The sequence below is a fragment of the uncultured Cyclobacterium sp. genome, from assembly GCF_963977555.1.
GTDB lineage: Bacteria > Bacteroidota > Bacteroidia > Cytophagales > Cyclobacteriaceae > Cyclobacterium.
In genome coordinates, this window is record NZ_CAXBPD010000023.1 from 57,672 (window position 1) to 110,812 (window position 53,141).

At 39.4% G+C, this 53,141-nt stretch carries 42 protein-coding genes (1 of these 42 only partly in view); 19 read left to right on the forward strand and 23 right to left on the reverse strand.

The genetic code is table 11. From position 1 onward, the window contains the following. Both AAC073_RS21835 and AAC073_RS21840 read right to left on the reverse strand, forming a co-directional pair. Positions 1-301, reverse strand: partial view of a SusD/RagB family nutrient-binding outer membrane lipoprotein gene (locus AAC073_RS21835; protein WP_339925945.1) — the 5' portion only. It extends 1,169 nt beyond the left edge of the window; the window shows 301 of its 1,470 coding nt (coding positions 1-301); it begins with the start codon at positions 299-301; the stop codon falls past the left edge of the window. A gap of 11 nt (positions 302-312) precedes the next feature. After that, positions 313-3,657 (reverse strand): SusC/RagA family TonB-linked outer membrane protein, encoded by a 3,345-nt coding sequence (locus tag AAC073_RS21840; RefSeq protein ID WP_339925946.1) that lies wholly within the window; start codon positions 3,655-3,657, stop codon positions 313-315. 1,858 nt (positions 3,658-5,515) lie between these two features. On the opposite strand from AAC073_RS21840, the gene AAC073_RS21845 reads away from it, so the two are divergent. Together AAC073_RS21845 and AAC073_RS21850 are read left to right on the forward strand one after the other, a co-directional pair. Then, positions 5,516-6,883: an alkaline phosphatase family protein gene (locus AAC073_RS21845; RefSeq protein ID WP_339925947.1), complete on the forward strand. Its 1,368-nt coding sequence runs from the start codon at positions 5,516-5,518 to the stop codon at positions 6,881-6,883. A 271-nt stretch (positions 6,884-7,154) separates the two neighbouring features. Next, a complete protein-coding gene (locus AAC073_RS21850; protein ID WP_339925948.1) occupies positions 7,155-7,769 on the forward strand; it encodes a Crp/Fnr family transcriptional regulator in 615 nt (204 codons plus the stop codon). A 582-nt stretch (positions 7,770-8,351) separates the two neighbouring features. Here AAC073_RS21850 and AAC073_RS21855 read toward each other — a convergent pair. The 7 genes from AAC073_RS21855 to AAC073_RS21885 all read right to left on the reverse strand — a co-directional run bounded on the left by AAC073_RS21855 (position 8,352) and on the right by AAC073_RS21885 (position 15,562). Next, positions 8,352-10,586: an NADP-dependent isocitrate dehydrogenase gene (locus tag AAC073_RS21855; RefSeq protein WP_339925949.1), complete on the reverse strand. Its 2,235-nt coding sequence runs from the start codon at positions 10,584-10,586 to the stop codon at positions 8,352-8,354. Between the two features lie 227 nt (positions 10,587-10,813). Further along, the gene (gene panB / locus AAC073_RS21860; protein WP_339925950.1) at positions 10,814-11,635 is read right to left on the reverse strand and encodes a 3-methyl-2-oxobutanoate hydroxymethyltransferase; all 822 of its coding nucleotides are present in this window, start codon (positions 11,633-11,635) and stop codon (positions 10,814-10,816) included. A 1-nt stretch (position 11,636) separates the two neighbouring features. After that, complete coding sequence (locus AAC073_RS21865; RefSeq protein WP_339925951.1) at positions 11,637-12,143, reverse strand: phosphoribosyltransferase family protein; 507 nt, start codon at positions 12,141-12,143, stop codon at positions 11,637-11,639. A gap of 110 nt (positions 12,144-12,253) precedes the next feature. After that, positions 12,254-13,177, reverse strand: coding sequence for a ribosome small subunit-dependent GTPase A (gene rsgA / locus AAC073_RS21870; RefSeq protein ID WP_339925952.1), 924 nt, complete (start codon positions 13,175-13,177; stop codon positions 12,254-12,256). After that, positions 13,162-14,394, reverse strand: a complete 1,233-nt coding sequence (locus tag AAC073_RS21875; RefSeq protein WP_339925953.1) for a glycosyltransferase N-terminal domain-containing protein — start codon at positions 14,392-14,394, stop codon at positions 13,162-13,164. The genes rsgA and AAC073_RS21875 overlap by 16 nt, the downstream gene beginning before the upstream one ends. 32 nt (positions 14,395-14,426) lie before the next feature. Next, on the reverse strand, positions 14,427-15,074 hold the full coding sequence (locus AAC073_RS21880; RefSeq protein WP_339925954.1) for an alpha/beta hydrolase: 648 nt from the start codon (positions 15,072-15,074) through the stop codon (positions 14,427-14,429). Beyond that, positions 15,074-15,562 carry a cytidine deaminase gene (locus tag AAC073_RS21885; RefSeq protein WP_339925955.1) on the reverse strand — a complete coding sequence of 163 codons (489 nt, stop codon included), beginning with the start codon at positions 15,560-15,562 and terminating at the stop codon, positions 15,074-15,076. Before AAC073_RS21885 ends, AAC073_RS21880 begins: the two co-directional genes overlap by 1 nt. A gap of 739 nt (positions 15,563-16,301) precedes the next feature. Between AAC073_RS21885 and AAC073_RS21890 the strand changes: the two genes are divergently transcribed. The 10 genes from AAC073_RS21890 (at position 16,302) to AAC073_RS21935 (ending at position 32,786) form a co-directional block, all read left to right on the forward strand. Further along, positions 16,302-19,397, forward strand: a complete 3,096-nt coding sequence (locus AAC073_RS21890) for a SusC/RagA family TonB-linked outer membrane protein (protein ID WP_339925956.1) — start codon at positions 16,302-16,304, stop codon at positions 19,395-19,397. 12 nt (positions 19,398-19,409) lie between these two features. Then, positions 19,410-20,813 carry a SusD/RagB family nutrient-binding outer membrane lipoprotein gene (locus tag AAC073_RS21895; RefSeq protein ID WP_339925957.1) on the forward strand — a complete coding sequence of 468 codons (1,404 nt, stop codon included), beginning with the start codon at positions 19,410-19,412 and terminating at the stop codon, positions 20,811-20,813. Positions 20,814-21,391: 578 nt separating this feature from the next. Then, positions 21,392-22,699, forward strand: a complete 1,308-nt coding sequence (locus AAC073_RS21900) for a D-alanyl-D-alanine carboxypeptidase (protein WP_339925958.1) — start codon at positions 21,392-21,394, stop codon at positions 22,697-22,699. Between the two features lie 96 nt (positions 22,700-22,795). After that, positions 22,796-23,512, forward strand: coding sequence for a DNA alkylation repair protein (locus AAC073_RS21905; protein WP_339925959.1), 717 nt, complete (start codon positions 22,796-22,798; stop codon positions 23,510-23,512). A gap of 18 nt (positions 23,513-23,530) precedes the next feature. Next, positions 23,531-24,121, forward strand: coding sequence for a transposase (locus tag AAC073_RS21910; protein ID WP_339925960.1), 591 nt, complete (start codon positions 23,531-23,533; stop codon positions 24,119-24,121). Positions 24,122-24,254: 133 nt separating this feature from the next. Then, on the forward strand, positions 24,255-25,673 hold the full coding sequence (locus tag AAC073_RS21915; protein ID WP_339925961.1) for an L-serine ammonia-lyase: 1,419 nt from the start codon (positions 24,255-24,257) through the stop codon (positions 25,671-25,673). Between the two features lie 118 nt (positions 25,674-25,791). Then, positions 25,792-27,201: a PQQ-dependent sugar dehydrogenase gene (locus tag AAC073_RS21920; RefSeq protein WP_339925962.1), complete on the forward strand. Its 1,410-nt coding sequence runs from the start codon at positions 25,792-25,794 to the stop codon at positions 27,199-27,201. Positions 27,202-27,347: 146 nt separating this feature from the next. Continuing rightward, positions 27,348-28,250, forward strand: a complete 903-nt coding sequence (locus tag AAC073_RS21925; protein ID WP_339925963.1) for an NAD(P)-dependent oxidoreductase — start codon at positions 27,348-27,350, stop codon at positions 28,248-28,250. Between the two features lie 83 nt (positions 28,251-28,333). Further along, positions 28,334-30,235, forward strand: a complete 1,902-nt coding sequence (locus tag AAC073_RS21930; RefSeq protein ID WP_339925964.1) for a glycoside hydrolase family 97 N-terminal domain-containing protein — start codon at positions 28,334-28,336, stop codon at positions 30,233-30,235. Positions 30,236-30,572: 337 nt separating this feature from the next. Then, on the forward strand, positions 30,573-32,786 hold the full coding sequence (locus tag AAC073_RS21935; protein ID WP_339925965.1) for a S41 family peptidase: 2,214 nt from the start codon (positions 30,573-30,575) through the stop codon (positions 32,784-32,786). A 19-nt stretch (positions 32,787-32,805) separates the two neighbouring features. Here AAC073_RS21935 and AAC073_RS21940 read toward each other — a convergent pair whose 3' ends face one another. Beyond that, positions 32,806-33,531, reverse strand: coding sequence for a methyltransferase (locus AAC073_RS21940; RefSeq protein WP_339925966.1), 726 nt, complete (start codon positions 33,529-33,531; stop codon positions 32,806-32,808). Next, entirely contained in the window at positions 33,531-33,989 is a 459-nt protein-coding gene (gene rnhA, locus AAC073_RS21945) for a ribonuclease HI (protein ID WP_339925967.1), read from the reverse strand. Before rnhA ends, AAC073_RS21940 begins: the two co-directional genes overlap by 1 nt. Positions 33,990-34,306: 317 nt before the next feature. On the opposite strand from rnhA, the gene AAC073_RS21950 reads away from it, so the two are divergent. Continuing rightward, entirely contained in the window at positions 34,307-35,083 is a 777-nt protein-coding gene (locus AAC073_RS21950; RefSeq protein ID WP_339925968.1) for an HNH endonuclease, read from the forward strand. A 118-nt stretch (positions 35,084-35,201) separates the two neighbouring features. Here AAC073_RS21950 and AAC073_RS21955 read toward each other — a convergent pair whose 3' ends face one another. Beyond that, the gene (locus AAC073_RS21955; protein WP_339925969.1) at positions 35,202-35,558 is read right to left on the reverse strand and encodes a hypothetical protein; all 357 of its coding nucleotides are present in this window, start codon (positions 35,556-35,558) and stop codon (positions 35,202-35,204) included. Between the two features lie 330 nt (positions 35,559-35,888). Between AAC073_RS21955 and AAC073_RS21960 the strand changes: the two genes are divergently transcribed. The 4 genes from AAC073_RS21960 to AAC073_RS21975 all read left to right on the forward strand — a co-directional run bounded on the left by AAC073_RS21960 (position 35,889) and on the right by AAC073_RS21975 (position 41,570). Beyond that, the gene (locus AAC073_RS21960) at positions 35,889-37,025 is read left to right on the forward strand and encodes an amidohydrolase family protein (protein ID WP_339925970.1); all 1,137 of its coding nucleotides are present in this window, start codon (positions 35,889-35,891) and stop codon (positions 37,023-37,025) included. 138 nt (positions 37,026-37,163) lie between these two features. Continuing rightward, a complete protein-coding gene (locus AAC073_RS21965) occupies positions 37,164-38,147 on the forward strand; it encodes a glycoside hydrolase family 43 protein (RefSeq protein ID WP_339925971.1) in 984 nt (327 codons plus the stop codon). After that, positions 38,144-39,742 carry a glycoside hydrolase family 43 protein gene (locus tag AAC073_RS21970; RefSeq protein ID WP_339925972.1) on the forward strand — a complete coding sequence of 533 codons (1,599 nt, stop codon included), beginning with the start codon at positions 38,144-38,146 and terminating at the stop codon, positions 39,740-39,742. Before AAC073_RS21965 ends, AAC073_RS21970 begins: the two co-directional genes overlap by 4 nt. A 253-nt stretch (positions 39,743-39,995) precedes the next feature. Next, on the forward strand, positions 39,996-41,570 hold the full coding sequence (locus AAC073_RS21975; RefSeq protein WP_339925973.1) for a hypothetical protein: 1,575 nt from the start codon (positions 39,996-39,998) through the stop codon (positions 41,568-41,570). A 181-nt stretch (positions 41,571-41,751) separates the two neighbouring features. Here the strand turns inward: AAC073_RS21975 and AAC073_RS21980 are convergent, their stop codons facing one another. From AAC073_RS21980 to AAC073_RS22030, 11 genes are all read right to left on the reverse strand, one after another. Continuing rightward, positions 41,752-42,135, reverse strand: a complete 384-nt coding sequence (locus tag AAC073_RS21980; protein WP_339925974.1) for a hypothetical protein — start codon at positions 42,133-42,135, stop codon at positions 41,752-41,754. A gap of 85 nt (positions 42,136-42,220) precedes the next feature. Next, positions 42,221-42,775: an OmpH family outer membrane protein gene (locus AAC073_RS21985; protein WP_339925975.1), complete on the reverse strand. Its 555-nt coding sequence runs from the start codon at positions 42,773-42,775 to the stop codon at positions 42,221-42,223. A gap of 22 nt (positions 42,776-42,797) precedes the next feature. Next, the gene (locus AAC073_RS21990; RefSeq protein WP_339925976.1) at positions 42,798-43,322 is read right to left on the reverse strand and encodes an OmpH family outer membrane protein; all 525 of its coding nucleotides are present in this window, start codon (positions 43,320-43,322) and stop codon (positions 42,798-42,800) included. Between the two features lie 2 nt (positions 43,323-43,324). Next, on the reverse strand, positions 43,325-46,036 hold the full coding sequence (locus AAC073_RS21995) for a POTRA domain-containing protein (protein ID WP_339925977.1): 2,712 nt from the start codon (positions 46,034-46,036) through the stop codon (positions 43,325-43,327). A gap of 85 nt (positions 46,037-46,121) precedes the next feature. Next, complete coding sequence (locus AAC073_RS22000) at positions 46,122-46,889, reverse strand: isoprenyl transferase (protein ID WP_339925986.1); 768 nt, start codon at positions 46,887-46,889, stop codon at positions 46,122-46,124. A 58-nt stretch (positions 46,890-46,947) separates the two neighbouring features. Then, a complete protein-coding gene (locus AAC073_RS22005) occupies positions 46,948-47,706 on the reverse strand; it encodes a DUF6089 family protein (RefSeq protein WP_339925978.1) in 759 nt (252 codons plus the stop codon). A 74-nt stretch (positions 47,707-47,780) separates the two neighbouring features. Continuing rightward, positions 47,781-48,656 carry an NAD kinase gene (locus tag AAC073_RS22010; RefSeq protein ID WP_339925979.1) on the reverse strand — a complete coding sequence of 292 codons (876 nt, stop codon included), beginning with the start codon at positions 48,654-48,656 and terminating at the stop codon, positions 47,781-47,783. A 6-nt stretch (positions 48,657-48,662) separates the two neighbouring features. Beyond that, the gene (locus AAC073_RS22015) at positions 48,663-49,328 is read right to left on the reverse strand and encodes a cbs domain containing protein (protein WP_339925980.1); all 666 of its coding nucleotides are present in this window, start codon (positions 49,326-49,328) and stop codon (positions 48,663-48,665) included. Between the two features lie 135 nt (positions 49,329-49,463). Next, a complete protein-coding gene (locus AAC073_RS22020) occupies positions 49,464-50,054 on the reverse strand; it encodes an aminodeoxychorismate/anthranilate synthase component II (protein WP_339925981.1) in 591 nt (196 codons plus the stop codon). Next, positions 50,038-50,583, reverse strand: coding sequence for a CvpA family protein (locus tag AAC073_RS22025; protein WP_339925982.1), 546 nt, complete (start codon positions 50,581-50,583; stop codon positions 50,038-50,040). The genes AAC073_RS22020 and AAC073_RS22025 overlap by 17 nt, the downstream gene beginning before the upstream one ends. 7 nt (positions 50,584-50,590) lie before the next feature. Further along, on the reverse strand, positions 50,591-51,043 hold the full coding sequence (locus AAC073_RS22030; protein WP_339925983.1) for a GatB/YqeY domain-containing protein: 453 nt from the start codon (positions 51,041-51,043) through the stop codon (positions 50,591-50,593). Between the two features lie 144 nt (positions 51,044-51,187). On the opposite strand from AAC073_RS22030, the gene AAC073_RS22035 reads away from it, so the two are divergent. Together AAC073_RS22035 and AAC073_RS22040 are read left to right on the forward strand one after the other, a co-directional pair. Beyond that, positions 51,188-51,904: a pyridoxine 5'-phosphate synthase gene (locus tag AAC073_RS22035; RefSeq protein ID WP_339925984.1), complete on the forward strand. Its 717-nt coding sequence runs from the start codon at positions 51,188-51,190 to the stop codon at positions 51,902-51,904. Positions 51,905-51,916: 12 nt separating this feature from the next. Next, on the forward strand, positions 51,917-52,678 hold the full coding sequence (locus tag AAC073_RS22040; protein ID WP_339925985.1) for an alpha/beta fold hydrolase: 762 nt from the start codon (positions 51,917-51,919) through the stop codon (positions 52,676-52,678). The last annotated feature ends 463 nt before the right edge of the window (positions 52,679-53,141 follow it).

Below are 53,141 nucleotides of genomic sequence, written 5' to 3' on the forward strand. Positions count from 1 at the left end.
GCGTAAGGTAAATATTGTTGTAAACTGCTTCAGAATCTGACCCTTTGAAGTCATACCTATGTCGCTGATCAATTAATGAGGTGTTGGTCCAATACTGCCCTATATAGTTTCCTATGTCGCCATAAGATCTCGATCGAGTGCCTGCATCAAAGATAACCTGGGTAAGTAGCGAAGCCGCATTGATATCGGTAAGTCGTGTAGGATCTGTATTTATTTTTTCAAAATCATGACAGCTTGTTGAGAGCATTACCAGACTTAGCAGCACTACAAGTGATTTATAATTCTTTAGGTATTTTTTCATGTTTTCTTAGATTAAAAGGTCAATTTAAGATCTAGTCCGATCGTCCTTGTAGAGGGAGACCCCATGGCTTCAAGTCCAGGTGTAAGTGCTCCGTTATTGACTACAGATTGTTCTGGATCATAGGATGGAAATTGTGTCCAGATAAACAGATCATTTCCAAACACACCCACCTGGGCACCTTTCAGTCCCCATATAGCAGGTACAGAATAACCCAATCTGAAATTTCTCAATTTTAAGAAGGTTGTCTCATAAATGTTTCCTTCAATCTGATCACGTTCGTACATAGAATTGTAGAAGTAAGGGGCTGGTGCAGAGGCTGTATTTGTTACATATTCTCCTGTTTCTTCGTCAAGCATAACGCCATCACCGATCACCCCAAAACGTCCATCTGAATTCTGTATCCAACTCTGGGAGACCATATCGTATTCCGAACCACTGGGATAAGGGGCTCCACTTTCACGTCCGTAAATGGTTTTTTCAGACTTACCTGTATAGTTCAAAAGAAAGTGAGTGATGGAATAGGCATTGCCACCATGCTGGTAGTCAAACTGGAAGGAAAGGTTGAAATTTTTATAGCGTAAATTATTCACAATTCCAGCTCTCCATTCTGGGAAGACATTACCCAATAGATCTTCCTCGTTATCCCGCTGAGCCAGACCATCTTTGAAAATTATTTCTCCATTATGTTTGTCATAGCCTTGTCCATATATTTGCCCCATTTGGTCTCCTGGATCGGCTTTGACAAGTACTCTGGATCCCACATAGCTTCCTATAACATAAACATCAATTACACCAGGAACCAGCTCTTCTACTTTACCTTTGTTTGTGGACCAGTTGGTATTGATATCCCAACCAAAGTTTCTGCTTACAAAGGGTTTTGCATTAAGTTGAAATTCAAATCCCCGATTCGAAACAGAACCTGCATTCATCAAGGCTCCTGTATACCCGGAGGCCGCATCCACAGGCAAATTCAGGATTTGGTCTTTAGTAACAGATTTATAGTAAGTGGCATCCAAACTCACCCTGTGGTCAAAAAAATTGGCTACGACTCCATATTCCACCGTATTTGTCCGCTCCGGTTTTAGTTCCGGGTTAGGAAGAATAGAAGGATTTGAGTAGCCTCCATTGACACTCGAGGAAGATACATAATACCTATCTAGTCTATAAGGATCTGTATCTGAACCTACCTGAGCTGCAGCAGCACGAACTTTTAAAAATGAAAGTGGTCCATAGTTAATTTGGAACATTTCTGTTAAATCCACTGAGAGCGCTGCAGAGGGATAGAAGTAAGAATTATTATCTCTAGAAAGGGTAGAGGTCCAGTCATTTCTTCCTGTAATGTCAAGGTAAATCATGTCCCTGTATACAGTATTAATTACCCCATATCCTGAAAAGTGCTCCTTTTGTTTCCTGCTGTTACCAACCTGAGGACGTTCTTCTGAGTTTTGCAAGTTAAATACCCCCGGTATAATCAGAGATCCTGCTTCTGCACTCATGCCATTTCCGTCAAGATATCTATGGTTTGCGCCCAAGGACACATTAAAGTCAAAATCACCTTGTTCCATTTGTTGACTCAAAATAATGTCAGTGTTTAGTGACATATTTTTGATAGTCGTCTCCAAATAGTTGCCATACCTATTTCTAGGTTCCGACCATGCTCTCTCTCTGGCTCTTAACTCCGTATAGAAATCCAAGCCTGTTCTTGCAATAAGTTTCAGCTTTTTCGTGAAGTCATGTTCCAACTGCAGGTTTCCAAATATTCTATCTTTGTCCAAGGTATTGATAGAATTGTTTAACAGCCAGTATGGGTTTGCACTTAAAGCACCGATACTGTTCTGTTGAACATTTTCTTGCCCGTCCAACCAATGCTTCTGCCTATACCAATCCAGGTTTTCATTTGGACTCAACCAAAAAACCTGATAATGAGCATTCGTACGGTCATAACCTTCAGAAGGCAGATTGTCTGATGCTTGCTTAATATAATTTATCTTTGTTGTGAACTTGGTTTTGTTCGTTCTTATGCCTGATGAAACAGCAAGGTTAAATCGATTATAGCCGGTGTTCGGCATGATATATTTGTTATCCAAATAGTCAACTGAGCCTCTAAAGAAGGCATTGTCATTTCCAGCTTCTATAGAGAGCCCAGTGACAGATGTTATCCCTGTTTCGTAGAAATTTTGCTCTATATTATTGCTTACCCAAGGCGTCTGTCCCCCAGGCTCAAAGGCCCAAATTTCCTCTCTTCTATCTGCATCATAAACAGCAGTGTGTGGAGAGTCATATTGGTAGAAACTTTGACCCATAAATTTAGGTCCCCAAGAGTGGCTATTTCTATTTTGAACACCATCAGGAGAATCTTTGAATGCGTAGTAGGCGTTTTCTGATCTGTTGCCAGAACCAAACTGGGTCTGCCTCGGAAGCCACCTATTTACCTGTTGAAAGGAAGTTGATTGCCTTACATTTACCGTTAAATCCTGCCCAAATTTTCCGCTTTTAGTGGTGATCATCAACACCCCATTGACAGCTTGAGAGCCGTATAAAGCCGCAGCAGATGGACCTCTTAAAACTGTAATGCTTTCAATATCTTCAGGATTGACAGCCGAAAGCCCATCACCATAATCAACAGCAGCTCCCAAATAAGAGTATTCACCATCTCCATTTTGATCATTAGTAACCGGGATGCCGTCTATTACAATGAGAGCACGGTTTTTATCCATATCCAAGGAAGCTTCGCCTCTCAATACTATTCGTGAAGAACCCATGGGGCCTGATGAACGAGTGAGTTGCATACCAGGTACCTTGCCAGCCAACGAAGAAGCTAAGTTTGGATTACCACCTGTAACTATTTCTTCTCCATCAACTTTCGTAACAGCATATCCCAATGCTCTTGTTTCTCTTTCGATTCCAATGGCAGTCACAACTACTTCATCAAGTCCACTTTCTTCTTCAGATAACTGTATATTCAAAATAGAACGACCGTTTACAGGTATTTCCATTGTTTTGAAACCAATAAATGAAAAAATTAAAATTGAATCGTCAGAAGGTAGATTAATGGAAAACTCGCCACCAATGTCACTAATTGTGCCTGAAGTAGTTCCTTTAATAGTAATATTTACTCCAGGTAAACTCTCTCCAGTCATTTTATCAGTGACTTTTCCACTTATACGGGCGTCCTGAATTTGTAATTTACTACTTGATTTTACTGTATTCTTTGCAGATATTTCAGATATAGGAAAATAGGAAGAAATAAACACCATAAGAAATACCACTACCTTTAACCTTAAAGTTGGCCTCTTAACTAATAAATTTTTATCCTCAAGGTCTACACTTTGAAGATTTTTGTAAAATGATTTCATACTTTTTTGTAGGAAGTTTTAATTGATTTTATAGCTCTTTAATAATTGCTATTTTGCCCTATTCGGAATAGAGCAATATTGTAAGTTAGACCCTCTCAAGGGTTTTGGTTTTTAATTCTACATAGGCTTATCATTTATAATCAAATCTTTATTTTATACACCTAATGATTTAATTACTGAGTTTAATTAAATCTTATTGCACTCAGACTTCAGCTTAATACCTATTGAAAATCCTTCTTTTTCCTGTCCTAAGGGAATATTTGAGAATATTAAACAGTGATTATAGAGCGCATGAAACTAATTTTGTTTTCAAAAGTACTCAGCCATTTAGGTAAAAGATGTTAAAAATTAACATGGTGCTACATCTTAATGCAAGCATAATCCTGGATAACCTTGGGGTAATAAAATCGAATAAGAAACCCTTATACTATAAATTGTACGGCTCACCAAATAGAATTACAAACACCTGTAGGAGATGAATAACATGCTATTAGCTAATACAATTTGATTGAAAGGTTAATAGCAGAAAACTCCGAGTAATACCGAAAGCTATGACTTAGCCCTTAATGAGTTTCCTTTTTATACAATTTGGTTTGTTACCATGTTGTTAGAAATATCCTACGAAACAATAGGCATATGGACCTTAATTGAGAAGGATTCGTTTAGATCTTCTTCACCCATTAATTCATAAAAAACTTATTTATTCAACCGTTACTCAAATCATTAATAATGTGGGATGATTTAAGCCAAAAAATCATTTATTATTAGCTCAATATTTCCTGTTTTATTTTATTGTTAATCTTGCAGCAGATGTTAGTTTTTAACATTTATAGCAGACCCTAGCCCGTAGGTTTGTCCCTATTAAACAATTATCTAAATACTATGAGATCAATAACTTTTACTTATTTACGATTAGGAACTATGTTATTTTTCCTACTCATGGGACCACGGACCCAAACTTATTCTCAGACCACGAACGTACCAAATTCCGAGCAGCTTACAGACAAAAGCTACGAGCCACTCATTGGAGCAGTTTTGCACATAAAAAATGAGTTAATTGGTATCCCACCCCAAATGTTAAACAAAGCAATTTTAGAAGCGAAAAATATGCGCAAACTAAGACCAATATAGCTAGAGGGGAGAACTTGACGGGGGGGCTAAGGGGCGACTATACACAGTTCACATGACATAATAACAAAAAACAGCAGGATATCCTGATATTTAAATGGTCAGTATAATCCAAGTTGATTTTATATGAAATTTTGCCATCATGGAATGGACTCCTTGTGGGTGTGCGCTATTCAAGTTTCGGCGGAAGCTACTATTCTTTACGGGTTAATGGTATTTTAAATAGTTACTTTGTTAATTCCAATGACCTAGCTTATGTTTTCGATCCATCCACTCAAAGACTTTCTGATACTATCATTGATGAGATGAATACCGTTCTGACAAATTCCGGTAACCTTGCAAAAGACTATATCCTCAAAGTTTAGGAAGGGTTGCTGTAAGATACTGGGCTAAAATTGGGCATTTTGGAAACTGGTAAATAAGTGCAACCAAGAAAATTTTCTTCTCTGGAAAAAAGAAATCAGGGATAGAATTAGGTCTGGATATTTTCAATGTAGTCAAGTTTCTAAAGAAAGAATGGCGTACCTCAATGAAATTGGGTTATCAAAACCTGTTAACCATCTGGAACTTTAATCTTGCAAAAAAACTTAGGACTCCGAAATCCAAAGATAGGGTTCGCTACACTCGGTGAAACGTCATATCAAATACTTGTTTCCAGTAAAATCTATTTTTAATCAGTCTTATAGCCGCTGTCAACCAACAGCGGACTTTACAATTACTATTCGAAGTCATGATACAAACCTCTATATTACAAAAGATAAGTTTCTTTCTAATTCTACTGCTCCAACTAATAAGCCAACACATAGTTTTAGCCCAAAACCCTAAACCTACTGAACATGTCATTCTTATTTCAATTGATGGCTTTAGAACAAATTTCTATTTAGAAGAAAAATGGCCAGCACCAAACTTGCAGTCTATGGCAAAAGAAGGGGCCAGATCATTGGGAGTGACTGGAGTTTTCCCTTCTGTCACTTATCCTTCTCACACCACAATAATTACTGGATATCCACCTGCTAAACATGGAATTTACTATAATGCTCCTTTTGAACCTGAAGGTCAAACAGGAAAATGGTATTGGGAAAATGAGTTGATCCAGGTGCCTACACTGTGGCATGCGGTACGAAATGACGGAATGACCAGTGCAAGTTTTCTTTGGCCAGTTTCAGTCAACGCACCAATAGATTATAACCTTCCTGAATTCTGGAGTCTGGAAGGCCATGGAAGAATTGAACCTATGCGGGAAGAAGAAACTCCAAAAGGACTATTGGCTGAAATGGAGACGAATGTACTTGGAAAGCTAAATGAAAAGACTTTCAATGGTGATTATCTAAACCGGGAAGATCGTATCGGTGACATGGCTGGTTATGTTCTTGAGACTTATAAACCAAACCTGATCACACTTCATTTGATCGCCACAGATCATTTTCAACACAGCGAAGGTAGAGATGGACTTATGGTTCACAAATCAGTAGCAGCAACAGATAGGGCTATTGGAAAAATCATGGAAGCAGCAGAAAGGGCAGGTATTATGGACAAAACCACATTCATTGTAACTGGGGATCATGGGTTTGTAAATATTCACAGTGCACTCAGTCCTAACATTTGGTTGGTCGATGCTGGTCTGATGGAAAATAAGGATAACCGGGGAAATTGGAAGGCTGCATTTCATACAAGCGGGGCTTCAGCCTTCCTTCATATAAGAGATAAAAATGACACTCAGACTGTAGCCCGGGTTAAAAAAATCCTAGATGAATTGCCAAATAGTATTAAAAAACTTTTTAGAGTTGTGGACAGGGACGAATTGGATAAAGTTGGAGCTGACCCTAACGCTATTTTGGCCCTTGCTCCAATTCGAGGGATCTCATTTTCCAGTTCAACCAAGGGTGAAGTGCTGAAACCTGCGAAAGGAGGGACTCACGGGTATTTCCCTGATTTTGATGAGATTGAGACTGGGTTTATAGCTTGGGGAGCAGGCATCCGTGAGAATGTTGAAGTACAGGAAATGGGCCTGGTGGATGTGGCTTCAGTAGTCAAATACTTACTAAACTTATCAATAGAGCTTCCAGAAAGCACCTTGTATCCCGGCATAAAAAAATAATGCCTTATTGGTCTGAGAAAGGTTACACACCTTTCTCAGATTATTTTATTCATTAAAATATAAGCTAACCTTAGCACTGAAATTTTATCAATTTGTAAACTAACAATTCAATTCATAAAACTATAATAAAATCGGTTCAAAGGATCACTGACTTTATTCGCCTTAACATAACAATTTGAATCTTTAAGAATTGGGACATCACATAAATTTCATTTATAGGTAACCTTACCCTAATAATATTCAGGTAATTTTGGGAAGAAAATATTCCAACATGCCGATACCAGTACGTCCAAACAATGAGTCTTATAGAGGCTTTAATTTCTTCGAACACATTTCTTCGTTGAGCTCCTGCCAATATTTTGGCAAGGTTAGAGAGATCGTGATAAAAAAGAACGAATACATTTACACTCCTTCCTCGGACCATCAATATATTTACGAAATAGTGCAGGGGGCAGTAAAGCTCGGAAGCTACACAGAAGATGGGGAAGAATTTATCTTTGATGTACTCTTTAAGGATGATTTTTTTGGGGATTTGAAGTACCTAAACAACCAGTTTTTTGAATACTCAAAAGCATTGATAGATACTAAAATACGAATTTATAGCCGTGATTTTTTTAAACAAATGGTGGTACTAAGTCCAGAATTATCTGAATGGTTTATTTCCTACTTGGTAAAACGCTGGTGTAGTACTGAAAAAAAGCTCAAAAAATCTCATGAGAAAAAAGCTAGAGAAAAAGTTACGTTTCTAAATTTATATTTTGATATTAATGTAAAGGATGCGGAAGGTTTTGATTTTGCTTTAATTGATCTGCTCACTCAAAAAGATCTTGGTAACCTCATAGGTATCACAAGGCAAACCGTGGCTAATTCGTTTAATAACAAATAAATAAAAACCATGCACTAGTAAAGTCCAACAAATGGAAAACTACAGCTCCTATAGTAATACCTATTCAACTTGTTGCAAATGTTACAGGGGTAAAGATATTGGAAACTTTTATTGAAGCCTGATAACCAAATTTCTAATATGATTATTGAATGAACGATGCCTTGAATGATCAATTCGACTCTTCTTTCTCAGTCTTTCATTCACTTTCCATTAAGGATCATTTTAATACAGCAATCTATATTATAGTTTCACCGAGGTATTTTTCATATTATTTCTGATTAAGATAACCAGTTTAAGCCCCTCCATAAACCATAATTTCGATATTACTTTAGAGTCGAACTTTTATAAAGTTGCATTCAATCAATTTAGGCTGATGGGATTTGTGTTTTTCAGTGCGAAGTTTTTTGAGTTTCCATCTGGTTACAGTTCCTAATAGACACCCATGCTATTGACTAATAGAAGGGGATTTTCCGCCTCCACCGTAGTCACGCATTATCTGGTTGGGTGCCTTGCTCGAAAGAAAATATAAAAGCCGGAAGAAAATTTCTTCCGGCTTTTTCTATGGTATGAAACCAATGACTACTAAGCCACGATGGTTTTCAAGATTTCGTTTAAAGTCGTACTTGGTCGCATTGCTGTAGCTGTTTTAGCTGCATCCGGTTGGTAATAGCCGTCAATATCAACAGGACTTCCCTGCGCACCATTCAATTCATCAACAATCTTTTGTTCATTCTCCACCATGCTCTCCGCCACTGGGGTGAAAATGGTTTTCAATGCTGCGTCTTCCTCCTGATTGGCCAAAGCTTCTGCCCAATACATGGCAAGATAAAAATGGCTTCCTCGGTTATCAAGTTCATTTACTTTTCTTGATGGAGACTTGCCTTGTTCTAAAAACTTGCCTGTTGCCTGGTCAAGGGTTTTACCCAACACTTTTGCCCTATCATTGTTAAAGGTTTCTCCCAAGTGATCCAAAGAAACAGCAAGGGCTAAAAACTCACCCAATGAATCCCAACGAAGGTGACCTTCCTCTACAAATTGCTGTACGTGCTTAGGCGCAGATCCTCCAGCCCCAGTTTCAAACAAACCTCCCCCGTTCATTAATGGAACGACAGAAAGCATTTTTGCACTTGTGCCTAATTCCAATATTGGGAACAAATCTGTCAGGTAATCTCTTAATACGTTACCAGTTACTGAGATAGTGTCTTTGCCATCTTTTATACGGTCCAAAGAGAATCTTGTCGCTTCCCGTGGTGACATGATAGAAATTTCTAGGCCATTGGTATCATGGTCTTTTAGATATTTTTCTACTTTGGTAATCAATTCAGCATCATGAGACCTGTTCTTATCTAACCAAAATACGGTAGGAACACCAGTTGCTTTCGCCCTGTTAACTGCAAGTTTTACCCAATCTTGAATAGGTGCATCTTTTACCTGGCACATTCTCCAAATATCACCTTTTTCAACAGCATTTTCCAAGATAACTGTACCAGTAGCATCCGTTACTTTTATTGTGCCAGCGGAAGGTATTTCAAATGTTTTGTCATGAGAACCATACTCTTCTGCTTTTTGAGCCATCAGCCCCACATTCGGAACAGAACCCATAGTGGTAGGGTCAAAAGCACCATGTTTTTTACAGAAATCGATGGTTTCCTGGTATACGCCTGCATAGGATCTATCAGGGATGATAGCATTGGTATCTTGTAATTTGTTGTTTTTGTTCCACATTTGTCCGCTACTTCTGATCATAGCAGGCATGGAAGCATCAATAATGACATCACTAGGTACATGTAGGTTGGTAATCCCTTTATCAGAATTAACCATTGCCAAATCAGGGCTGTCTGCATACACTGCGTCGATGTCAGCTTCTATCGCCTTGCGCGTGTCTGCTGGCATTTTGTCCAAAGCAGCGATTAGATCACCAAATCCATTGTTCACATCTACTCCTGCTTCTTTAAGGGCTGCCGCATGTTTTTCAAACACAGGGGCAAAGAAAACGGTCACTGCATGTCCGAATATGATTGGGTCAGAAACCTTCATCATCGTGGCTTTCAAATGCAAGGAGAACAATACACCTTCTTTTTTAGATGCAACAATTTGTTCCTGAAGAAATTTCCTCAATGCTGTAACACTTAATACAGCAGCATCAATGATCTCTCCTTCCTGTAAAGGAAGGCCTTCTTTAAGTGATGTTTGCTTTCCATCTTCTCCATGCAAAACGATATTGATGCTGGTTGCTGCAGGGATAGTAACTGATTTTTCGCTACCATAAAAATCACCTTCAGTCATACTTGACACATGAGATTTGGAGTCTTTGCTCCATTTCCCCATGCTGTGAGGATTGTTTTTGGCAAATTGCTTAACGGCCTGCGGGGCTCTTCTATCTGAATTACCTTCCCTTAAAACGGGGTTAACTGCAGAACCTTTAATTTTATCGTATTTTACTTGAATATTCTTCTCTTGTTCGTTCTTAGGATCATCCGGATAATCTGGTAAACCATAACCCTTTGCTTGCAATTCCTTGATAGCAGCTTTTAGCTGTGGTATAGAGGCACTGACATTAGGTAACTTTACGATGTTTGCTTCTGGCGTTTTGGCGATCTCTCCCAATTCTGAAAGAGCATCATTAACCCTCTGGCTTTCTTTCAAAAACTCAGGAAATGTTGCAAGGATCCTACCTGAAAGGGAAATATCTCTTGTTTCCACAGACACCCCAGCCGAGTCGGTAAATGCTTTAATTATTGGCAATAAAGAATAGGTAGCCAATGCCGGTGCTTCATCGGTAAGGGTATAAAGAATTTTGGGGGTTTTGTCACTCATATGTATTTCTGTTTTCTGATTGTATTAAAAATGAATTCTAATTTAAAATTATGAGCTAAATTACGAAAAATATCTTTATCGGAAGACCAGAGGGCGAGATAAGGATAAATAATAACCCTAAGGAGGATAGCATACATAAGGTGGTAAAATCAGGTACCAATGGTAACATTACCGTCATCAAAAATAAAAGCTGCCTTCCTTCAGTTTCTATCCGGATATACCAATACCTAATAACTTTCTTCCTGGTTGGGAAAATCGACTGACTTAACATCCTTTATATAATCCCCAACTGCCTTAAGCATGGTATTTCTGATGTCTGCATACTGCCTCAAAAACCTGGGTTGAAACTCCTGAGTGATCCCAAGCATGTCATGAAGTACCAATACTTGTCCATCCACATCTGGTCCAGCACCTATACCTATAACAGGTATACTTACTGCAGCTGCCACTTCTTTGGCTAAGGAGGCAGGGATTTTCTCCAAAACTAGGGCAAAACATCCACATTCTTCCAGAATTTTTGCGTCTTCTAAAAGCTTCTTGGCTTCTTCTTTTTCTTTGGCCCTTACAGTATAGGTTCCAAACTTGTATATCGACTGAGGCGTTAATCCCAAGTGCCCCATCACAGGTACCCCAGCACTTAGTATCCGAATCACTGATTCTTTGATCTCTGCTCCACCCTCCACTTTTACCGCATGTGCACCAGATTCTTTCATGATCCGAATGGCTGACCTTAATGCTTCCGAACTGTTTCCCTGGTAAGAACCGAAGGGAATATCCACTACTACCAATGCTCTCTCCACTGCCCTTACTACAGAGGTTGCATGGTAGATCATCTGATCCAAGGTGATGGGTAAAGTTGTTTCATGGCCCGCCATCACATTGGAAGCCGAGTCCCCTACCAGGATCATGTCTATTCCTGCTGCATCTACTATGCCAGCCATAGAGAAATCATAGGCCGTAAGCATGGAAATCTTCTCTTTCCGCTTTTTCATTTCCTGAAGAATGTGCGTTGTAATTCGTTTCAGGTGGGTAGATTGGTGTACAGACATATTAGTGAAGGTGAACGGTGGACGCGTTAGGGTCTAAATTTACAGTAATGTGCTCGTTAAGGGTAGTGGCCAATTCATAGCCGGTATAATCTGCTGCTACAGGGAAAAGTTTATGGCTCCTGTTGACAAAAACCAAAACCTCCATCTTCTTTACATTAAGTTCTAAAAATGGGACCATTGCAAAGGCCAGGGTTTTACCTGTATTCAAAACATCGTCTACCAAAATTATGGATTTGCCCTCTAGTGGCCCATGTTCTGAAAGAATAATTTCTTCAATTTTAGGATTTGATTTATCCAGTTCCACTTTGATCAATTGTACTTCAAAAGGAGCGATTTCTTTTAATTTGGCTACCATCAATTCCGCGAATACATATCCCATTCCAGTTAGTCCAACTATTGTCAGTTGCTTTTCCCCGGCATTTCTTTCATAAATCTCAAATGCTATTCGCGTAATTTTTTGTTGGATTTGATGGTGGTTCAAAACCAATATTTTTGCTTTTTGCGTCATTTCTGTGCCTTTGTCAAAATTTTAATGAAATTAACCGAATTGCCTTTGCTTTCAAAGTATTGGTCAAAATTTTACTTCGCTGCATTCCGGAATCTTATACCCTCCCCATTTTAGCGGTGGTTCTCTTCCTCAGTCATAATTTTTAAGTAATTCTCATAACGGTAAGGGTGGATATAACCTTGCTCAAGAACCTCCAAAACTTTACATCCTGGTTCATTTATGTGTTTACAATTGTTATATTTACATTGTCCCAGGTAGTTTCTCAATTCAACAAAATAGTGGGAAAGCTCTTGGTCATCAATATCCAAAATCCCAAATTCCTTGATTCCAGGTGTGTCTATAAAATAGCCTGAGTCTCCAAATGGAAACATTTCTGCAAAGGTGGTGGTATGTACCCCTTTTGAAGAAAACTTTGAAACCTCTTGGGTAAACTGAGAAGCTTGCGGTACTAATCTATTAAGTAAGGTGGATTTCCCTACTCCCGAATGCCCCGCCATCAGGGTTGTTTTTCCTGCTAGTCCTGGTTCAAATTTTTCCATTAAGTCCTCATCGTGCAAGGCAGATAGTTCTATAATTGGATAGCCCAAAGGAGCATAGATATCGTGTAGTTCTGCCAAAAAATCCAGGTCCTTTTGTTTGGTTAAGGTTTCTACTTTATTGACAAGAAGGGTGCAGGGAATCCGAAAACTTTCCGTACTTACCAAAAACCGATCGATAAAACCCAAAGAAGTTCTGGGATCACGAACAGTTACCATAAGGTAAGCCTGGTCCACATTGGCTGCCAGAATATGAGAAAAGTGTTTTTTACGGGTAGATTTTCTGATGATATAATTTTCCCTGGGAACAATCGTATTAATAACTGCTGTTTCTTGGTTTTTTTCCCTATCCAAGATGACATAATCTCCTACTGCGATAGGGTTGGTTAATTTAAGGTTGTCCTGTTTGAACTTCCCCCTAAGCCTTGCCTTGATCATTTTGTCACCTACTTTCACCTCATACCAGGAGCCTGTAGTCTTGATCACTCTTCCTTCCATGTGTCTTTCATAATGATTTCAACCGTCCTTTCAGCACTTCCCAAATTGTCATTTACCAAGTTTTTTGCTGCCAGGCAGGCTTCCTCGTAGTCTGCCGACTGACTAAGCTTGTCCATAACTGTTATAACTTCTCTTTCATCCTTAACAGCAAACCCGCAACCACTTTGAATGCTGATATCCGCCTCTGGAAACTTCGAAACCCTTTTTAATGGCCCAAATAACACAGGAATGCCAAAAGCCAGAGGTTCCAATATATTGTGAAGTCCTTTATCCATCGCCCCTCCAATATACGCCCATCGGGCGAACTGATAGAGGGAAGAAAGCATGCCGATATTGTCAATTATCAAAATATTCCAAGCTGTGGCTTGCTCCACTTTACCAAATTCAGAATACTTTATGGAAGGCAAGGTAATGGCCTTCTGCCAATTTTCAATGACTCCCGCATTAATATCATGAGGAGCAATAATAAATTGTAAGTCTTTGGATTGGTTAATAAAAGGAATAAGGTTGTCCATGTCCTCTTGCCAGACACTACCCAATACCATGACTTTTTGGGTGATGCCTTGAGCTATTTCTGGAAACGATTTAGGTTGAAGGCTGGTCTTGTATACATTGTCAAATCGAGGATCTCCTGTCATGCTTATGCTTTTAAGCCCTGCCTTCTGAAGCAATTCCATGGATGCCTCATTCTGCACAAAAATATGATCAAAGCAAGTGAGCAACTTTTTAAAGAAGCCTCCATACCAGGCAAAATACACCTGCTCAGCTCTGAAAGAAGCCGCAATTAAATAAAGGGGAATTTTTCTCTTTTTGGCAGCCATAATGTGATTGGCCCATAAATCATATTTAATGAAGAAAACCATGTCTGGCGATAGTAAATCAATAAATTGATGGGCATTTTTTGAAGTATCTATAGGCAGGTAACAAATGAAATCTACCTCATCCTGCTTCTTTTTGATAACCTGTTCGTAACCTGATGGGCTGAAAAAAGAAACAGCAACTACCCATTCAGGCTGCTCTTTTTTAAACGCCGCAATTACAGGTTTTGCTTGTAAATATTCTCCAAGGGAAGCAACATGAAACCAGACCAATTTACCAGACTGCACTTCCTTAAAAGATTTTATCGATTCAAAGGTCTTTTCCCGTCCCTTTACGGCAAGTTTGAGCTTGTCTGATCGCTTACTGCCAATCTTCATCAGCCAATCAAGCAAATTCATTCCCAGGTTATACAAAATCCTCATGTCCAAAATTACATCAAAAATATTTCTTTGAGCAATTCTGCGTCCAAATCATGGCCTCCACTATAGCTAAGCGCTTTGAAATTGACAAATTCTGCCTCGTAAATGAGATGTTGCTGACGGATATACATTTCTGATTGCAAAAAAGGATCCTCATCACCTAGTGCTAAAATGACTTGACTATTTTTCAACCTTTCAACCATTAAAGTTGGGTCCAGATCCTGAGCGGGAGCTCCACCCCAAAAAACCGCTTTTCCTATATTTAGATTGGATTGGCAAACCCATCGACTCATCGTTGCTACTCCTTGAGAGAATCCCAAAACATTTACCTGAGGGGCCTGATCAAACTGCAAGTGCAACTCTTCCATTATCCTGTTAAGATAACTATAGTTGTTGACGATGTCTATTTCACGTTCATGCTTGGTCATCCAGTTAGCGCCTACCCTCCCCGAAAACCCTTTGAGGTAATAATGGTTAAGACCCTCAGGAGCTACTATAAGGCATTCTTCGTGAAATAGATGAGTGAATTTTTTGAGGAAATACTGTGCCAATTGCCCATAACCATGAAATACAACCCAAATACTTGTTTCATTACCGGTGGGTTCATGACTAAGAGAATAAGTATGCCTGGACTTAAAATTTATCTCTTTCTGAATCATTATACATTTAGATCTTCTAATTTATAAGGAAGTAACTGGTCAATCCCCTGCGCTTTAAGTACACTCCCATCTGCCCGCAACATAAGTATCTCTATTGGGCTGTCAAATTTCATTTCATATTCACTAATGGTCTGTCGACATAATCCGCAAGGAGTAACAGTAGCCATTCCTGTATCGTTGGCTTTCTTTGCTACTATGGCTATTGAAAGTGGTTTAAGCTTTGGGTAATTAGAATGAGTATAACACAATAGCACTCTCTCTGCGCAAATGCCTGAAGGATAAGCAATGTTTTCCTGATTATTTGCCCAGAAGGTTTGTCCATCTGCTAAAATTACGGCAGCACCTACCCGAAAGTTTGAATAAGGTGCATAAGCATTGTCGGTTGCCTTGATAGCCAAGTCAATTAAATTGGCCTGCGTTTCATTCAGGTTTTCAGCAGGAATCAATTCCATGGTACTGATATTGCTGACTTTTTTGTTCTCTTTCATATTCAAATATATCAATTTTCTGAAGAGTGAGATTGGCTATAGCATTTATGAAGGACAATCAAATAACAAAACCTTGAATCGGCCATAAGTTCCTAATACGGCTGAAATCCTATTGTAAATAGCACATCAGCTCACTGATTTCAGCCGTATTTTCAACTTTTACCTGCAACAATACAGCCAAAATGTACAGCATAAATATGCTGCAAATCGTAGAATAGTGGGTGGGAAGAAACCAAAAATTTCATTTAACATTTACATTCTATCACGATGACCGATTAGAAGAAATTCTTAACCTTTGAAAAAGCAATAAGATTTCAACTCATTTAATAGAACCCTACCCGTCATTACCTACAATTCTAATCACCTTAGTTAAATTATTGGCAAGAGATACAGATCAATTGAATATTAGTTATTGCTCGACTACCATAAAATCGCCAAATACTTTTTTCTTTGTTTAGATTAATTCCATTCATAATTGATTGCCCACTACCTGTTTTAGGTTTAATTTTTCGGTAATTATTTTGGCTTTAACGAAGGTTTTGAAATTTTTATAACTAACTTAAATGGTAATTCATTATTTAAGATTAACCCTAAACAAGATTTAAAATGTAAAAACAATGCCTTTGCGTAGAAAGATTAGGTGAAACACCATTAATCCTTATCTTTTATATGCATTTTGGGTCAAAAGTTAAAGCGTATTTAAATTGTTCATTTATCGTCAATTAATCGGTTATAGTTTATGAAGAAAAATTTTACTTATTGTTTATTGATGTTGCTACTTCTGCAATTTAATGGGGCAGTTATCGCCCAGCAAAGTACAGTCAACGGAAAAGTGACGTCTGCAGAAGACCAAGTAGGTCTTCCAGGTGTCAGTATTGTCGCAGAGGGTACCGGAACAGGTACGGTCACCGATCTTGATGGCAACTTTAGCCTCAATGTTTCGGGAACTAACACGGTTTTGGTTTTTTCCTATATAGGATTTGCCACTCAGTCTATAACATTGGGCAACCAGCAAACGCTTAATGTGGTCATGCAACCAGAAGCAAAAGGACTAGATGAGTTTATTGTGACGGCCTTTGGTATTTCTCAGGAGAAAAAATCCTTGGGCTACGCTGCACAAAATATCGATGCTGAAGCCATCACCAAGACAAAACAACCCAACTTGGTGAATTCGCTTCAAGGACAAGCTGCAGGTGTTCAAGTGACCAATTCAGGTGGAGCTCCTGGGCAGTCAGCAAGAATCATCATCAGGGGGATCAATTCTTTAGACCCAGGAGCCAATAACCAACCATTATTTGTAGTGGATGGGGTACCTGTGGATAACTCCACCATTGAGTCTACTGGAACGCCAAGGGGCCTCTCGAACAGAATGGCCGATCTAAATCCCAATGATGTGGCCTCCATTTCTGTACTGAAAGGTGCAGCGGCAACCGCTCTTTACGGGGTAAGGGCCGCCAATGGTGCAGTAATTGTCACCACCAAAAAGGGAAAAGCTGGAGAAGTTAGGGTCAATTACAACGGTTCTGTAGGTTTTGAAACAGTTAACCAACTGCCAAAACTACAAGACAAATACGGTCAAGGGTTTAGTGGAGAGTATCAGCCCAGTAGTTTTTGGCCTTCATGGGGCGCTCCTATAGCAGAAGTCCAACAAACGGTGTCTGATCATAAATACCAGGACAATTGGAATAGGGTTTTTAATACCGGGGTACAGCTTGACAACAACATAAGCATTTCTGGGGGCAATGAAAAAGCAACATTCTACGGTTCTTTTGGTAACCTTCAACAGGAAGGTATCATTCCTTTTTCTTCCTGGAACAGAACTACCGCAAAGTTATCTGGAAGTGTGAAGGTTTCAGAAAAGTTTGATTTCTCTGGATCTGTGAATTACAGTAACTCAGGTGGCAACAGGGTTCCTCATGACCGATTTATGGAGCGAATGATGTACTGGTCTGAAACTACTGACGTTCGGGACTATATCAACGAAGATGGGACAATGAGAACCTATTCCAATACCAATCCAATCTATGATGCCCGTTTTGCTACCTACGAAGACAATGTCAACAGAGTGATAGGGAATATCAATTTTAACTACACCCCTACGGAATGGCTTGCCTTTTCCTACCGCCTTGGAAATGACTTCTACAGCGATCAACGAACTGAAATCACTCCAGGCCCTAAAGGAATAGACGGAGAAGTACCGCTCAGTTCAACGGGTTATCTGGAAGAAACCAGAATCAATAGCCGAGACCTTACTTCTAATTTCTTCATTACCCTAAAAAAACAATTTAGTCCCGACCTAAATACCAGTTTAAGATTGGGCAATGATATATTTGAACGAAAATATGACCGAGTAACCGGACGAGGTGAAAACTTTGTCATACCGGATTTTTATAACCTGAGTGTCGCTTCACAAATTTTTGCCAGTCAAGGCAAAAGTATAAGGAGATTGGTCGGTTATTATGGGGATCTAATGATGGATTATAAGAATTACCTCTTCCTGAACATCACTGGAAGGAACGATATTTCTTCTACCTTACCCAAAGATAATAACTCTTTTTTCTACTCTTCATTTAATTTGGGTTATGTTTTTAGTGAAAACATGGAGCTTCCTTCTTGGCTGACTTTTGGTAAATTAAGGGCATCGTGGGCGCAGGTTGGCAAGGACACAGATGCACATATTCTTGGATCTACCTATGTTTCACCCTCTATTTTTCCTTTAAACGGTCAGGTAGGCTTTACAAGAAATTCGGTCTATGGAGATCTCGCTTTAAAGCCTGAGCAAACTACTTCGATAGAGTTTGGTTTACAAACAGCCTTTTTAGATAACCGGGCAAACTTTGATGTAACTTATTATAAATCAAATGCAAAGGACCAGATCATTCCAGTACCGGTGTCTGATGCAACAGGCTATTCTTCCTATATCACGAATGCAGGAGAAATTCAAAATACCGGTTTCGAGTTTATATTGGGTGGTAGTCCTATAGAAAACAGTGATTTTTCATGGAACATAAGCGCCAATTTATCCATCAACAACAATGAAATTAAAGCCATTAAAGAAGGTATCGATGAAATTGTTGTAGGAAGCCAATATGGTTATGCTGGCGCTACTGTCACCATGAAGTTGCTAGAAGGGGAGGCTTATGGTAATATTTTCGGTAGTTCTTACCAAAGACTAGGAACCGATCCTGACAATTTGTTTCTGGACCGAAGTCTTCCTGTAATCATTGGTGCCAATGGCTTTCCAGTAAGGACAGGCACCCAATTGATTTTAGGAAATGCTGTGCCTAAATGGATTGGTGGTGTACGAAATGATTTTACCTACAAAGATTTTGAATTCTCTTTCTTAATAGATTTTAGAACAGGTTTGGAGCAGTACAACCAATATGCGAACTTCCTGTCAGCATTTGGCAAGAATGAATTTACGGAAGCAAGAGAAGATTTTAGAGTCTTTGAAGGTGTCTTGGCAGATGGATCTACCAATACCAAAGAGGTTTGGTTGGGCCAGGGAGAAGGACCTGATGGCGTAGATTATGGTGCTGGATATTGGCGAAACCATTACAGGACAACAAGTGAAAACTTTGTGTCTGATGCCAGCTTTATCAAATTAAGAAACATTACCCTTGGGTATAACCTTAACCCTGATTTGCTGGAGCGAACGCCCTTTAGAACTGCTAGGGTATCAGTAGCTGCCAATAATATTATTTTATATACACCTTGGGATGGATTTGATCCAGAATCTTTCTCTGCAGGTGCTGGCGGAAATGCCATTGGTTTAACAGGTCTGGGTTATCCCGGCGTACAGAGCTTTTTCTTTAACCTGAACCTTGGACTTTAAAAAACTGCAACTATGAAAGCGATATATACTATACTCGGCCTGATGCTTTTTTTAGCATTAAGCTCATGTGAGGATTTTCTTGATGTCAACGAAAACCCCAATAACCCTCAGGATGCTCCTATCAATGGGCTCATGACCAATGCCACCTATGAAACTTCTCTCAATGTGCAAGCCATTGGCAGTATTACGTCCAATTATGTACAATACCTTGCCTCTCCTAATCCAGCAGGGGCTTCAGATATCATGGACGCAAGTAACTACAGTGGACTTTGGTTTGATTTGTTCAATGTGATGACAGACCTTACTGATTTGATGGAAAAAGCGGAAGCAGAAGAGGCTGGCCACTATCTTGGAGCTGGGCAAATTCTGATGGCATTAAATCTAGGGATGACCGTAGATGTATTTGGAAATGTTCCTTATACCGAAGGGTTTGATTTCAGTTCAGTTACCCCTACTTATGATGACGATCAAGCCTTATATTCTGAGGTATTCAGCTTACTAGATCAAGGTATCCAAAATCTCTCCGGAAATACAGCACTTTCTCTGGGAGGCGATGATTTTATATTTAATGGAGACGTTTCCTCTTGGATTAAATTTGGAAATATGCTTAAAGCCAGGTTTATGTTGCATACTAAAGGGACAACTACCTATGATGCCCAAGCTGTTTTGACCACTTTGGCAAGTGGCATGACGAGTAATGAGGATGATGCCACTGTGGTGTTCTTTGAACAGCGATTCAATCCTTGGGCCCAGGTGGCCATAAACAATGAGAACCTGTTATTAGGTGGTTGGATTTCTACCCAATTTATAGAAGCATTAGATGGAACCTCCTATTCCACCGTGGATCCCAGGCTGTCATTAATGATCGGGGCCACGGATGACGGAGAATACATTGGTGTAACCAATGGAGCAGGCAGAGGAAATGCACCTGAACAAGGCGCAAGGTCAACCCTTATTCCTGATCAGTACTATACTTACGAAGATTCCCCACTATTAATAGCTACCTATGCAGAACAAAAATTCATAGAGGCCGAAGTTGCCTTGGAAACTGACCCTTCTAGAGCCTATACAGCCTATTTGGCAGGAATTGAGGCTCATATGGACATGCTGGAAGTTGGTGATGATGAAAAAATGGACTATCTCAATAATCCAGAGGTGAGTATGGGCGCAAGCGAACTTACCTTGGCCGACATTATGAAGGAAAAATGGGTAGCGCTCTTTCTCCATCCAGAAACATGGAATGATGCTAGGAGGTTTGATTATGCCTACAAAGACATGACTTTGCCTGAGAACCTAAATGGAAATCTCAATGGACAGTACATCAGAAGACTGGCCTACCCTGACAATGAAGTGAGCAGGAATGGAAGTAATGTACCTGACGTAACCCTACTGGACCGAATTTGGTGGAACGATTAGTGTTTTCAAAGCGCCTCTTTTTAAAAAAGAGGCGCTATCTATTTCATATTTTCAGACTGGACAAAACGTCTACTTAGCTAAAGGGCTATCACCTTGTGCTCTCTCAGTAATTGATTCCACCTGGAATTAAAATGGAAATTGTTTATTTCGGAGCATAAGGCCTTAGATGTGAAATACTAGACATGCAAGTACTTGGTAAGCTATTATAAGTCCCTCATGGCTCTTGCTGTATTGTTGTTTAAGCAATTACATTTGGAGTATCCTGACCTTTATGGTCTCATAATCCGTTTTGACACCATTGGATCATTCCAAGAATGGGCGGCATCTCACAGCCACGGGTGAAGCCCGTGGTAAATTGAATATCCCAACACCGGATTTTGGCGGTATTGTTGCCGTTTTTTTGCAACAGTAATGACAAAATCCACTTATGTAAACATTGTTTTTAAACCATTTGTTCAACATCCAATTTGGGATATTAGCCGGTAAATGCTAAAATCACTTCCCCGTGTGGTCAGAAAAGGTTACTTTTCCTATGGCTTAGAAGCCATGTTAAAATGGATTCCTTAGAAAACTTTACTATGAAACATTGTATATGGTTGTGCTTGTTGTTAGTCTTTTCCTGCACCGTCCAAAAAATCAACAAAACAGTTCGTTCTTCCGATGTCTTTGAAAAAGGGCATATGGGATTTATGCTCTATGACCCAGTAAAGGGCAAAACCTTGGTGAAATTAAATGAAACCAAGTACTTTATCCCAGCCTCCAACACCAAAATATTTACTTTCTATACCAGCTATAAAGCCTTGGGAGATGGGTATATCAATGGCCTGAATTATACACACAAAGGCGATTCCCTAATTTTCTGGGGCACGGGAGATCCTTCCCTTTTGCATCCCGACTTTAAAGACAGTACGGTGGTGGACTTCCTCCAAGACAGTCCCAAAGAATTATTCATGGTGGACAATTTTGAGCAGCTGTCTAGCTATGGACCCGGCTGGTCTTGGAACTGGTATCCCTACTACTTTGCTGCCGAACGTTCTCCTTTACCGATCTATGGAAATGTCTTACGCTATTCAAAAACTGCTGAAGCAGTAAACGCTGAACCCTATCCAAATTCTGTACTTTTGCCATTGAGGCCATCAGCAAAAATTCAATCCGGTAGTTATTTTATCCAGAGAGACTTCAAGACAAACACCTATGAATATGCCTTTGATAGGGAAAAAGACAGCCTGACTTTTGCCACAGACAAACCTTTTATCACTTCTGTGAATTTGGCTAGAAACCTTTTACAGGAAGCGGTTGGAAAGAAAATCACTCTTCTCGAAAACGAAGGCTATACTCAAAGTGTCCATGAAAAATTACCTACGATAAAGGCAGATTCCTTGTATGCCCAGATGATGAAAATTAGTGACAATTTCTTGGCCGAACAACTGATGGCTCTGGTTTCAGATGCGGTTCTTGATTCCATTAACATCCGGGCTGGGATTTCCTATGCAAAGGAGAATTATTTGGCGGATCTTCCTGATGAGCCTCAATGGGTAGATGGTTCAGGTCTTTCTCCCCAAAACATGTTTACCCCTCGCTCGGTAATCAAGCTGTTGCATAAAATCCATACTGAAATTCCGATGGAAAAGATCAAAGCCTACTTCCCTGCAGGCGGAGAATCCGGTACCATCCGCAACTGGTACCCGGCAGACCCCGGGCAGCCCGCATACATCTACGCCAAAACGGGCACCCTGGCCATGAGCACCGCCCTGAGTGGTTTCCTTTTAACCAAAAGTGGCAAAGTTCTCCTCTTCAGCACCTTCTTCAACAACTATACCGGCAGTTCCAGTGTGCAAAAAACGGAAATGCAGAAACTGCTTTATTTTATTCATGATAGATATTAATTGTTAATGGTTAATTATTAATTGTTAATGCTTTGGGATTTTACTGTCTGATTTAGGATTCTGGCAGCTAATTTAAATTTTAAAATATAGAAACCAGTGACTTATAAGGAAACTATCGAACGTCTTTACGCGCTTCAAAATCCTGAAAAGGTCACTTTTAAGGAAAAGAAATTTGGGATTGTTTCTAATAATTCTTTGGGGATATATCATTCAGAATTAAAGAAGATCGCTAAGGATATTGGAAAGGACAATGCACTTGCACTGCAACTTTTTGACAGTGGCATTTACGAAGCCCGCATTTTATGCAGCAAAATATTCAAGCCCAAGGATGTTACTGAAGCATTGATGGAGAAGTGGGTCAAAACATTTGAGAATTGGGAGGTTTGTGATAGCTTTTCTATGGGGCTCTTTGCCAAAAGTGATTTTGCGCTCCCAAAAATCCTAGAATGGACTAAAAGGAAACCTGAATTTGAAAAAAGAGCAGGTTTTACCATTATTGCTTCTTACTGTATGGCAGATAAGCTATCGGAAAATGACTTATTTGAATCCCTTTTCCCAATCATTAAGCAAGAAGCGAATGATGAAAGAATCTATGTCAAAAAAGCGGTGAATTGGGCACTTCGAAACATTGGAAAACGAAACCGGGATCTCAACAAAAAAGCCATCCTAGTGGCTCAAGAATTACTGGAAACTGAAAGCCCTTCAGCCAAATGGATTGCAAAAAATGCACTGAGTGAGTTAGAGAGAGACAATATCAGAATGTCAGATTATCCAAGGGTGAAATATAGGGGAATGGTGGAAGGCTTTGAATAATAATTTGCCAAAAATAAAATGGACAAATACCAAAATAAATACCGCATAGGGTCTATTCGATTATCCGGATATGATTATCGGAAAAACGGTGCCTATTTTATAACCATCTGTACCAAAAATAGGGATCATTTTTTTGGGGAAATTGTGGATGCCTCTATCATAGGGACCTTGCAATGCAAGAGCCCTATGATGCAATTGAATGAATTAGGCCAAATCGCCCAAAAATATTGGATGGAAATACCCAACCATTTCCCGTTTGTTGAATTGGGAAATTTCGTGGTGATGCCCAATCATACCCATGGTATATTGGTGATTAAACGTCACCAATATACCCCGGTAGATACGTTGCAATGCAACGCATCTACCGTGCCAACCAGGCCCATAAATGAACAAATGTCAAAAATATCACCTAAACCAGGCAGCATTTCAACGATTATTTGTTCCTACAAATCTGCTGTTACCAAACAGGCACGATTAATAAACGCCAGTTTTACCTGGCAGGCCAGATTTCACGACCATATCATCCAAAATTCAGCCTCCTTCGAAAGAATACAACATTACATTTCCACCAATCCATTGAATTGGCAAAAAGATAGATTTTCAGTTTAGCCAAAAATTCATAATTTGATTTGACCCAATGAGCGTTAAACCAATTAAAGCCCCATTAGATTATTACCTATTGAATCCTTAGACGTAAATTACATGACATTATTAATTGTAATTGGTAAGGCCAAAAATCGATATGGAATCAATAAGCATTTTTGAAATTATAAAAGTTGGCATTGGACCTTCCAGTTCACATACCATGGGACCCTGGAGGGCTGCCCTGTCTTTTTTAAATCACCTGAATAAAATCAAAAAACTCAATGAAGTCACCGAGATCACCACTTCATTGTTTGGGTCCCTAGCCAAAACAGGATTGGGACACGGCACAGACAAAGCAATAATGCTTGGACTTTCTAATGAGGATTTTATTACCATCGATACGGATAAAATAGAGGAGAAAATTGACAAAATAAATCAAAACGCTTGCATCAATATTTCAGAAAACCACTCCATTCCTTTTAATTACAAACAACACATCCTTTTTGAATTCAAAAAAAACCTGGATTATCATCCAAATGGGATGCGATTTGATGCTTCGCTAAGCGATGGAACTAAAATTTCTAGGGAATATTTTTCTGTTGGCGGAGGCTTTGTTGTCACTCAGGATTCAGACAAGGTGGCACAGCACCCGATCAAAACCGAATTTCCCTGCCATTCTCAAAAAGATCTTTTAAATAACTGTAACAAACTTAACCTGACCATTTCTGAGCTGGTAATGCTTAATGAAACAGCCTGGAGAAGTGAAGCTGAAACCCGAAAACAGGCCCTTTACATTTGGAACGAAATAAAAAAATGTGTTTTTAGAGGTGTCAACATATCAGGGCTATTGCCCGGAGGACTTAAGGTAAGGAGAAGGGCTTATGATTTGAACAAAAAGTTTTTGCAGGGCCAAAAATTTAATAATATCGTCGATTGGATCAAGGCCATTAAAAAAGGCCCGAAAGATTTTAACACAGTAAACAAATGGGTAAGTGTTTTTGCTTTGGCAGTGAATGAAGAAAACGCCTCTTTTGGTAGGATCATTACTGCGCCCACCAATGGCGCTTCTGGCGTAATCCCAGCAGTACTAATGTATGCTTACTGTTTTACCCCAAATTTTGATGAGGATGAAATCGTAAAGTTTATACTCACTGCTGGAGAGATTGGTACACTCTATAAAAAAGGAGCTACTATTTCTGCGGCCATGGGTGGGTGTCAAGCTGAAATTGGGGTTTCAAGTTCCATGGCAGCAGGAGCGCTTACTGAAGCACTTGGTGGAAGCAAAGAACAGGTTTGTCAGGCAGCGGAAATCGCCATGGAACACCACTTGGGCATGACTTGTGACCCGATTGGTGGATTGGTACAAATTCCTTGTATTGAACGAAATAGCATGGGCGCCATAAAAGCCATTACGGCTTCAAATATGGCATTGGAAAGCGACTCTTCGGCAGCCCGCCTAAGCTTAGACAACGTTATCCAGGTAATGTGGGAAACTGCCTTGGATATGAAATCAAAATACAAAGAAACATCTGAAGGAGGCCTGGCTAAAATCCCAGTAAATATTGCAGAATGCTAAATCACGTCGTTATTAATCTCAAAATGGAAACTATAAACAGTACAGGCGCACTAAAATTGGATGCAATTTCCAAAAATAGTATATTTCATTATTCTTAATGCTGCTTATAGGTTACAATATGACGAAGAAAATTTTCAAAATACTTGGGCTATTGTTGCTCCAATTCTCAGCCTTAACCATAGTGGCCTCTGCACAAGAGGGAGGCAAATTATACAGTACCTATTGTGCAGGATGCCATGGAGCTAACCTGGAGGGCAATTCAGCCAGTTCCCTTATCAAAACAGAGTGGAAATACGGTAGAAGCGCAAGCTTGATGACCAGGAATATCACTTTTGGGATACCTGAAACAGAAATGATTGCCTGGAATCAGGTTTTGAATAAAGATCAGGTCAAATCACTGGTGGATTTTATTTCTGAGGCCCAGAAAATTCAACCCAATATAGACCGTTCCATTCCTAAGCAAATTAAAACTGAAAAATATGATTTAAAAATTGAGGAATGGGTAGTGGATGCAATCAAAACTCCTTGGGCCCTTGAGTTTGTCTCTAAGGACAGTGCTCTGGTATCTGAAAGGCGTGGAATGCTTCGCTGGATAGTGGAAGGAACTCCATTTGCAGACCCGGTTAAAGGAGTCCCCCAATCCCAAGAGTTTCGAACTGGTGGATACATGGACATTGCCATTGATCCTGAATATCAAAAAAATAGATGGATCTACCTGGCTTTTAGTTATGCCCCAGAGCGTATTACAGATGACGCTGCTCCTGCCATGACCAAAATTGTTAGAGGAAAAATTAATCAAAACCAATGGATAGCCGAACAAACCCTGTTTGAAGTACCGAATGACCTTCTGGTGACCAAAGGAAATCGATGGGGATGCAGGTTTTTATTTGACAAAGCTGGGTACCTGTATTTTTCGATTGGTGATATGGGATATGCCGAAGACGCTCAGGATCTGAGTAAGCCAGTAGCAAAGATTTACCGTATCAATCCTGATGGAAGTATTCCCACTGACAACCCATTTATTAATAAACCCGGTGCGTTGCCTCAATTGTTTACGATAGGCAACAGAAATGTACAAGGAATCGCTCAACATCCCGATACTGGTGAAATTTGGTTTACAGAACATGGCCCTATGGGAGGTGATGAATTAAATATTTTAAAGAAAGCTGGCAATTATGGCTGGCCTGATATTACCTATGGAATAGACTATGATGGGAGTGTTGTATCCACCCAAACAAATCAGGAAGGGATGTTACAACCCATTATTTATTGGAATCCATCCATTGCCGTTTCACCAGCTGAATTCTCAGACAGTCCGCTCTTTCCCCAATGGAAAAACAATTTGTTCATAGGAGCACTTGCCTTTGAGGAAGTAAGAAGATTAACGACCAACGACCACAAGGTGGTGCAACAGGAAATGATTCTTAAAGGTTATGGCCGGGTTAGAGACCTTAAATTCGGGCCTGATGGAGCATTTTATGTGGTACTCAACCAACCAGACAAAATTTTAAGGATCACTCCAAAATAAACCTGTGGTTCAGCAGATGATAAGGTAATTTTATTATTCGTTGAGTAGATGACCCCCATTACTGCGTGGATAGAATTGAGACAGGAAACTTATCCCGTAACTATATTTGGCCATAAAAAAATTATATCATTATTAACAATTCCGAAATGACTAAAAAGCGAATCTTTTTTACTGGTGGATCTGGAAAAGCAGGAAAACACGTGGTCCCTTATCTGCTCTCCCAAGGACATAGGGTGATGAACGTAGACCTAAAACCTTTGGATTACCCTGGGGTAGATAACCTGATCGCTGATATCACCGATTCCGGTCAAATGTTCAATGCCATGAGTTCGTATGCAGCCCTAGACGAGCTGGAGCCTGGAAATGGAGTGCCGAAATTCGATGCAGTAGTGCATTTTGCTGCCGTCCCTAGAATCTTGATCAACCCTGACAATGAAACATTTCGTGTCAATACCATGGGTACTTACAATGTGATAGAAGCGGCTGTTAAGCTTGGCATAAAGAAGATAATCATTGCCTCTTCAGAAACCACTTACGGCATCTGTTTTTCAGATGGGTCTACTGATCCCAATTCCTTGCCTTTGGAGGAAGATTATGATGTGAATCCCATGGATAGTTATGGTTTATCAAAGGTGGTGAATGAAAAAACGGCCCGCAGTTTTCAACGACGTACTGGCTTTGATATTTATGCCTTGCGCATTGGCAATGTGATTGAGCCGCACGAATATGCGGAATTGTTCCCCCATTATTTCAAAAATCCTGAAGTGCGCCGAAGAAATGCCTTCTGCTATATCGATGCTCGTGACCTCGGCCAGATTGTGGACCTGTGCTTGCAAAAAGATGGACTTGGTTACCAGGTATTTAATGCTGGAAACGACCATAATGGTGCGATTATTCCTAGCAAAGCTTTGGCAGAAAAATTTTTCCCTGGGGTGCCTGTTACCCGTGAATTAGGCGAACATGAAGCTTTGTTTTCAAACCGAAAAATACGTGAAGTGCTAGGGTTCAAAGAAGAACACAATTGGCAGAAATATGTAAAAGGAGAATGATTGATGGACAATTAAAAAGTTAACATCGAAATTTTTCTCCTATTACCTAGTAGCTATTCCTATCCAAAAACCTTCCTCATTAAATGAAAAACATTTTTAGATTTCTTGAAATTTTTGCTTTCGTTCTTCTTTTAAATTCATGTTCTAGTCCTAAAGAAGTTCAGGTAACAAGCCCTAATGAAAAATTCAGATTTGAATTGCTGGTTGAAGATTCACAGCTTTTTTACCGCGCTTTTTTTGATGACAATGAGATTGTTGAAAAATCTTTATTGGGATTTAAGCTGTCTGACTCCACAATAATCGGTCAAAACCTTGAAATTAAGCAGGCGGAGGAAAGTGAGGTAGCATCAGATTGGAAACCTATATATGGCGAAAGAAATCTTTATCCAGACCAATACCATCAGGCTGTTGTTTCCTTTAGTTCAAAGGATCAAAAAACGCCTCTCTTCCAACTAAACATAAGGGCATACAACGAGGGACTTGCGTTTCAGTATGCTTTTGAAAATGTAGGAAAGGTTACTCTTGATGCAGAACTTACCGAATTCACCCTACCTGCCAAGGCTGAAGTATGGGTGTCAGAACAAGCTCAGGGGGCAATTAATAAGATAAAATTAGCTGAAATAAGCAACAAGATTGTTGAACGCCCACTATTGGCAGAGCTGAGCGATTCCTTATTTGTAGCACTTGGAGAAGCTGCTTTAGTTGATTTTTCGAGAATGAAATTTTCACTGGCTGAAGGTAAAACTTCTACCCTTGTTGCGGACCTAGAAAGTGAGGTCATTTTCAACGATGCCTTTTCCAGCCCCTGGAGAACAATCATGGCTGGGAATTCCGCAGGCGAAATACTTGAAAACAATTACCTAATCTTGAGCCTCAATGCTCCAAATGCCATAAAAAACTCGGATTGGATAAAACCCGGAAAGGTAATTCGTGAAGTAACACTCACCACAGATGGAGGAATGGCCTGTGTGGATTTTGCTGTCAAACACAACTTGCAATACATTGAGTTTGATGCCGGATGGTATGGAAATGAATACGATGATTCTTCAGATGCCACCACCATTACGGTGGATCCAAAACGCTCAAAAGGTCCGCTTGATCTTCTTCGGGTAATCAAATACGCAGAAAGCAAAGGTATAGGGGTGATTCTGTATGTCAACAGAAGAGCTTTAGAAAAACAACTTGATGAGGTATTGCCGTTATTAAAATCCTGGGGGGTAAAAGGTCTTAAATATGGATTTGTCAATGTAGGTTCACAGGAATGGACAAGTTGGTTGCATGAGGCTGTAAGGAAGGCTGCTGATCATGAGCTAATGGTAGACATTCATGATGAGTACCGCCCAACGGGTTATTCTCGAACCTATCCAAACCTTATGACGCAGGAGGGTATTCGTGGTGATGAGGAATCTCCTGACAATACCATGGTTTTAAAAACCTTGTTTACCCGCATGCTAGCAGGTGCCGGAGACCATACCAATTGCTATTTTGCAGAGCGAGTGGACAATAAAATGGGCTCTCATGCTTCCCAGTTGGCCAAGGCCGTTTGTATCTATAGCCCATGGCAGTTTCTTTATTGGTACGACCGTCCGGAAAACGCTCCAGGAGCACATAAAGGGGCGGGAAACAGTACCAATTTCATCTTGGAAGTGCCTGAATTGACATTTTTCGACCAAATGCCTACCGTTTGGGATGACACCAAGGTGCTATCAGGCTACCCAGGAGAACATGCGGTTGTGGCTAGAAAAAGTAGAGACACCTGGTTTGTAGGGGCACTTAATGGGATGCAGGAAAGAGAAAGTGAAATTTCATTTGACTTCTTAGACCCAAACAAGAAATACACGGCTACAATTTTCACGGACGATGAGGAGGTAAAAACCCACAGCAGGGTAGCTTTAGAGACAAGGGACCTAACAGCTAAGGATGTGATGAATTTCAAATTGGGGAAACACAAGGGAATGGCGATGGTTATAAAAATGGCCCAATAGAAAACAGAGTAGATAAAAACTTATTAACACAAGTTTGACACTATCATGTTGTACTTATCAATTATCAAAGGTCCACACATAAGGCCTCAAAATCTCCATAGTCAACATCAACGTAGAACATTTTTTAAAATTTTAAAGGTTTAAATGGGAAATAGACCTCCCCATTTTCAGCTATAACTTTTGTTAAAAAACAATAAAGTTTAAATCGGCATAATTTGAATTATATAAATAGTTGTATTTTAGATGTTTAGTATTTAAACACTTACAATACATCTAGGCCTCTGGTATTGTGCTTTTGGTACCAATACATAATTGGATAGGTTCAAAAAAATGAGCTATGAAAAACTTTATTGTATTTCTTTTTTTATTGGCGGCATTCTATTGTCAAGCCCAAAATGATCACAAATTTAATTTTGACTTTGAAAAGCAGAAAGATAAATCCAGCCTTTCAGACGGCTGGTTTAAATGGGGGGATTATGCCTCTACCATAGACAGCCTTGCTAATTCAGGGATAAATGCAGGAAAAATTACCGCTACTGACAATGGAAAATTTGGATGTATCGCCTACCCTATTCCTGCAAAATATTCCGGCAAAACATTGAGGCTTGAAGGGTACATGAAAATCAAAAATGTCACCAATGGATTTGCTGGGCTCTTACTACGAATCGATGGCAAAGAAGGCGTTTTAGCATTTGCCAATATGGATGACCAGAAAATAAAGGGTACAAAAGATTGGCAGAAATACAGCATAAGCCTTGATTACCCTCAAAAATCAGAAACCATATATGTAGCAGGTATTCTTTCAGGAAAAGGTGAAGCTTGGTTCGATGATTTTGCTTTAACCATCGATGGAGAAAATATTGAAACTTTAAAGGAAGTGAAAAAAGAAGTGGCAAAGGGACAACTGGATACCGCCTTTGACAAAGGCTCCTTACTGGATTTATCTATATTGACGGCCGAAAAAACCGATGACCTTGAACTGCTAGGTAGGGTTTGGGGCTTTCTTAAATACCACCATCCTGAAATTGCCAGAGGAAATTACAATTGGGATTATGAACTGTTTAGATTCTTACCACTTTATACCGAAGCTAAAAGTAAGGCAGACAGAAACAAACTCATTATCGAATGGATTGATTCGCTTAATCCACTAGAAAATTGTGCTGAATGTGAACCAACTGATGAAAATGCGTTACTTAAACCAGACCTAAACTGGATTCATAAGGAAGATCCGGTGCTAAAAGACAAGCTACTCTCTGTTTACCATAACCGCTCACAGGGAAAACATTATTATATAGCATTGTCAGCTAACATACATAACCCGGATTTTATTAATGAAAACCCGTATGCAAACATGTCCTATCCTGACGCTGGGTTTAGACTTTTGTCTATTTTCAGGTATTGGAACATGATCAATTATTTTTTTCCCTATAAACACTTGATGGATACGGATTGGAATATAAAGCTCAAAGAATATATCCCCCGATTCTTACAAGCCAAAAATGAATTGGAATACGAAATGGCTGTACTTCAACTCATAGGAGATATTCAAGATACCCATGCAAACTTATGGGGAGGAGGAGATAAAATAGAAGCGTGGAAAGGATCCAACTTTCCTCCTGTAAACCTTAGATTTATAGAAAACAAATTAGTAGTCGCAGCTTTTTATAATGAAGAATATAAAGAAACTATTGGTTTAAAAATTGGTGATGTTATTACCAAAATAAATGGAAAACCTGTGGAAGAAATCGTAAATGAAAAATGGAAATATTATCCTGCTTCCAACTCCGCTGCAAAATTAAGAAATATTTCAATCGATATTTTACGATCAAATGAGGATGAAGTAAATATTGATTTTATTTCGGAAAGTGCTATAGCACAAATGAAAACCCTTAAACTATACCCAAAAGATAGTCTTGATTATTTCACCTGGTTTAGAAAAAACAAGGATATCTCTTACCGTTTATTAGATGACAATATTGGCTATGTTACCCTGGCTAGTATAAAACAAGAAGACATAGAAAATATTAAGAAAGAGTTTAAGAACACCAAAGGGATAATCATTGACATTCGTAATTACCCATCCACTTTCGTGCCTTTTGTTCTAGGCTCCTATTTTGTTACTTCTTCAACCCCTTTTGTAAAATTCAGCGTTGGCAATGTTGATAACCCCGGTGAGTTTTCATTTACAAAGGATTTGGAAATCCCTAGTAGGGGTACATCATACAAAGGCAAATTGGTTGTGCTGATTAATGAGTTTTCGCAGAGCCAGGCGGAATATACCGCCATGGCTTTCAGGGCTGGAGACAACACGACGCTTATTGGAAGTACCACAGCAGGAGCGGATGGAAATGTTTCTACCCTATTTTTGCCCGGTGGGCTAAGGACAATGATTTCTGGTATTGGAGTTTATTATCCAAATGGAGAAGAAACACAACGTATTGGAATTGTTCCTGACATTGAAGTAAAACCAACCATTGAAGGCATCAAAGCAGGTAGGGACGAACTGATGGAAAAAGCCATAGAAGTGATTACCCAGCTCAAAAAAAGGTGATTTTGATGGCAATACTTCCCTAAAAATGCAGCATATATTCTTTGAGCAGATCAATGTATTCTGGGGTATAGACATTGGTGGCGTCTTTTATCACCAATGTTCTTACTTCAGTTTGCACTGGCCTCCTGGTTAAAGAAGCTATCACTCGGTGTACTTTGCTGGTTTCCCTGTCCTGTAGCAAGGTTTTACTGTCTACATAAAAACCTTTTTCAATACCCAATCCAATAAAAGCCTCCATCTCATAGGCTGGTAGAATTAGCCATAATACGCCCTTATCCCTCAATAAACGATCTATACCTGCCCACAAATCGGTGAAGTTAAGTCCCTGCTCATGCCTGGCCAGGTTGATATTTTGTTTGCTGCTTTGCAGCTGACCACTGTAATAAGGAGGATTAGTAATGATCAGGTCGTATTGCTGGGTTTCAGCTATTGCAAAATGCTGAAATTTTTGGTGCTTCACATTTACATTAAGCCCCAGCTTATTGGAAGCTATATTTTTAGTCGCCTGCTCAAAAGCATCTTGGTCTATTTCCACAGCATCAATTGTAGCCTGCGGGTACTTTTGAGCCATCATCAAAGCAAGAACACCCGTACCTGTTCCAATATCGAGAATGGCTTCAGGAATAGACTTTAAAGCGGCTAGCGAACCAAGAACGACCGCATCGGTACTCACTTTCATTGCACATCGCTCCTGTTCTATTCTAAACTGCTTGAATTGAAAAAAGGTGTTTGCCGTCCGTTTCATTATGCCTTTTGCTCTGCTTCATAGCCCTGATCAGGAGGTAAATTATGTCCCAAAGCCGCTGTTACTGCCAATTCATCGCATCTTTCATTTAAGGGGTTCCCAGCATGACCTTTTACCCATTGAAATTGAGGCTTAAATTTAGTATGTAGGGGAATGTACCTTTTCCAAAGGTCAACATTTTTTTTGTCCTTAAAGCCCTTTTTTTGCCAAGCCCATATCCAGCCTTTTTGAACGGAATCCACCACATATTTACTATCCGAATAGATGGTAATTGGCAAGCCTTCTACTTTCAAAGCTTCCAAACCCCGAATCACCGCCAACAATTCCATCCGGTTATTGGTGGTGAGGCGAAACCCTTCGGAAAGCTCTTTTCTTAGGTTCTTATAGAGCAAAATCACACCATAGCCTCCATTTCCTGGATTGCCCTTGCTGGCACCATCGGTATATATTTTTATCATGTCCTATTGAAATTTGCATCAAAAATAGGGTAAATATTACAAACCGTCCAATAAGCCAACACAGACTTTAGCGAATTCCCAAACCACTTGAATCTGTCTTCTTAAAAGATTGACTTACGGGTAATGTAACAAGCAGGTAAGTGCTTTAGCACCTTTGCCTTGGCAATACAAGATTTGTAAGCCCAAAGAAAATTATTACCAAGAAATAATTTGGAATAATGGCCGTTTATTTCGTTTTTAAGAAATAATTAGGGCTTAAAAATACAACAAATAGGTCAAACAGTAGGTCGAAACAAATTATTAGCAATGATTGAAACATGAAGAAATACATTTTAAACAAAGCTGAAGAAATAATTTCCCAAACTGAAGAACCGGAATACGAATCCATTTCAGTTCACGATTTTCTTACCGAATTTGATTATGCAACGAAGTACTTACCAAGATTTCTGAAAGTACGTTCCTTTGCCCTCTACATGCTTTTCTTTAAAAGGGCCTATTATTCAATTGGTGATAGAAAAATTAAGCTTAAAATATCCGCTTTGGGCCAAAATATGCTCTCCAACTTTGGGAACCCTATGTCAAAGGATGTGGTGAAAAGGGGAATCAATGACTTGGTCAAATTCGGCATCGTAGAAAAATTACACCGCCCAGGAAAAATCAATGAGTACATTGTCAAATTGCCCTCAGAAATAAAAGCCATAAAAAAGCTTATAAAAATAGAAGACCGCATTGAAGAAAGTATTTATGGAGATTCGGATGACGATATCCTTAGTGATAGCAACAAAAGAAATGAGATTTTAAAAAGGGACAACAATAAGTGCTTTTATTGTCTTTGCGAACTTAAAGCACCTGATTTTTACCTCAATCATATCCATTCCAAAGCCAATGGGGGCTATGACTGGAAATCCAATCTGGTTTCATCCTGCAGAACCTGCAACACCGTAAAAAATGCTGACAGTGTAAATGCCATATTATTGAGTAACCTCAAAAAAGGACTTATTCTAAATACAGAATATTTAGAGCAAAAATCTAAATTGGATAAACTGAAAGCCGAATATCAACAAATCAGAGAAAATATTGGAAATATTCCCTAGTAAATTTCTTGAATTAACCCTATGTCGATCTTTATTAATACCAGTATAATTACAAACATTTAAAAGCAGGAACACCAAGGTGAACCTGCTTATTTTTTATACCCATCAATGACAAAACTCAGTCAAATACACATTCAGAATCTTCGGACTTCCAAATGACTTTCTTGCCTTCAAGGTCTTCAAGGGCATAATCCCCTTCAATCGTATCCCCTGAACAGTCATAACTAACAAGTTGCCAGTTACAATTGGGGCAGCAGCTAGCCAAATAGAATACAGTTTCTCCTTCGTAAGAAGCTTGACCGATATAATTATATTCAGACATTTCTTCAGAAGCCAAGCCTTGCTGTAAAGTTTTCAACCAAGGTAAATCATTCAAAGGGTCAGTTACTCCGCAAATTGTATCCGGGTTATCGGTTTCATTACATGAGAATAAAATTAATAAACTAAAAATAAAGGGGTAAAATAACTTTTTCATAAATTTAAATGGAAAATTGGTTCAAACTTTTGACCCTTACGAGTAAATAATACTAAATGCTACAAAAAAGTTTTAATAATCTGTGGTCAAGTTTAAATTACCCTCAACCAATCTTAATCCTAACATAAATGCACCTAAGCAACGCTTTTTCCAGTACATTCATAATGTGCTTCTCAACAGCTAATGATAGAATACCTTCCTAACTATTCAAAATCAAAAAGTTAAAGCGCCATGGGGGCAACAATTACTTCACAAAAGTACTGACTAGCAGCTTGAAGATTGTGAATTAAGTTTTAAATTAACTGTTCTAATTGATACTATCCAAAGCCTATGAAATATTATTACAAACACATTTTTCCACTTTTCCTTATCCTACTTTTGGTAAGCGCTGTCAACAACGCCTTGCTTTCACAGGAAATGGATTTTGAATCTTACAACCCACAATCTACTTTAGTGGTACCTGAAAACCTTGTCACAAGAGCCAAATACCCATTTGTTGATATCCACAGTCACCAATCCAATGTCAACGATGTGCTGATTTCAAGGTTGATTAAGGAAATGGATGAAATGAATATGGCGACCATGGTAAACCTAAGTGGAAAGGGTTCTTCAAGAAATAGAGCTGACAGTGAGGCACAGGAGTACCTTAGCGCTATGATCCGTAAGTTTAATGAACAGGCGCCAGGTAGGTTTATTGTTTTCACCAACTTATCATTCAACGGGTTTGGAAATAAAGAATGGAGAGAAAAGGCCGTGGCTGAATTAGAAACAGATGTAAGAAATGGGGCAAATGGTTTGAAGATTTTCAAAAGCCTGGGTTTAAATGTCCAAGACGTCAATGGCGAAAGAGTACCTATCAATCATCCCGACCTGGATGCCATATGGGCAAAATGTGGAGAACTAGGTATTCCAGTGTTGATTCATGCTGCAGATCCAGCCTCCTTCTGGGATCCAATGGATGGCAACAACGAACGCTGGCTAGAACTAAAATTACGCCCCAACAGAAAAAGAGCTGCTGACAATCCAGCGCCTTTCGATCAGATCATTGCAGAACAGCACGCCATATTTAAAAAACATAGAAACACCACTTTTATTAATGCCCACATGGGTTGGATGGCCAATGACTTGGCTAAGGCTGCCAAGCATTTGGATGAGTATCCAAATGTCAACTTTGGGATAGCAGCTGTTATTGCTGAGTTTGGTCGGCAACCAAGAGCAGCCAGAAAGTTTTTTATCGATTACCAAGACAGAATACTCTTTGGGAAGGATGCGTACAACCAAGAAGAGTTTTACACCTATTTCAGGGTTTTGGAAACCGAGGACGAATACTTTCCATATTATAAGAAATACCATGCCTATTGGCGCATGTATGGTTTAGGGCTACCCGATGAAGTGCTCAAGAAAGTTTATTATAAAAATGCACTCCGAATTGTTCCCAATATGGACAAAAGCCTTTTCCCTTATTGATTGTTTCTAAGCAAAAACAATAACTAATTGTATATGAATTTTTCGGAAATACATCTCCGAGTAAAGTTAAATTCTGAATTTATTTCAAGATCATGGAAGCATACTTTATCGATATGCTTGTGTATGGTCTTTAGTTGTATGGGATTATCTCAGGAGGCCACCTTCAAAAACCCCATTCGCAATGGAGCTGATCCTTGGGTTTTTCAAAAAGGGGACCATTATTATTACTGTTCCTCTTCTGGAGGGAGCATAGCGATCTCAAAGTCTTCAAAACTTACTGATCACGGTGTATTTCAAAAAGTCTGGGACGCACCGGATCAAGGATGGAATTCAGCCAATATTTGGGCACCGGAATTACATTTTATTAATAGTCACTGGTACATTTATTATGCTGCAGGGAAAAAGTCCGGAGGCCCCTTTATACACCAAAAATCAGGGGTTTTAAAATCAGTGGGGAAGGATCCTTTTGGCCCTTATGAGGATAAGGGTATGTTGTACACTGGGGATGATATAACCGATCCAGGATCGGTAAAATGGGCCATTGATTTAACACCATTTAAACATGAAGGTTCACTTTATGCTATCTGGTCAGGCTGGAAAATAGACAGTGAAACTGACCGCACTCCCCAACACCTTTACATCGCCAAAATGAGTGATCCGACAACAATCAGTAGCAACCGCGTTAAAATATCTTCCCCAGAAGAAAGCTGGGAAACCGGAGGGGAGTTGGACCTTAATGAAGGGCCTCAGGTATTGAAAAATAAAAACCTTACTTTTATTATTTATTCCACCAGAGAATCCTGGTTAAAAGATTACCGATTGGGTCAATTGAAATTGAAGGATTCAACTTTAGATCCCTTGGTTCCGGAAAATTGGATAAAAAACGGCCCTGTTTTTCTGGGAAATCATGCTGTTCATGGGGTAGGACATTGCAGTTTTGCAAAATCTCCTGACAGCTCCGAAGATTGGATCCTTTACCATTCTAAAAAGGTAGCAGACCCGGGATGGAATAGAGATATCCGGTTACAGCCTTTCAAATGGCGTGTGGATGGAAGCCCAGATTTCGGCAACCCAGTGTCCTTAGATAAACGCATACCAGTACCTTCCGGAGAAAAAGAATGATGAAAACAGCAACGAACCCAATGAAAACCATCCGCTACACTATATTGTCATTGTTGATCATCACAGGATGTCAACAAAATCCAAAAAATAAAAAAAACGATATAGATTCAGATAGGCATCACAAGGCCATAATTAATCCAGTACTTCCAGGTGATCGCCCCGACCCTACTGTTATTCAGATTGGAAACGAGTATTATGCTTCTGCCACCTCTAACGAATGGGCTCCATTGTTCCCAATTTACAAGTCTTCAGATTTATTGGAATGGGAATTGGTCAACTATGTATTTCCTGAAGGGGCACCTATGTGGGCTAAAAACAATTTTTGGGCTCCCGAATTATCTTATGACGAAGAGCAGGGGAAAATTTATGCCTATTATACTGCCAGAGACAAACAGAGTAACCGATTAAGTGTGGCGGTGGCAAGTTCAAGTTCTCCTACAGGAAAATTTGAAGATCACGGTCCATTAGTTGCCCAGGAGCATGGCTCTATAGATGCCTATGAGGTAAGGGATGATGATGGTAAAATCTATGTATTATGGAAGGAAGATGGGAACAGTAAAGGTTTGCCTACTCCTATTTGGGCACAGGAAGTTAATGAGCAGCGAACGCGATTACTCGGCCAGCCGATAGAACTTTTCAGGAATGACCAAATTTGGGAAAAAAACCTGGTGGAAGGGGTGAGTGTATTCAAAGAAAATGGGTATTTCTATGCTACTTATTCGGCAGGAGCCTGCTGTGACAGGGAATGCAATTACCAAACTGGAGTAGCCAGAGCAAAAAAATTATTGGGACCTTGGGAAAAATACAGTGCTAATCCAATATTGGTTGATAATAAGGACTGGAAATGTGCCGGACATGGAACTGTAGTAAAAATGGACAATGATTATTTCATGCTTTACCATGCCTATAATACTGCGGGCTCTGTGTATGTTGGAAGGGAAGGGGTTTTGGAACAATTAAGCTGGACGCAAGATCAATGGCCTATTTTTGGGAATGCGGCTACCTATAGCCGAGAGAAGGAAATGATAGATTTCAGCGATATTTTTGAGGCAGGCCTAGACCCTTTATGGCAATGGCGCGTGACACAAGACATTGAATTTGAAACAGGTAAGGAGGGTTTGATTTTGAAAGCCTCTATCGAAAACGAAAACTTAGGCAGTCTGCTGGTACAAAGTACCAAATCATCTAACTATCAAATGGAAACAACCATCAATATGGACCTCTCTGATGCTAAAGGTGGTATTTTATTAGTAGGTGCTGCCCACAACGGTTTCGGGGCACCTATAGCAGGTATAGGCATTGCTGCTACAAAGGATGGCTTTTCAATTTTTGAAACGATAAATCAATCAGAATCTATTATGGCACAAAAACAAATTGTACTAGAAGGTAAAATTGGGATGAAAATGGAAGTGACCGAAGGTCATTTACTAAGATTTTCCTTTAAATTGAAAGGGAAGAATTGGCAGTCATTTGATCATGTGGCTTATGCTAACCATTTGGTGCCATGGGGCATGGGTTTCCGGCTAGGCATGTTTGCCAAAGGTAATGAAAACCAAAAAATAAATTTCATTCAGACAAACGTCGTAAACAAATAGCCATCTCAGTAAATCCAGAGTATCTTTTCTTGGATTATTTAACCAATATTTTAGTAGGTACCTCTTAAAGGGAGGTTTAACTTGTTTCAGACAGATAGTGATAATTAGGTTCAAAGTTTAAGGGTTTAAAAAACCGAGGGGGATTATTTCCTCTATTATAAATTACCACACCTTTTGGCGCAAGTATGGTTAATCTTGAATTCAAATGGTTCATTAAAATCAGTCCCTCATTTTTAAATTTTTTATTGTTTCCATGAAAAAATTCCGTTTCACCACAGTAATAGCTGGACTAATAATACTTTGTTTGGGAGTTTCTTGCAAGAAAGAACCACTACCCGAAATTCCACCAACTGGTAATATTTCTTTTGACATTGACATTGAAGGCTGTTTTAGATCCAGTCTTTCTTCAGAACGTATAAATGATATTACATCCATCTATGTATCCATTGAAAATGAGTGTGGAATTATTGAGGGTTATCCCAAAAAGTTCGAGGATTTTTCTCTAGAGGAATATACCATTCACTTAACAATTAACAACCTACCAACAGGGGGCAACAGGCTTAGCCTATTATTACTTATGGATATAAATGGAGAGGTGATATATGCTAGTCCTCTTACAAAATCACAACTTTCAGCCAACACACCGAATCCACTTCCACTCCAATTTGAAACACTAGAAAACCAAATAAATACCATTGCAGCTACAGCTTTATCCACCAGGTGTTTTACTCCCGGTGACTTTGGTATAGATGCCGAAGAAGTTAATTTCAGAGAAGGGCTCGAAAATGTTGGTGGAACATTTGAGGGTGAAATTGATATATCAAGTCAGAAAAAGATTGATGATTTTGGCGCTTTCTGCTATACAAAAATAAAAGGAGGGTTAAAGATTGCATCAAGTGATGAACAACTTGATTTATCACCACTACGATCTATCCAAGAAATTGGTTACCTCCACATATACTCAAATCCACAATTGAAAAGCGTCAAAGGGTTTCATAGCTTGGTTTCTTTGGATCACTTAACTATCGAAAACAATACTAATCTTACATCGCTAGAAGGGTTTTCAAATCTTAAGGAAGTTAAAAACAGAGCTACTTTTTTATCCAATCCAAAGCTAATCGACCTTAAAGGTCTGGACAAACTAATCACTGTAAAAAATTACCTGAGGATTCAAGACAACTACAATTTATCAAGCTTGAACGGATTAAATAATCTAACAAATTGTGAAACAATTCATATTTGGTATAATCCTAAACTTCGTTCTATTCTTGATTTGGAAAATTTAACTATTAATTCAATTGAATTAGGACTTAACCCTAGTTTGGAACCGTTTTGGGAGATTTTTAGTCCGTTAAAAGAAATCAATGCCCTAAGCCTTTCAAATATGGAAATAGATAATTTCGCAAATAAATTTCCTGATGGTTTCAAAATCACAGAATCCTTAAACTTAAATAAAATCAGCGGATTAGAAAGCCTTAACGGTCTCCCTATCGGAAGAGAGTTACAAGGAAACCTTACCATTAGAGATATACTAAAATTAGAAAATCTAGAGGGATTGGAAAATTTACAATCCATAAAGGGGAATTTATTTATAGACTTACACCCAAACCTGAAAACACTAAAGGGGTTGGACAGTCTATCAATTGTCGGAGGAAAAATTACAATAAAAGACAATAATACACTAGATGATCTATGTGCCTTAAATAAATTGTTCCATACTAATCCAAAACACGCCTTAACAATTACCAAAAACGCCTATAATCCAAAATTAAGCGATTTTACGAATGGGCGGTGTTATAAATATTATTATTTACCAGCCTCTAATTGAGGAAATGGGTTCATATAAATTAGCAGTTATAATACCAAATTGACTCTTCTTTTTGAAACCAATTCAGTCAAAGAAACAAACAGATTTTAAGAGATTGGATCATGGTCTACCAGTGAAAAGTTTAAATTTCCACTGGTAGACTTGTTTAAAACAGCTCTCGATTTTAAATTTTCTAACAATACTAAAGGACAATCTCTCCTTTAAGCCTATTGTTGCGCTTATTGCTGTCCTTTGTATTTATGATCAAGCGATATTTCAGTTTTTTACCAGGCTGGTTGGCACGGTATTTTTCTCCTGCGGTGTAAACTAAAGATTGACCCGCTTTCATGGTCGTCGTTTTGGTGTCAAAACTAATCATTTTACCATTTACCTTGAAAAACACCTGATAACTTCCAGCAGGAGCAGCTTCAGGCCCATTGTTCTTTATGGCATATTTAAACGAGCGATAGCCGCTTACCTCTGCATCAAGCATTACCTCCATCACCTCGAGATCATAAGCCTTTTCCTCCTGAGCCAACAGGGGAGAGCTTACTAAAAAACAGACAATCAAAATTTTCCAGTACATAAGGTTATTTATTGTGTGAGTCCAAAAATAAAAAAAGCCCGGTCACTATAAAGCAACCGGGCATAAAATATTTTAAAATAGCTTATTAATTAGCGCCAGGTCCTGCAGCAGGAGTAGCTGGTGCTTCAACACCTAATTTTGCCAAAACAAGATCTGTAAAAGGATCATTGTCTTTGGTATACAGAAGCACTGGTGCCTGACCTGCAGCTTCAGATAGGATATGAGAATAGTTATTCTCTGCTGCTACTGAATTGATTGCATTGTACACCTTAGTTTGTACAGGTTCTAATAACTCCTGCAATTTCCTTTGGTAAGAAGACTGTGCATCTTGTTCAAACTTTTGGATTTCTGCTTGTAATTTTTGCAACTCTTGTTGCTTAGTATTCCTTGCATCATCAGTCATATTAGGTGCTGCTTGTTGGAATGCTGCCGCTTGTTTCTGAAAATCGGCTCCTTTGGTCTGGATTTGTTGACCTAACTGGTTGCTATAATCTTTGATATCAGCGTCTATTTGCTCCATCTCTGGCATCAAACTCATGATATATTCCACATTGGTATACCCGATTTTGACGTCTTGTGCATTTGCTACAAATCCAAAGCAAAAGAGGGCAATTGCTGATAGGAAAATTCTTGCTTTCATAATTGTTAAACTTGGTTAATTTTTAATTGTTTTCTTCTAATCCTAATTCTTCTATAACAAAATCTGAGTAATCATGTCTTGGGTCCGTATAAATTATAGACGTTGGACTAGATGCTTTGTCAAATAAAATGGCAATGCCATTTCTTTTGGAGACCCTGTCAATCGCATCATAAATGGTAGATTGCAATGGCTGTAGCAGTTCTGCTTGTTTTTGATACAGTTGCCCATTGTCACCAAATATCCTGTTATTGAAAGCCCTGGCTTCTTTTTGTTTCTCTCTTATTAGTGCCAGTCTTTCCTGGTACATCTCTTCAGTTAGCAATACCTGCTCTCCTTGGAGGTCACTGTACATTTGTTGTATTCCTTCTTCCAAATTTTGTGCCTCTTTTTTCCACTCTGTACTTAAGGCTTCCATTTCCCCCTGAATCTTTTTGTAATCCGGATGTTTGTTGAGAATATATTCTGTATCAACATAGCCTAATTTCTGTCCCATGAGCACAATGGGCAAAAACGTAAGCAAAAATAACAATTTCAGGGACTTTTCCATAATTATCTGAATTGTTGACCAATAGTAAAGTGGAACATTCCACCGCTTGGCCCTGGGTTTGGATCACCAGCTGTTGGTACACCATCGAACCCATAACCCCAGTCAATGCCTAGCAGGCCAAATGCCGGCATAAATATTCTAGCACCAAAACCGGCAGATTTCTTTAAATCATAAGGATTGTAATCTTGGTAATTTCCCCAGTTATTTCCTGCTTCTGCAAATCCAAGTAAGAATATGGTAGCTGAAGGATTCGGAGATACAAGATAACGAAGTTCCATCACATGCTTGTTATACACTACCCCACCATAAGGTATCGGAGCGTTTGGTTGATTCCTATACTCTTTACCTGGAGTGATGGATTGGTTTTCATAACCTCTAAGTCCAATGATTTCCTGGCCCAAAGCGAAGTTCATCATGTTCATACCATCTCCACCGAGTACAAATCGCTCCAAAGGAATGATACCTGTCTTGGTACCATAAGACCCTAAGAAACCTAAGTGAGTCCTTGCACTTAACACCAATTTGGTAGAACCCAACACTGGTGTATAAAGAGATGCATCAAACATCCATTTGTGGTATTCAAGCCACTGGTATTTCTCCTGGTCAGTTGACTCACCGGTCAGGTTATTGTTCATAGCAGCGTATGGAGGAGTTAGTGTTGAGCTTAAGGTAATGTTTGAACCAAACCTTGGATAGATCGGGTTGTCAATATTATTTCTAGAGATTGTAGTGTTTAACGCTACGCTTTTCGCATTACCCGTATTGAAACTCAAACCGAAATAATTCCCATATTCGTCGAAATTATAATTCTGGAATTGCAAGCTATTGCTGATCTGGAAGTAATCATCCGGCCAAGTAACCCTTTTCGCCAGACCTATTGAAGCTCCTGTAATCTTAAAAGAACCTAACTCTTCACCAAAATTGGTTTGGCTATAGAAGTTGATTTGCCTTTGAACAGAATGATTGAAACTAACACTAAGCGCATTTGGTTTTTTGCCACCAAACCAAGGCTCGGTAAAGGACATGCTGTAGTTTTGAAAACTACGACCATTGGCCTGAACTCTCAAGGACAACTTTTGGCCATCACCTACTGGAAGTGGCCTCCACTTAGAGAAGTCCTTTATATTTTTGATGGAGAAGTTATTGAATGTAAGTCCTACCGTACCTACAAAGCCAAATAGTCCACCCCAACCTCCGGAAAGTTCGATCTGGTCATTTGGCCGCTCCTCTAGTTGGAAGGTAATGTCTACAGTAGCGTCTTCAAAGTTTGGACGCATGTCTGGTTCTATGTTCTCAGGGTTAAAGTAACCGATCTGGGAAAGTTCACGAATGGTTCTTACCAGTGCACTTCTATCAAATTTTTGTCCTGGAAGAATCCGTATTTCCCGCATGACCACATGGTCACTTGTACGTTCATTCCCTTCTATGGATACGCTATTTACTGTCACCTGAGGTCCTTCAAATATCCTCAATTCTATGTCTATAGAATCGGCTTGAATATTGACCTCCACTGGGTCAATGGTAAAGAACAGGTAGCCATTGTCTTGGTACAAAGAACTGACATCATCTCCTTTTTGTGGATCATAATTCAGCCTTTTGTCTAGCTTTTCTTTATTATAAATGTCACCATCAAAAATCCCTAACTTGGCTTGTAGTTCTTCGGTGGTATGGATATAGTTTCCTGAAAAAGTAATGTTGCGATAATAATATTGCTTGCCTTCTTCTATTTCTATGTCAATATTGATCCGGCTATCATCAAACTTAAAAATGCTATCTGATAATATCTCGGCATCCCTGTACCCTCGATTGTTGTAAAAGGCAATAAGGGCATTTTTATCATCCCGGTAATCGCTTTTGACAAATTTAGAACCATTAAAGAAGTTGAGCTTGAAATTCTTATTGATATAGGCTTTAACTTCTTCATCAGACACAGGGTTTCTCTTGGTCACCGCAGCCCCAATGTTTTTTGGGTTGGCATTCAGCAAGCGAGACACAATATCTTTGAAAATATATACCCGAGCATGCTCATGAGTGCCTTTCATTTTTTTCTTAAGGCGATTGTCTGCAATGTTTTCATTGCCTTCAAAGCTTATTTCATTGATACGGACCTTGCTCTTTTTCTCTACATCAAACCGAAGTTTCACGCTGTTGGGTAGGGTGGTGTCTCTTTCTTGAACTACTTTTACTTCAGTATTCAGGAAGCCTTTTCCTACAAAATAATCCTTGATATTACGTTGAGCAGTATTAAGAACGTCGTCTCTAACCACACGGCCAGTGATATTAACCTTGTCCTTTAATTCCCCTTCTTGGGTTTTATTAATGCCTGTAAAGTCAAAGCGACTGAAACGAGGCCTCTCTGTAAGGTCCAATAACAAGTAAATGTCATCCCCTTCGATCTTTGTAACCAGAATTTTAACATCCCCAATAATCCCTTGGGCCCAGAGTTTCTTAAGTGCGCCAGAAATAGCCTCACCTGGAACACTGATTTGATCATCTACCCGAAGCCCAGCCAATGAAATAATGGCTGTTTCATCAAGCGTGCTTAAACCTACCGCTTCTATTTCAGCTATCCGATACTTTTTAGGGTTGGAATAACTAAGGTCTATAATATTTACCGGCTCCTGATTGGAATACCGGCTTTGTCCCAATCTGATTTGGGCCTCTGCCACGCCGGTCAATAGCAGCAAGTAAATAATTATTAAATTCTTTTTCATTTCAAACTATAAAATTTTAACCTCGGTTTTAGTTATTCCAAGGCAGCAATAATTCTGAAACTAAATTCTTTCAGAACAAGTATTGTCAATTGGAGATCTTTGTCTGAGCTCCCGTTTTACCAAACCGTCTTTCTCTTTTTTGAAAGGCGAGTATGGCTTCATGCAAGTCCTTTTTCCGAAAATCCGGCCAAAGCACTTCTGTAAAATATAATTCTGTATAGGCCAATTGCCATAACATAAAGTTGCTGATCCTAATTTCACCGCTGGTTCTTATCAGCAGTTCTGGATCTGGAATATTGGCAGTGTTCAAATGGGCGCCAATCAATTCCTGATTGATAGCATCCGCTGATAACTCACCATTTACTACTTTTTTGACAATTTTCTGAACAGCCTTCTCTATTTCCCATCGACCACTATAACTCAACGCCAGCACAACTGTCATCCCAGTATTGTCTTTTGTTTTATCTTTCCCCATTTTCAAGTGCTTAATGCACGAATCTGGAAGGCTATCAATATCACCTATCGTTTCCAACCTGATGTTATTTTTCATCATAGTTGGCACTTCATCTGTAATGGCTTCAACCAATATTCCCATTAAAGCATCTACCTCTTCTTTGGGTCTGGACCAATTTTCTGTAGAGAAGGCATACAAGGTAATGTAATCTACGCCTAGTTCTACCGATCCTTCAATGGCATCCCTTACTGCCGCCATAGCATTTCTATGACCAAATATTCGCATGGCTCCTTTCTTTTGGGCCCAGCGCCCATTGCCATCCATTATAATTGCAATATGTCGGGGAATATTGCCCTTGTCAATCACTTCCTTCATTCCAAAATTCTCTGTTGATTCAATTGATTTACAAAAATGACACTTCTTTTTTAAAAATTCTATCCTGAGGTCAATTATTGTACTAGTAGCACTTGATCTGATGGAAGGAATAGCTGATGGTAAAACCTAAAAAGTAATACCAATCACGGTCAGATTGATTACCAAAATTTATACTTGTGGGGTCTAACACTTGATTTCCAGTGCCAGGGTCAGTTCTATATCGAGGTAGATATAGGGTCTCATTACCTATTTTATCCAAATTATCGGTAAAGGTTGCTTTTGCTCCTCCTTCAAGGGAAAGTAAAATACGATCCTTAAGCTTGTATTTTATGCCTGCCCCAAAAGGTACAATTACAGTACCTAATGAATAATTTCCCGGTTGAGGATCTCCATCATATGTTTGACCTTCGCCGAGAAACATTCCGTAACCTAGGCCAAGAAAGCCAAAAGGAGAAAACCTGCTGGTAGACTTGTGGCTCATATAATCGAGAAAATGGAATTCCATCGTAGCAGATACTTCTACCATTGTGCCTTTAAAATAGGCATTTCTGATCATCGCTACCTGATCGATAGGGCTTATACTGTCTGTCCCGTTTAAACGGGATACAGAAAAGCCCGCTCTCAAGCTCCAAGCATTGTCAAAATTTCGTCTGCCAAATAACGTTCCTTGAATACCAAGTTGGTTTGGGTCAATTATCCGAAGAATATCTCCGGTATAGGCACCCGCTCCTAATCCTAATCCTATTTCATGTTGTTGGGCTTTTGCCATTTGGGTGGTTCCCAAACTTAAAAGACCAAATACAGCCGATAGTGCTAATGTGTAAAACCTGGATTTATTCAAGTCGTTGCAATTTATAAACTACCCAACGAATAAAAAACCCTACTAAGTATAGTGTGGGTTAAATATTGTTAAAACTAGTTTCTCATGTCATATCCCCAGTTCAATTTTTGTCTCAGGGTGTCAAAGAAGCTGTAATTGTGAAACTTAACAAGCTTCGCAACAAATATTTCTTTTTTGATTTTAAGTTCCACTGACGCATCTATGGGCGCAGATCTGGAATCTAAAGATACAAGGAATTTTTCACTCCTTCCTTCTATTTTAAAGGAGATTTCACTATCGTCAGAAACCACAATCGGCCTTACATTAAGGTTGTGTGGGCTTACAGGGGTAATTACAAAATTTTTGGCTAGGGGTGATATCAAAGGTCCTCCACAACTCAGCGAGTAGCCAGTAGAACCTGTAGGTGTGGACACGATGAGCCCATCTGCCCAATAGCTATTAAGATAATCTCCATCTATATAGGTATGAACAGTAATCATCGAAGAGGTATCTCTTTTGTGAATGGTGAACTCGTTCAGGCCAAAATTCAAGCCTTTAAATAATGGAACACTGGACTCTAGTTTCACTAAGCTCCTGTCCTCCAAAGAATAGCGATTTTCTAAAAGATCTTTGACTGCAGCATCTATTTCTTCTTTGGCAATGGTCGCTAGGAAGCCCATTCTACCCGTATTTATTCCCAAAACGGGTGTTTCGAAAGCCGCAATAAGTGAAATGGTATCCAAAAGCGTACCATCTCCTCCTATAGATATGACCACATCTATATCCGCTAGTTCTTCCTTTGCGCCAAGCATTGTTACCCCTGGGCTAAGACCTCCCTTCTTTCGGATAGAATTAAATAGATTTCTTGTTAACTGTACTTTTGATCCACTTTTTTCGAAGGCTTGAATCAATTGGTGAATACAAGTTTGAAAATGAGAGGATATATTGATACCGTGAAGTAATATATTCATGTAGGATCAGATATCTAAAAATCGCATCAAGTTGCCTAGACGATCTTGATCGCTATTGATCCCGTCTTCTTCTTGGTATTGGTCAATCACCCGGTACCCAAAACGTTCTAATGTAGCTTTGATATGTCGAAGTTCTACTTGATCAATTTTTAGTGTTACTTTGATTTTACTGTCATCAAGTGGGTCATCGGAAATAAAGCTGCTAAGAATTTTTGCGTTTTCGGACTCCACCACCCTTGCTATATCATACAAGCTATAGTCTGTCATAAACATGGACAAAATCAACACTCCCCCTTGTGACTGGATAGAAATACTCTCTGTAAAAGCTGAAATGGCTCCTTCTTGTGTGACAACGCCCAAGTACTTTAGCTCCTTGTCCAATACGGCGACCATACTGACTTGATTTTCTGAGGATATTCTTAGGACTTCATAGATATGGCGGTCTTCCTGTACTATACTAGCACTCCCCACCAAATCTATATGTTCTAGATTAAGCTCCTGATCATTGAGTTCATAAATGATCTCATCAGTGATAAAACCCTTAAATGCACCTTTGTCCACGACAGGTAATATATCTGTCCTGATCTCTTCCATCCATGAAAGCCCTAACTTTACTTTGTCCGTAAATTTTAGGGGGGGAATAAGGTTGTTTATAAATTCTATTGCCCGCATGTAGCTAAAGGTATTAAAAGGATTCGAAAAATAAAACGAGTTCTAAGCCTCCTTGGTTCAAAATACTAAATTTCTTACCCTATTTGACAGTCCTATTACCCTAAAGGGCGTATAAAAAAATAGGTTCAAAAGTATTTAATAATGAATTTCAGGTATTTTTAACTCCTTTATAAGAGCTACCCAATTTTGTATAAGTTGTTCTCCGTATTCAGTGAGGTGCGCTTCCGGATGAAACTGAAAGCCTAAAATAGGAAGCTCTTTATGAGAAAGCATCATAATCTCTCCTTTCTCTCCTTCAAGAATAAGCGATAAACAATCCGGGAGATTTTTTAATTCCAAGGAATGGTAGCGGGTAACATTAAACGTTTCGGGCAAATCTTTTAACACCTCATGCTGCTTTTTTCGGAAAACAGTAGAGATTTTACCATGCATGGGCCAGGAGCTTCTAACCAGCTGAGCACCGAAGAAAGTACCTATTGCCTGGTGCCCCAGACAAATTCCCAAAACAGGTACTTTGTCATAATAGTAAGCTAAGATTTTCATTAAATTGCCAGCTTTCTCAGGGGTTTCTGGCCCTGGAGAAAAAACCAAGGCAGAGAAATGGTGTTTTTTTATCTCTTCCAGGCTTAGGTTGTTCCGTAAAACAATTACCTGTTCGCCTGTCCTCCTGAAATAATCTGCCAGAATATGGGCAAAAGAATCAAAGTTATCAATTAACAAGATCACTGGAAGAGCTATTTACGAGTTCTTTGATAGTGGCTATCGCCGTATCTATAATGGGGGTATAGTCATCCAAAACGGAGACCATCGTTGGCGCCACAGGCACTATAACCGGATAAATGACCGCATCTTTTTTAATTTCGGGTGGCACCTGAAATTCAAAGGAATTGGCCACCCAAATTAAAAGACTGATCATGATGCTCCATTTAAAGATGCCTAAAATAGCACCAGCAAAGCTATCAAATGTTCCTAATATGGTCAGGTCTAGTGCTTTTTTAACAATAAAGGCCAATATCCTGATAGTGATTGTTACGGCCAGGAATATCAAAACGAAAGCCACAAACGGAAGCATAAAGGTCAGGCTTTCTACTTTATCCGTAAGAAGTTCCGCTCCCCAATTCATAAAACGAAATGCCAGGACTATGCCAATAAAAAAAGCCAGGATAGACAAAATCCCTATAAACAGCCCCTGCCGGTAGCCACTAAAGGCCCCAACAGCCAGCATGCCCAATATGATTATGTCTATCGTGCTCAAAATGGTTTTACGGGTTTAATAAGGCCTTTACCTTTTGAGAAATGGCTTTTCCATCTGCAATTCCAGCCAGTTTTTTTGTTGCCATTCCCATCACTTTCCCCATGTCTTTAGGCCCTGAAGCACCTGTTTGGCCGATAATGGCTTCTAATTCGGCAGTCAATTCTTCATCACTAAGCTGCTTGGGAAGAAATTCATTGATCACTTTCAGTTCGGTAGCCTCCACTTCAGCAAGGTCTTTCCTGTCTTGTTTTTCAAAAATTTCTATAGAATCTTTCCTTTGTTTGGCTGCCTTAACTAAAATTTGTAATTCTTCAGCTTCTGAAAGACCATTTTCATTCCCACCCTTGGTTTCTTCCAGCATGATCATGGACTTGATGGCGCGCAATCCACGCAACCTGTCTTTGTCCTTGGCGAGCATTGCTTGTTTAATTTCTTTTTCTATGTTGGTTTTTAAGCTCATGACTTATCTTTTTGACTTGTAAAGTTTAAAACTGGTATCGTTCTTTTATGGGACGTGAAAATTAAAAACGTCTTATTCTCATCGGTATTTTCGATGTTAACGCAATATATTTAATTTAGCACAAAATTAGCTGATATTTGGAACATGACGAAATTAAGTGTAAACATAAATAAAATTGCCACTCTAAGAAATGCCAGAGGCCATAATAATCCCGATTTGGTAAAGGTAGCATTGGATGCAGAACGATTTGGTGCCCAAGGCATAACAGTACACCCGAGACCTGACGAAAGACATATTAGGTATGACGATGTATTGGCACTCAAAGATCAAGTCACAACGGAATTCAATATTGAAGGCTACCCAGACAAAAGGTACATGGAGATCATTCGTCTGGCCAAACCAGCCCAAGCCACCCTCGTACCAGATCCCCCAGAGGCCATCACCTCCAATACTGGCTGGGACACCATCAAACACAAGGAAATGCTCAAAGACCTTATTTCAGAACTTCACAGCTATGGGGTAAGAACTTCTATTTTCATCAATCCAGAATCAAAATACTTTGAACCTGCCAAAGAAACAGGAACAGACCGAGTGGAACTGTACACCGAACCTTATGCGAGTACTTATCACGAGGACAAAATAAAAGCAGTTTCTCCTTATCTAGAGGTTGCAAAAATCGCAAGGGAACTAGGCCTTGGCTTGAATGCCGGCCATGACCTGGATTTACACAATTTGAAATTTCTAAAAGAGCAAATCCCCTACTTGGATGAAGTTTCCATAGGACATGCCCTTATCTGTGATGCCTTGTATTATGGCCTTGAAAACACCATACAGATGTACCGTAGGCAATTGGAGGAATAAAACCAAAGCAACATGAAATTAAACTTTAGAAAAACTGGCACAGGAAAACCCTTGGTGATCCTGCACGGCCTTTTTGGTTCCGCGGACAACTGGATGAGTATTGCCAAAGGGCTGGAGGAAAATTTTACTCTCTATTTACTGGATCAGCGCAACCATGGCGATTCGCCCCATAGTGAAACTTGGAATTACAAAGCCATGGCAGGAGACTTGAAGGAATTCATGGAGGCAGAAGGATTGCAAAATGCCAGTTTCCTTGGGCATTCTATGGGAGGAAAAACGGTAATGAAATTTGCTTTGACCTATCCTAAAATGGTAGAAAATCTTGTTGTGGCTGATATCGCTCCCAGACCTTATCCGGTGCACCACCAGACCATATTGGAAGCCCTTAATGCAGTGGACATTAATTCCCTCAGCTCCAGAAAAGAGGCAGAAGACAAACTGGCTGAATATATCCCTGAGCGTGGTATTCGCCAATTTTTACTAAAAAACCTGACAAGAAAAGACGGCACTTTTGCCTGGAAAGTCAATCTACCAGTGATTACCAAGCAAATCGAAAATGTTGGTGAGGAAATAACTTCTGACAAGCCCTTTTCGGGCCAAGTACTCTTTATGGGAGGAGCCAACTCGGACTATATCAAAAGCAGTGACAAGGAAGACATAGATGAACTATTCCCTAACAATCACATTATCCATATCAAAAATTCCGGTCACTGGTTACATGCAGAGCAACCCGAAGCGGTGATAGCTACCCTAAAAACTTTTCTTGGAGACTGAGACTAGAAACTTCAATCCACATAAAGTCATAGGCAAAAAAAGAATGAATAGGGAGCTTTTACACTGATTATCACATCATGCGTAAGGTTCCCTTTTTTTGTTCAACCCACGCTGGGGTTGAGAAAAAGGATGATTGATGCCGTCCACGGGTTTTCACCCGTGGCTATTGTTGTTGAAGCCCTTCAGGCTTCTTGCGTTCTCGTTAAATAATAAATTTTTTTCCAAAATGATGGGGATTGGAAATGTAATGTCCTTATCTAACAATCGCTTATAAGATTTAATAAAGCACTCTTATTTCGACCTACTAAAAATCGTTAAAAGTCCGAAAATCCACAGGCCTGAAGGGCCTGAACTATAATAGCCGTGGGTGGCAACCCACGAGCCAGAAATTGCTTCACTAATTCCCAACCCCGTATTCTAAGATTAAAGCAAGTAGAATAGTACAATTTTTAATTTTTAGGCA

Bases quoted from the DNA above. Each gene is read 5' to 3' on its own strand.
- AAC073_RS21985 (WP_339925975.1), bottom strand. From the start codon at position 42,775: ATGAAAGCAAGAATTTTCCTATCAGCAATTGCCCTCTTTTGCTTTGGA.
- rsgA (WP_339925952.1), bottom strand. From the start codon at position 13,177: ATGGAAGGAAGAGTGATCAAGACTACAGGCTCCTGGTATGAGGTGAAA.
- AAC073_RS21925 (WP_339925963.1), top strand. From the start codon at position 27,348: ATGACTAAAAAGCGAATCTTTTTTACTGGTGGATCTGGAAAAGCAGGA.
- AAC073_RS21890 (WP_339925956.1), top strand. From the start codon at position 16,302: ATGAAGAAAAATTTTACTTATTGTTTATTGATGTTGCTACTTCTGCAA.
- AAC073_RS21970 (WP_339925972.1), top strand. From the start codon at position 38,144: ATGATGAAAACAGCAACGAACCCAATGAAAACCATCCGCTACACTATA.
- AAC073_RS21880 (WP_339925954.1), bottom strand. From the start codon at position 15,074: ATGATTCAGAAAGAGATAAATTTTAAGTCCAGGCATACTTATTCTCTT.
- AAC073_RS22030 (WP_339925983.1), bottom strand. From the start codon at position 51,043: ATGAGCTTAAAAACCAACATAGAAAAAGAAATTAAACAAGCAATGCTC.
- AAC073_RS21915 (WP_339925961.1), top strand. From the start codon at position 24,255: ATGGAATCAATAAGCATTTTTGAAATTATAAAAGTTGGCATTGGACCT.
- AAC073_RS21900 (WP_339925958.1), top strand. From the start codon at position 21,392: ATGAAACATTGTATATGGTTGTGCTTGTTGTTAGTCTTTTCCTGCACC.
- AAC073_RS21855 (WP_339925949.1), bottom strand. From the start codon at position 10,586: ATGAGTGACAAAACCCCCAAAATTCTTTATACCCTTACCGATGAAGCA.
- AAC073_RS21950 (WP_339925968.1), top strand. From the start codon at position 34,307: ATGAAGAAATACATTTTAAACAAAGCTGAAGAAATAATTTCCCAAACT.
- AAC073_RS21960 (WP_339925970.1), top strand. From the start codon at position 35,889: ATGAAATATTATTACAAACACATTTTTCCACTTTTCCTTATCCTACTT.
- AAC073_RS21930 (WP_339925964.1), top strand. From the start codon at position 28,334: ATGAAAAACATTTTTAGATTTCTTGAAATTTTTGCTTTCGTTCTTCTT.
- AAC073_RS21850 (WP_339925948.1), top strand. From the start codon at position 7,155: ATGCCGATACCAGTACGTCCAAACAATGAGTCTTATAGAGGCTTTAAT.
- AAC073_RS22035 (WP_339925984.1), top strand. From the start codon at position 51,188: ATGACGAAATTAAGTGTAAACATAAATAAAATTGCCACTCTAAGAAAT.
- AAC073_RS21910 (WP_339925960.1), top strand. From the start codon at position 23,531: ATGGACAAATACCAAAATAAATACCGCATAGGGTCTATTCGATTATCC.
- AAC073_RS21875 (WP_339925953.1), bottom strand. From the start codon at position 14,394: ATGAATTTGCTTGATTGGCTGATGAAGATTGGCAGTAAGCGATCAGAC.
- AAC073_RS21845 (WP_339925947.1), top strand. From the start codon at position 5,516: ATGATACAAACCTCTATATTACAAAAGATAAGTTTCTTTCTAATTCTA.
- AAC073_RS21995 (WP_339925977.1), bottom strand. From the start codon at position 46,036: ATGAAAAAGAATTTAATAATTATTTACTTGCTGCTATTGACCGGCGTG.
- AAC073_RS21955 (WP_339925969.1), bottom strand. From the start codon at position 35,558: ATGAAAAAGTTATTTTACCCCTTTATTTTTAGTTTATTAATTTTATTC.
- AAC073_RS21975 (WP_339925973.1), top strand. From the start codon at position 39,996: ATGAAAAAATTCCGTTTCACCACAGTAATAGCTGGACTAATAATACTT.
- AAC073_RS21895 (WP_339925957.1), top strand. From the start codon at position 19,410: ATGAAAGCGATATATACTATACTCGGCCTGATGCTTTTTTTAGCATTA.
- AAC073_RS21840 (WP_339925946.1), bottom strand. From the start codon at position 3,657: ATGAAATCATTTTACAAAAATCTTCAAAGTGTAGACCTTGAGGATAAA.
- AAC073_RS21980 (WP_339925974.1), bottom strand. From the start codon at position 42,135: ATGTACTGGAAAATTTTGATTGTCTGTTTTTTAGTAAGCTCTCCCCTG.
- AAC073_RS21920 (WP_339925962.1), top strand. From the start codon at position 25,792: ATGACGAAGAAAATTTTCAAAATACTTGGGCTATTGTTGCTCCAATTC.
- AAC073_RS21885 (WP_339925955.1), bottom strand. From the start codon at position 15,562: ATGAAAGAGAACAAAAAAGTCAGCAATATCAGTACCATGGAATTGATT.
- AAC073_RS21865 (WP_339925951.1), bottom strand. From the start codon at position 12,143: ATGACGCAAAAAGCAAAAATATTGGTTTTGAACCACCATCAAATCCAA.
- rnhA (WP_339925967.1), bottom strand. From the start codon at position 33,989: ATGATAAAAATATATACCGATGGTGCCAGCAAGGGCAATCCAGGAAAT.
- AAC073_RS22015 (WP_339925980.1), bottom strand. From the start codon at position 49,328: ATGCGGGCAATAGAATTTATAAACAACCTTATTCCCCCCCTAAAATTT.
- panB (WP_339925950.1), bottom strand. From the start codon at position 11,635: ATGTCTGTACACCAATCTACCCACCTGAAACGAATTACAACGCACATT.
- AAC073_RS21965 (WP_339925971.1), top strand. From the start codon at position 37,164: ATGGGATTATCTCAGGAGGCCACCTTCAAAAACCCCATTCGCAATGGA.
- AAC073_RS21940 (WP_339925966.1), bottom strand. From the start codon at position 33,531: ATGAAACGGACGGCAAACACCTTTTTTCAATTCAAGCAGTTTAGAATA.
- AAC073_RS21935 (WP_339925965.1), top strand. From the start codon at position 30,573: ATGAAAAACTTTATTGTATTTCTTTTTTTATTGGCGGCATTCTATTGT.
- AAC073_RS22040 (WP_339925985.1), top strand. From the start codon at position 51,917: ATGAAATTAAACTTTAGAAAAACTGGCACAGGAAAACCCTTGGTGATC.
- AAC073_RS21990 (WP_339925976.1), bottom strand. From the start codon at position 43,322: ATGGAAAAGTCCCTGAAATTGTTATTTTTGCTTACGTTTTTGCCCATT.
- AAC073_RS22010 (WP_339925979.1), bottom strand. From the start codon at position 48,656: ATGAATATATTACTTCACGGTATCAATATATCCTCTCATTTTCAAACT.